Origin of the sequence: Pseudomonas maioricensis (genome assembly GCF_022790535.1) — a bacterium.
GTDB lineage: Bacteria > Pseudomonadota > Gammaproteobacteria > Pseudomonadales > Pseudomonadaceae > Aquipseudomonas > Aquipseudomonas maioricensis.
The window spans coordinates 1-57,353 of the sequence record NZ_LOHG01000002.1 but is presented as its reverse complement, the minus strand read 5'-3'; the positions used below and the strand labels follow the sequence as shown (position 1 = coordinate 57,353).

At 56.6% G+C, this 57,353-nt stretch carries 50 protein-coding genes and 1 pseudogene (1 of these 51 running past the window's edge); 25 read left to right on the top strand and 26 right to left on the bottom strand.

Annotated elements, in window-relative coordinates; all coding sequences use genetic code 11:
- The 4 genes and pseudogenes from AUC61_RS02895 to rpsU form a co-directional block, all read right to left on the bottom strand.
- Positions 1–2,070: pseudogene (locus tag AUC61_RS02895) on the bottom strand (sensor domain-containing protein); its annotated part reaches 873 nt to the left of the window's first position; the annotation flags it as partial.
- A gap of 422 nt (positions 2,071–2,492) precedes the next feature.
- A complete protein-coding gene (rpoD, locus tag AUC61_RS02890; protein WP_122666922.1) occupies positions 2,493–4,343 on the bottom strand; it encodes an RNA polymerase sigma factor RpoD in 1,851 nt (616 codons plus the stop codon).
- A 67-nt stretch (positions 4,344–4,410) separates the two neighbouring features.
- Positions 4,411–6,369, bottom strand: a complete 1,959-nt coding sequence (gene dnaG / locus AUC61_RS02885) for a DNA primase (RefSeq protein WP_243244382.1) — start codon at positions 6,367–6,369, stop codon at positions 4,411–4,413.
- A gap of 526 nt (positions 6,370–6,895) precedes the next feature.
- The gene (gene rpsU, locus AUC61_RS02880; RefSeq protein WP_002551877.1) at positions 6,896–7,111 is read right to left on the bottom strand and encodes a 30S ribosomal protein S21; all 216 of its coding nucleotides are present in this window, start codon (positions 7,109–7,111) and stop codon (positions 6,896–6,898) included.
- 198 nt (positions 7,112–7,309) lie between these two features.
- On the opposite strand from rpsU, the gene tsaD reads away from it, so the two are divergent.
- Positions 7,310–8,335, top strand: a complete 1,026-nt coding sequence (gene tsaD / locus AUC61_RS02875; protein WP_243244381.1) for a tRNA (adenosine(37)-N6)-threonylcarbamoyltransferase complex transferase subunit TsaD — start codon at positions 7,310–7,312, stop codon at positions 8,333–8,335.
- Positions 8,336–8,367: 32 nt separating this feature from the next.
- Here tsaD and plsY read toward each other — a convergent pair whose 3' ends face one another.
- On the bottom strand, positions 8,368–8,937 hold the full coding sequence (gene plsY / locus AUC61_RS02870; RefSeq protein WP_243244380.1) for a glycerol-3-phosphate 1-O-acyltransferase PlsY: 570 nt from the start codon (positions 8,935–8,937) through the stop codon (positions 8,368–8,370).
- 74 nt (positions 8,938–9,011) lie between these two features.
- Here plsY and folB point away from each other — a divergent pair, with 74 nt between their 5' ends.
- Positions 9,012–9,365: a dihydroneopterin aldolase gene (gene folB / locus AUC61_RS02865; RefSeq protein WP_243244379.1), complete on the top strand. Its 354-nt coding sequence runs from the start codon at positions 9,012–9,014 to the stop codon at positions 9,363–9,365.
- Entirely contained in the window at positions 9,356–9,883 is a 528-nt protein-coding gene (folK, locus tag AUC61_RS02860; protein ID WP_243244378.1) for a 2-amino-4-hydroxy-6-hydroxymethyldihydropteridine diphosphokinase, read from the top strand. Before folB ends, folK begins: the two co-directional genes overlap by 10 nt.
- 164 nt (positions 9,884–10,047) lie before the next feature.
- Here the strand turns inward: folK and AUC61_RS02855 are convergent, their stop codons facing one another.
- From AUC61_RS02855 to AUC61_RS02805, 11 genes are all read right to left on the bottom strand, one after another.
- The gene (locus tag AUC61_RS02855; protein WP_243244377.1) at positions 10,048–11,277 is read right to left on the bottom strand and encodes a multifunctional CCA addition/repair protein; all 1,230 of its coding nucleotides are present in this window, start codon (positions 11,275–11,277) and stop codon (positions 10,048–10,050) included.
- Between the two features lie 108 nt (positions 11,278–11,385).
- Positions 11,386–12,948 (bottom strand): SpoVR family protein, encoded by a 1,563-nt coding sequence (locus AUC61_RS02850; RefSeq protein WP_243244376.1) that lies wholly within the window; start codon positions 12,946–12,948, stop codon positions 11,386–11,388.
- Positions 12,945–14,216 carry a YeaH/YhbH family protein gene (locus AUC61_RS02845; protein ID WP_243244375.1) on the bottom strand — a complete coding sequence of 424 codons (1,272 nt, stop codon included), beginning with the start codon at positions 14,214–14,216 and terminating at the stop codon, positions 12,945–12,947. Before AUC61_RS02845 ends, AUC61_RS02850 begins: the two co-directional genes overlap by 4 nt.
- A gap of 118 nt (positions 14,217–14,334) precedes the next feature.
- Positions 14,335–16,257, bottom strand: a complete 1,923-nt coding sequence (locus AUC61_RS02840; RefSeq protein WP_122666914.1) for a PrkA family serine protein kinase — start codon at positions 16,255–16,257, stop codon at positions 14,335–14,337.
- Positions 16,258–16,543: 286 nt separating this feature from the next.
- Entirely contained in the window at positions 16,544–16,864 is a 321-nt protein-coding gene (glpE, locus tag AUC61_RS02835; RefSeq protein WP_122666913.1) for a thiosulfate sulfurtransferase GlpE, read from the bottom strand.
- 128 nt (positions 16,865–16,992) lie between these two features.
- Positions 16,993–17,874: a symmetrical bis(5'-nucleosyl)-tetraphosphatase gene (locus AUC61_RS02830; protein WP_243244374.1), complete on the bottom strand. Its 882-nt coding sequence runs from the start codon at positions 17,872–17,874 to the stop codon at positions 16,993–16,995.
- On the bottom strand, positions 17,874–18,254 hold the full coding sequence (gene apaG / locus AUC61_RS02825; RefSeq protein ID WP_243244373.1) for a Co2+/Mg2+ efflux protein ApaG: 381 nt from the start codon (positions 18,252–18,254) through the stop codon (positions 17,874–17,876). The genes AUC61_RS02830 and apaG overlap by 1 nt, the downstream gene beginning before the upstream one ends.
- Positions 18,255–18,368: 114 nt before the next feature.
- Complete coding sequence (rsmA, locus tag AUC61_RS02820; RefSeq protein ID WP_243244372.1) at positions 18,369–19,175, bottom strand: 16S rRNA (adenine(1518)-N(6)/adenine(1519)-N(6))-dimethyltransferase RsmA; 807 nt, start codon at positions 19,173–19,175, stop codon at positions 18,369–18,371.
- Positions 19,172–20,161, bottom strand: a complete 990-nt coding sequence (pdxA, locus tag AUC61_RS02815; RefSeq protein WP_243244371.1) for a 4-hydroxythreonine-4-phosphate dehydrogenase PdxA — start codon at positions 20,159–20,161, stop codon at positions 19,172–19,174. The genes rsmA and pdxA overlap by 4 nt, the downstream gene beginning before the upstream one ends.
- Positions 20,158–21,480, bottom strand: coding sequence for a peptidylprolyl isomerase SurA (gene surA, locus AUC61_RS02810; RefSeq protein ID WP_162873895.1), 1,323 nt, complete (start codon positions 21,478–21,480; stop codon positions 20,158–20,160). Before surA ends, pdxA begins: the two co-directional genes overlap by 4 nt.
- A complete protein-coding gene (locus AUC61_RS02805; RefSeq protein ID WP_243244370.1) occupies positions 21,461–24,238 on the bottom strand; it encodes an LPS-assembly protein LptD in 2,778 nt (925 codons plus the stop codon). Before AUC61_RS02805 ends, surA begins: the two co-directional genes overlap by 20 nt.
- Positions 24,239–24,367: 129 nt before the next feature.
- Here AUC61_RS02805 and AUC61_RS02800 point away from each other — a divergent pair, with 129 nt between their 5' ends.
- From AUC61_RS02800 to AUC61_RS02790, 3 genes are all read left to right on the top strand, one after another.
- Entirely contained in the window at positions 24,368–25,393 is a 1,026-nt protein-coding gene (locus tag AUC61_RS02800) for an aminoglycoside phosphotransferase family protein (RefSeq protein ID WP_243244369.1), read from the top strand.
- 63 nt (positions 25,394–25,456) lie between these two features.
- The gene (gene murU, locus AUC61_RS02795; protein ID WP_243244368.1) at positions 25,457–26,128 is read left to right on the top strand and encodes an N-acetylmuramate alpha-1-phosphate uridylyltransferase MurU; all 672 of its coding nucleotides are present in this window, start codon (positions 25,457–25,459) and stop codon (positions 26,126–26,128) included.
- Positions 26,129–26,893 (top strand): DnaJ domain-containing protein, encoded by a 765-nt coding sequence (locus tag AUC61_RS02790; RefSeq protein ID WP_243244367.1) that lies wholly within the window; start codon positions 26,129–26,131, stop codon positions 26,891–26,893.
- Between the two features lie 84 nt (positions 26,894–26,977).
- Here AUC61_RS02790 and AUC61_RS02785 read toward each other — a convergent pair whose 3' ends face one another.
- Positions 26,978–27,943, bottom strand: coding sequence for an alpha/beta hydrolase family protein (locus AUC61_RS02785; RefSeq protein WP_243244366.1), 966 nt, complete (start codon positions 27,941–27,943; stop codon positions 26,978–26,980).
- 120 nt (positions 27,944–28,063) lie between these two features.
- On the opposite strand from AUC61_RS02785, the gene AUC61_RS02780 reads away from it, so the two are divergent.
- The 10 genes from AUC61_RS02780 (at position 28,064) to trpE (ending at position 39,953) form a co-directional block, all read left to right on the top strand.
- Positions 28,064–30,073: a PAS domain-containing sensor histidine kinase gene (locus tag AUC61_RS02780; RefSeq protein ID WP_243244365.1), complete on the top strand. Its 2,010-nt coding sequence runs from the start codon at positions 28,064–28,066 to the stop codon at positions 30,071–30,073.
- Positions 30,070–30,699: a response regulator gene (locus AUC61_RS02775; protein WP_243244364.1), complete on the top strand. Its 630-nt coding sequence runs from the start codon at positions 30,070–30,072 to the stop codon at positions 30,697–30,699. Before AUC61_RS02780 ends, AUC61_RS02775 begins: the two co-directional genes overlap by 4 nt.
- Before the next feature lie 257 nt (positions 30,700–30,956).
- A complete protein-coding gene (locus tag AUC61_RS02770; RefSeq protein ID WP_122666900.1) occupies positions 30,957–32,081 on the top strand; it encodes an ABC transporter ATP-binding protein in 1,125 nt (374 codons plus the stop codon).
- An 84-nt stretch (positions 32,082–32,165) separates the two neighbouring features.
- A complete protein-coding gene (locus tag AUC61_RS02765) occupies positions 32,166–33,200 on the top strand; it encodes an ABC transporter substrate-binding protein (RefSeq protein WP_243244363.1) in 1,035 nt (344 codons plus the stop codon).
- A gap of 80 nt (positions 33,201–33,280) precedes the next feature.
- Positions 33,281–34,528: an ABC transporter permease gene (locus tag AUC61_RS02760; RefSeq protein WP_243244362.1), complete on the top strand. Its 1,248-nt coding sequence runs from the start codon at positions 33,281–33,283 to the stop codon at positions 34,526–34,528.
- A gap of 11 nt (positions 34,529–34,539) precedes the next feature.
- Positions 34,540–35,364 carry an ABC transporter permease gene (locus AUC61_RS02755; protein WP_122666897.1) on the top strand — a complete coding sequence of 275 codons (825 nt, stop codon included), beginning with the start codon at positions 34,540–34,542 and terminating at the stop codon, positions 35,362–35,364.
- A gap of 232 nt (positions 35,365–35,596) precedes the next feature.
- Positions 35,597–36,745 (top strand): iron-containing alcohol dehydrogenase, encoded by a 1,149-nt coding sequence (locus AUC61_RS02750; RefSeq protein WP_243244361.1) that lies wholly within the window; start codon positions 35,597–35,599, stop codon positions 36,743–36,745.
- A 168-nt stretch (positions 36,746–36,913) separates the two neighbouring features.
- Positions 36,914–37,588 (top strand): ribulose-phosphate 3-epimerase, encoded by a 675-nt coding sequence (gene rpe, locus AUC61_RS02745; protein ID WP_243244360.1) that lies wholly within the window; start codon positions 36,914–36,916, stop codon positions 37,586–37,588.
- On the top strand, positions 37,585–38,403 hold the full coding sequence (locus AUC61_RS02740; protein ID WP_122666895.1) for a phosphoglycolate phosphatase: 819 nt from the start codon (positions 37,585–37,587) through the stop codon (positions 38,401–38,403). The genes rpe and AUC61_RS02740 overlap by 4 nt, the downstream gene beginning before the upstream one ends.
- A 74-nt stretch (positions 38,404–38,477) precedes the next feature.
- Entirely contained in the window at positions 38,478–39,953 is a 1,476-nt protein-coding gene (trpE, locus tag AUC61_RS02735) for an anthranilate synthase component I (protein ID WP_243244359.1), read from the top strand.
- A 110-nt stretch (positions 39,954–40,063) separates the two neighbouring features.
- Here the strand turns inward: trpE and estP are convergent, their stop codons facing one another.
- The gene (estP, locus tag AUC61_RS02730; protein ID WP_279290892.1) at positions 40,064–41,992 is read right to left on the bottom strand and encodes an esterase EstP; all 1,929 of its coding nucleotides are present in this window, start codon (positions 41,990–41,992) and stop codon (positions 40,064–40,066) included.
- A 475-nt stretch (positions 41,993–42,467) separates the two neighbouring features.
- Here estP and AUC61_RS02725 point away from each other — a divergent pair, with 475 nt between their 5' ends.
- Genes AUC61_RS02725 through AUC61_RS02710 form a run of 4 tightly spaced genes read left to right on the top strand, consistent with a single transcriptional unit; the run spans position 42,468 to position 45,730 of the window.
- Positions 42,468–43,067, top strand: a complete 600-nt coding sequence (locus AUC61_RS02725) for an aminodeoxychorismate/anthranilate synthase component II (RefSeq protein ID WP_243244358.1) — start codon at positions 42,468–42,470, stop codon at positions 43,065–43,067.
- Between the two features lie 22 nt (positions 43,068–43,089).
- Positions 43,090–44,139 (top strand): anthranilate phosphoribosyltransferase, encoded by a 1,050-nt coding sequence (gene trpD / locus AUC61_RS02720; protein WP_243244777.1) that lies wholly within the window; start codon positions 43,090–43,092, stop codon positions 44,137–44,139.
- The gene (gene trpC, locus AUC61_RS02715; RefSeq protein WP_243244357.1) at positions 44,136–44,972 is read left to right on the top strand and encodes an indole-3-glycerol phosphate synthase TrpC; all 837 of its coding nucleotides are present in this window, start codon (positions 44,136–44,138) and stop codon (positions 44,970–44,972) included. Before trpD ends, trpC begins: the two co-directional genes overlap by 4 nt.
- Before the next feature lie 44 nt (positions 44,973–45,016).
- Positions 45,017–45,730: a lipoate--protein ligase family protein gene (locus AUC61_RS02710; RefSeq protein WP_243244356.1), complete on the top strand. Its 714-nt coding sequence runs from the start codon at positions 45,017–45,019 to the stop codon at positions 45,728–45,730.
- Positions 45,731–45,870: 140 nt separating this feature from the next.
- Here AUC61_RS02710 and crp read toward each other — a convergent pair whose 3' ends face one another.
- Entirely contained in the window at positions 45,871–46,515 is a 645-nt protein-coding gene (gene crp, locus AUC61_RS02705; RefSeq protein ID WP_243244355.1) for a cAMP-activated global transcriptional regulator CRP, read from the bottom strand.
- A 203-nt stretch (positions 46,516–46,718) separates the two neighbouring features.
- Here crp and AUC61_RS02700 point away from each other — a divergent pair, with 203 nt between their 5' ends.
- Both AUC61_RS02700 and speD read left to right on the top strand, forming a co-directional pair.
- Positions 46,719–47,141, top strand: coding sequence for an OsmC family protein (locus AUC61_RS02700; protein WP_243244354.1), 423 nt, complete (start codon positions 46,719–46,721; stop codon positions 47,139–47,141).
- A gap of 238 nt (positions 47,142–47,379) precedes the next feature.
- Positions 47,380–48,180: an adenosylmethionine decarboxylase gene (speD, locus tag AUC61_RS02695; protein ID WP_087268748.1), complete on the top strand. Its 801-nt coding sequence runs from the start codon at positions 47,380–47,382 to the stop codon at positions 48,178–48,180.
- Between the two features lie 64 nt (positions 48,181–48,244).
- Here speD and coq7 read toward each other — a convergent pair whose 3' ends face one another.
- The 5 genes from coq7 to hemJ form a co-directional block, all read right to left on the bottom strand.
- Positions 48,245–48,892, bottom strand: a complete 648-nt coding sequence (gene coq7 / locus AUC61_RS02690; protein WP_122666887.1) for a 2-polyprenyl-3-methyl-6-methoxy-1,4-benzoquinone monooxygenase — start codon at positions 48,890–48,892, stop codon at positions 48,245–48,247.
- Between the two features lie 123 nt (positions 48,893–49,015).
- Complete coding sequence (locus tag AUC61_RS02685) at positions 49,016–49,354, bottom strand: histidine triad nucleotide-binding protein (protein ID WP_027900662.1); 339 nt, start codon at positions 49,352–49,354, stop codon at positions 49,016–49,018.
- A 91-nt stretch (positions 49,355–49,445) separates the two neighbouring features.
- On the bottom strand, positions 49,446–50,234 hold the full coding sequence (locus AUC61_RS02680; RefSeq protein WP_243244353.1) for an SDR family NAD(P)-dependent oxidoreductase: 789 nt from the start codon (positions 50,232–50,234) through the stop codon (positions 49,446–49,448).
- Between the two features lie 60 nt (positions 50,235–50,294).
- A complete protein-coding gene (locus tag AUC61_RS02675; RefSeq protein WP_243244352.1) occupies positions 50,295–51,146 on the bottom strand; it encodes a DUF805 domain-containing protein in 852 nt (283 codons plus the stop codon).
- 69 nt (positions 51,147–51,215) lie between these two features.
- Positions 51,216–51,638: a protoporphyrinogen oxidase HemJ gene (gene hemJ, locus AUC61_RS02670; RefSeq protein WP_243244351.1), complete on the bottom strand. Its 423-nt coding sequence runs from the start codon at positions 51,636–51,638 to the stop codon at positions 51,216–51,218.
- A gap of 133 nt (positions 51,639–51,771) precedes the next feature.
- Here hemJ and argC point away from each other — a divergent pair, with 133 nt between their 5' ends.
- Together argC and erpA are read left to right on the top strand one after the other, a co-directional pair.
- The gene (argC, locus tag AUC61_RS02665) at positions 51,772–52,806 is read left to right on the top strand and encodes an N-acetyl-gamma-glutamyl-phosphate reductase (RefSeq protein ID WP_095101166.1); all 1,035 of its coding nucleotides are present in this window, start codon (positions 51,772–51,774) and stop codon (positions 52,804–52,806) included.
- A 175-nt stretch (positions 52,807–52,981) separates the two neighbouring features.
- Positions 52,982–53,332, top strand: a complete 351-nt coding sequence (erpA, locus tag AUC61_RS02660) for an iron-sulfur cluster insertion protein ErpA (protein ID WP_027900658.1) — start codon at positions 52,982–52,984, stop codon at positions 53,330–53,332.
- Positions 53,333–53,387: 55 nt separating this feature from the next.
- Here the strand turns inward: erpA and AUC61_RS02655 are convergent, their stop codons facing one another.
- A complete protein-coding gene (locus AUC61_RS02655) occupies positions 53,388–54,482 on the bottom strand; it encodes an anhydro-N-acetylmuramic acid kinase (RefSeq protein WP_243244350.1) in 1,095 nt (364 codons plus the stop codon).
- Between the two features lie 3 nt (positions 54,483–54,485).
- Positions 54,486–55,910: a peptidoglycan DD-metalloendopeptidase family protein gene (locus AUC61_RS02650; protein WP_243244349.1), complete on the bottom strand. Its 1,425-nt coding sequence runs from the start codon at positions 55,908–55,910 to the stop codon at positions 54,486–54,488.
- Between the two features lie 214 nt (positions 55,911–56,124).
- Here AUC61_RS02650 and tyrS point away from each other — a divergent pair, with 214 nt between their 5' ends.
- Positions 56,125–57,324: a tyrosine--tRNA ligase gene (gene tyrS / locus AUC61_RS02645; protein WP_243244348.1), complete on the top strand. Its 1,200-nt coding sequence runs from the start codon at positions 56,125–56,127 to the stop codon at positions 57,322–57,324.
- Positions 57,325–57,353: the final 29 nt, after the last annotated feature.

Below are 57,353 nucleotides of genomic sequence, written 5' to 3'. Positions count from 1 at the left end.
GGAGCGGTACATCGCGGCATCGGCGTTTTTCACGACGGTAGCCACATCCTGACCATCTGTGGGGAACAGGCAGCTACCAATGCTGGCGCTCATGAAAAACTCATGTTCGCCCGCCTGGAACGGCGCAGTAAAACAGATCAATATTTTTGTCGCGATGGCTTCTGCATCACTAGGGTGCAGCAGGCCAGGCAGCAGAATAATGAACTCATCTCCCCCCAGGCGCGCCACGGTGTCGATATCGCGCAGGTTCTCCTTGAGGCGTTGCGCGATCCCTTTGAGCAACAGGTCGCCGACGGGATGGCCGAGGCTGTCGTTGATGTGTTTGAAGCGGTCAAGGTCCAGAAACAGGACCGCGCCGAGACTACTGGCTTCCAGGCTGTGGAGAAGGGCAGCTTGCAGGCGGCTTTCGAACAGCGTTCGGTTGGGAAGCCCCGTGAGCGGGTCGTGATGAGCCTGATAGTCAAGGCGTGCCTGAGCATGCTTGAGGCTGGAGATGTCGGCGAACACCGCAACGAAGTGGGTAATGAACTGTTCCTTGTTTCGTACCGCGCTGATCGTCAGCCAGCTTGGGTAAATCTCGCCGTTCTTGCGTCGGTTGCTGATTTCTCCCTGCCAATGTCCTTCTGCCGTCAACTGGTACCACATGGCGGCATAGAACGCGCTGTCATGCAGGCCTGAAGCGAGCAGGCGAGGGGTCTGCCCGAGGGATTCCTGCTCGCTGTAGCCGGTGATCTCGCTAAATGCGCGGTTGACAGCGTTGATACGCTGGCGGGTATCGGTAATCAGAACACCTTCGGCCGTACTTTCGAAAACGGTGGCGGCCAGTTGCAGCTTTTCCTGCATTTGATGGCGTTCGGTAATGTCTCGGGCAATGGTCAGCATGCAATCTTCGCCAGCAATAAGCAGCGGACGTGACGAGATTTCACACAGCCTGATCTGGCCGTCTTTGCGTCTGATGTGGCTGCGGAAATCACGGACAAAACCGTCGCGGTTCAGCAGCTCCAGGAGTTTGCCGCGCTCGTTCAGGTTGGCCCAAATCCCCAGGTCCACCGTGGACTGATCAAGCGAGGCAGCGCTGTCGTAGCCGGTCATGCGACTGAACCCCTCGTTGACCTCAACAAGCAGGCCGTCGCGCTGCCGGGTTATCAGAAGGCCGTCAGGGGATGCGTGGAATGACTTGGCGAATTTTTCTTCAGACAGCTGAAGTTGTTGCTGAGCCTGTTTGAGCTGGGTGATATCACGAACGACTACGACCACGGCTGGAGTGGAGTCCAGATCAAAAGGTTCGGCAGAGACAAGTCCGGAGAACGTGCGGCCGTCTCTTCTCCGAAACGGCATCTCAAGGTTGCGAATACTGCCTTTCTGAAGTCGTTCCAGCATTCCGGGGCCAACGCCGGGAACGCCCCAGATCCCGAGTTCGGTCGGGGTTTTACCAATGACGTCGTTGGCCTGAAGACCAATCTGTTCGACGAACGCTGTATTGGCTTCCAGAAGTGTGCCGTCTAGCAAGCTGGCAATTATCAGAATGTCCGGACATTGAGCAAAAACAGAGGCGAACTTGCCTTCTGAGAGTCGTAAGGCTTCTTCGATTTGCTTGGTTTCGCTGATGTCGATCATCAACCCGCGCATGACGGGTTCGCGACCGCGCTTTATAAGGCTGACAATGTCGCGCACCCAGAGCGTTCTGCCGTCAGCACTGATGACTCGGTAGTCCACGCTGTGATCGTTACCGGCCTTGGCCGCGTGGTTGCACAGTGCCTCTGTTTTTTGCAGATCCTGAGGGTGGACGATGCTGCGCCAGAAGCCTGGCTCTCGCCATCGTTGCAGCGGATAACCCAGTAAGCTCTCGGCTTGAGGTGACACGTAGTTGTAGCTGTAATCTCCCGGAGTGGCCTCCCAGGCAATAGCGGACAGGCTTTCAACCATGCCGCGATAGTGGTACTCGCTGCTTCGCAGTTGCTGTTCCAGTTCCATACGCCGTGTTATTTCGGAGCTAAGCTGGCGATTAACACGAATCACGATGATGAGAACGGTGCAGAGCAGCAACAGACCGGGTAAGCCGTAAAGCAGAAAGGTCTCCCTGAACGATGCGCTATCGGCTCTTTGTTTGAAGTCCGGTTCTGGTTCCAGGGGTGTAAGTTGTGCGGCCGATTGGCTGCTTGCGCGTCCAGGTTCTGACTGGGTCATTGTCTCTGCAGACCCCACAAGCAAAGCTCCAGTTAGGGATCCGGAACTAAAACCGTGGGTGTGGGGAGCAAACGTCAGCTTTTGCGCAAATGCAGAGAAATCCTCTGTGTGGGCGGCTGCCGGGGAGCCTACGGCGAAAACAAAAAGAATGGCCGGCAGGCGAATCATGGCAGCCTCATGATGGCGGATAGCAATTAGACAGAGTGTAGCCGTACTGAGAAAACCGTCACTCGAAGTTGAAAATTTTTGATCCAGAATGCAAAACCCCCAGCAGGGCCGGGGGTTTTGTGTGTAGCTTGTCTTGCTTACTCGTCGAGGAACGAGCGCAAGTGCTCGCTTCTTGTCGGGTGGCGCAACTTGCGCAGAGCCTTCGCCTCAATTTGACGAATACGCTCACGGGTTACGTCGAACTGTTTGCCGACTTCTTCCAGCGTGTGATCGGTATTCATATCGATACCAAAGCGCATGCGCAGAACTTTAGCTTCGCGGGCGGTAAGGCCCGACAGAACTTCGCGAGTGGCTTCTTTCAGGCTTTCAACCGTAGCGACATCGATTGGCGACTGCATAGTCGAGTCTTCGATGAAGTCGCCCAGATGGGAGTCTTCGTCATCACCGATCGGGGTTTCCATGGAGATCGGCTCTTTAGCGATCTTCAATACCTTACGGATTTTATCCTCAGGCATTTCCATGCGTTCGCCCAGCTCTTCCGGAGTCGGTTCACGACCCATTTCCTGCAACATCTGCCGGGAAATACGGTTGAGCTTGTTGATCGTTTCGATCATGTGCACCGGAATACGGATGGTGCGTGCCTGGTCGGCGATCGAACGAGTGATTGCCTGACGGATCCACCAAGTGGCGTAAGTCGAGAACTTGTAACCGCGACGGTATTCGAACTTGTCCACCGCCTTCATCAAGCCGATGTTGCCTTCCTGGATCAGATCGAGGAATTGCAGGCCACGGTTGGTGTACTTCTTGGCGATCGAGATAACCAGACGCAAGTTCGCTTCAACCATCTCTTTCTTCGCGCGACGGGCTTTGGCCTCGCCGATCGACATGCGACGGTTGATGTCCTTGATTTCAGCAATCGTCAGACCGGTTTCGGTCTGCAGCGCGGTCAGCTTTTGCTGGCAACGCTGAATATCAGGCTGCAGACGGGCAATGGCTTCAGCGTATTTGCTTTTGCCTTTAGCCAGTGCGTCAGTCCAGCTTTCGTCGACTTCGTTGCCTGGGAACTGGCGAAGGAAATCGGCGCGCGGCATACGTGCATCACGTACACACAGCTGCATGATGGCGCGTTCCTGAGCACGCAAGCGCTCAAGTGCACTACGGACGCGCTCGACCAGACCTTCAAACTGTTTAGGAACCAGTTTGATCGGCATGAACAGTTCGGCCAGCGCAACCAGCTCGGCAATTGCCTGCTTGCTGTCGCGACCATGCTTTTTCAGAGCCTTGCGGGTGATTTCCATCTGATCGGAAACCGCACCGAAACGCTGCTGAGCGATGATTGGATCAGGACCGCTTTCGACTTCTTCTTCGTCGTCAGAAGATTCGTCCTTCTCTTCCTCGTCGTCGTCGCCTTCGGCAGCCTTGGCTGTTTTCGGGTCGGCAGGCGGCGGGACTTCAGCTGGCGGCGCAATGCCGTCATCCGGGTCGATGTAGCCGCTCAGTACGTCAGACAGGCGACCGCCTTCCGTCGTAACACGGGTGTACTCGGAGAGAATGTGGTCAACCGTGCCAGGGAAGTGCGCAATTGCGCTCATCACTTCACGGATGCCTTCTTCGATACGTTTGGCGATTTCAATTTCGCCTTCACGGGTCAGAAGCTCGACCGTGCCCATTTCACGCATATACATGCGCACAGGGTCAGTGGTGCGACCAATGTCGGTCTCAACCGCTGCCAACGCTGCGGCCGCTTCTTCTGCGGCTGCTTCGTCGGTATCGGCGTCGGCCAGCATCAGGGCGTCCGCATCCGGGGCACTCTCGTGTACCGGGATCCCCATGTCGTTAATCATGCGGATGATGTCTTCCACCTGCTCGGGATCTGAAATATCCTCAGGCAGGTGGTCGTTGACCTCTGCGTAAGTCAGATACTTCTGCTCACGACCCAGGGTGATCAACTCTTTGATACGAGACTGCTGTTGCGCTTTTCCGGACATAACACCCTATCCACTGAAGGTCTTGGCGGGCAAAAAACAAGCCGAGGATTATACCCGAGCTATGACCTCACGCGCCAGTTGAGGTCGGGGTTTGTGCAGGAACATTCCGATTTAACAGCTTGAGCAGCAGAAGTTTTTCCTCTGCGTCCAGGCCTGACTGGCGTTCCTTCCTGATTAATTGCTCCAGGCTGCGCTCGCGTTGGCGGGCGGATAACCTAGTTATAGTGTCGAAAAACTGTTGTTCAAGGTTATCGGCCGAGATCAACCATTCCTTTTCCGCTAATGCTCGTAGCAATCGGCCTTGTTCGGTGCCGTGCCAGCGGGCAATCAGTTGCAGCGAGCGCAGCTTCGGATTTTTTTGCAAAGCTTCAAGCAAAGCGACCAATAGCTGCGCATAAGTGTGATCTTCTGCCGCAAAGTGGCTGGCATCTTCGACTTTCTCGGCCAGCTCCGGGTGATGCAGAAGTGTTCTCAACGCCGTTAACGTTGGTGGTTCGACGGTCGTCGGCGTGCGCGGGGCACGTGGTTCGTCATCTCCGCGCTTACCTTTTTTGTCCCACGGCTTCTTTTCCCACTTTTTCTGGCCCTGACCGCCGGATTTTTTCGGCGTCCATTCTTGCTGGGGCGCTTCGTATCCGCCCTGTGGCTGGTAGTCAGCGTAGTCGGGCATGGCGTCGTAATCGAAGCCGGGGTCGTAGCTCGGGGGCGCTTCTGCTGGTGCGTTTTGCACCAGCTGACTGACGTTTTCGTTGGTCAGGCCGGTTATTTGTGTCAATCGTTGGCGCATCAGCGTGCGCAAGTTGGCGCCGGGTACCTTGTCGATCAGCGGTGCGGCGAGGGTGGCCATGTGGGCCTTGCCCTCCAGCGAGCGCGGGTCGGCTTCTTTGGTTAACTGCTCGAAGAAGTAGTCGGCCAGTGGCTGGGCATGCTGATGAATGCGCGCCTTGAACGCGTCAGTGCCTTCGGCGCGAACCAGGGTGTCCGGGTCTTCGCCTTCGGGCAGAAAAAGAAATCGTGCGCGGCGCCCGTCCTGCAGGCTGGAGAGTGTTGCTTCCAGCGCGCGCCATGCTGCATTGCGACCCGCCTGGTCTCCGTCGAAACAGAACAGTACGTTGGGTACGACCCTGAACAGGCGTTTCAAGTGCTCTTCGCTGGTCGCGGTGCCCAGCGTGGCGACGGCATTGCGCAGGCCTTGCTGAGCAAGGGCAATGACGTCCATATAGCCTTCAACAACGATGATTTCATCGAGGTTTCGATTGAATTTTCGCGCTTCAAAAAGACCGTAGAGCTCTTGGCCTTTATGGAAGACCGGTGTTTCCGGCGAGTTCAGGTACTTGGGTTTGTCGTCGCCCAGTACTCGTCCGCCAAAGGCGATGACGCGGCCACGGCTGTCACGGATCGGAAACATCACCCGATCACGGAAGCGGTCGTAGCGCTTACCGGTTTCGGCGTTTTCGATCAGCAGCCCTGCATCAATCATCGCTTTCTGCTGGAGCGTGTCGCTGCTCAGATGTTTGTGCAGGTTGTCCCAGCCGGGTGGCGCAAAGCCAAGACCGAAGTCCCGGGCTATTTCGCCGGAAAGACCGCGACCTTTCAGGTATTCCACTGCTGCTTTGCGCGTGGGATGGTTTTTCAATGCCAGGCGGTAAAACTCGGCGGCAGCGGTGAGCAGCGGGTAGAGTGGCGAATCCACAGGCTGTCGTGGCTTTTGCCCTTTTACACCCTGCTCTCGAGGGACTTCCATACCCGCAGACTTCGCCAGATCCTCGACGGCCTGGACGAAGTCCAGATTGTCATGGTCCATGATGAATCCGAGGGCGTTGCCACCTGCGCCGCAGCCAAAGCAGTAATAGAACTGTTTATCGGGGCTGACGCTGAAGGACGGAGTTTTCTCTTTATGGAACGGGCAGCAGGCACTGAAGTTCTTCCCGGTTTTCTTCAGTTGCAGACGTGAGCTGACAACATCGACGATGTCGGTGCGGTTCAGTAGGTCGTCAATGAAGCCTTGGGGAATCAGCCCGGCCATATCGTTCTCATATCAAGCGTTCCGCCATGCAGATCGTGGCGAATCCAGAATGTAACGGCTGCCGCTGACCTTTCTGTAATGCCATTGAGGCATGCACAACCTAGTCTCAGCGCGGCTGCTTATCATCATCTGGAATGGTAGCTGCCAGCAATCTACCTGTGGCCTGCTGTAAACATCAGGCAATTGAAATCAGGCAGTGGCGGCTTTGAAGCGTGTTGCTGTTTGTAGCAAATCGAATACCGTTTTGCGGACTATTCGCGATGCTCAGCGTGTCGAGGGCGACGCAGCCTTGGCTGAGCTTCTTTCGAAGATCATCAAGGCATACTCGTCATTCACCTTGATGCGTTCGTCATGATGACGTGATCAACGTGGCCTGAATCTCAGGCTGGACGTGCTTCGAGGAAGTGGCTGGTGCGCATGTGCGTGCCAGTGTTCTTCTTCAATGTAGCTTTATGCTTTGCCTTAACTGCCGCTAGCCCGGCTTTGAGGCCGGGCATTGCAGAAGCTTGCGACAGACGTCTGTAAATTAATACAGACGAACGGCGCGGCGCTGTTCGCGCTGTACTTTCTTGGCGTGACGCTTAACAGCGGCTGCTGCTTTACGCTTACGCTCAGAAGTAGGCTTCTCGTAAAATTCGCGGCTACGAACTTCAGCCAGAACACCGGCTTTTTCGCAGGAGCGCTTGAAACGACGCAGAGCTACGTCGAAGGGTTCGTTCTCTTTAACTTTGACGGCTGGCATCCAGAGCTACCTTCATTCATTACCGGGGTCAACGTCTCGTGCAAAGACTGCACATAAGTACGTCGGTTTTTAAGGGTTGCGGATGTTAACCCCTCATTGAGAGGAATGCAAAGCCTCTGATCGAAAACCGCTGGTCGGCATAGCGGGTGGCGACTATTATGCGCGCCTTCGAATTCAGCCTCTACAAGGCGCAAACCCATGCTAGTACTGGGATTAGAAACCTCTTGCGACGAAACCGGCGTCGCGCTCTACGACAGTGAACGTGGGCTGCTGGCCGACGCTTTGTTCAGTCAGATCGACCTGCACCGCGCTTATGGCGGTGTGGTGCCGGAGCTTGCTTCGCGTGATCACGTCAAACGCATGCTGCCCCTGATCCGTCAGGTCATGGCCGATGCGGGCACGGTGGCGACCGATATAGATGCCATCGCATACACAGCAGGGCCGGGCCTTGTAGGCGCATTGCTGGTCGGCGCGTCGTGCGCTCAGGCGTTGGCGTTTGCGTGGGACATTCCGGCACTGGGTGTGCACCATATGGAAGGCCACCTGTTGGCGCCGATGCTTGAAGCGCAGCCTCCCGAGTTCCCGTTCGTCGCTTTGTTGGTTTCTGGTGGTCATACGCAATTGGTCAGGGTCGACGGTATCGGCTTGTATGAGCTGTTGGGCGAGACACTGGATGACGCCGCTGGTGAGGCATTCGACAAAACCGCAAAAATGATGGGCATGCAGTATCCAGGCGGGCCTGAAATTGCGGCACGTGCAATCAAAGGTGTCGCGGGGCGTTTTGTGTTCCCGCGTCCCATGACTGACCGTCCCGGTCTGGATTTCAGCTTCAGTGGCTTGAAAACTTCCGCGCTGACGACCTGGCAGCAATGCCAGAGCGCTGGGGACGACGGCGAGCAGACTCGTTGCGACATCTCTCTGGCCTTCCAGCAGGCGGTGGTAGAGACTCTGACCATCAAGTGCAAGCGGGCATTGAAACAGACCGGGATGAAGCGTTTGGTGATTGCGGGCGGTGTGAGCGCCAACAAGTCCCTGCGCACCTCGCTGGAGAAGATGCTGGGCGAGCTAAACGGCCATGTTTTCTATGCTCGTCCCGAGTTCTGCACCGACAATGGCGCAATGATCGCTTTCGCGGGATGCCAGCGGTTGCAGGCAGGTCAGAAAGAGGACTTGAGCATCAGTGTCCAGGCGCGTTGGCCGATGGAGCAGTTGCAGGGTTTGTAAGCTGCAACGTGAGGTGGATTCACCTGTGTGATTCAAAAATGCCGTTCGCGCCCCGCAAACAGGTCGCGTAGATTGCCTCGGTGACGCCAGACGATCAGCAGTGTGAGCAGGGTCATTGGCAATAATGCCCGAGGCTCTTGCCAGGCGAGCAGCGGCAGGGTCATCGGCGTTGCGATCAGCGCCGCGATCGAGCTGGTACGGGTCAGGTAGAACACCAGTGCCCAGACGCAGATTGCCAGAGCGGCTGCGGGGGGGTAGAGCCCAAGTAACATACCCGCGGCGGTGGCAACACCCTTGCCGCCCCGGAAGCGAAAGTAGAGCGGAAACAGATGGCCCAGTACCGCGCAGAGCCCGATCCAGGCCTGCTCCCGCGGGGCCATCCCTGCGAGATTGGCGATCAGTACGGGCAGAAAGCCTTTGCACAGGTCGCCAAGCAGGGTCAGGATCGCGAGCTTTTTGCCGGCCAGACGCAACATGTTGGTCGCGCCTGCATTGCCAGAGCCGCTGGCGCGCGGGTCCGGGCTGCCAGTGAGGCGGCTCAAGAGTATGGCGAAGGACAGTGAGCCAAGCAGGTAGGCGAAAATCGCCAGTAACCAAAACATGCTAACTATTCCGGGCTGGGAAGCCCTGATTCTAACGGCGCATCGCGCCCTTGTCGTGCAGTGGAGAGTGGTGCTTGGACAGAGTGTTCATTGAGGGTCTGGAAGTCGATACCGTTATCGGTGCCTACGACTGGGAGCGGGGCATTCGCCAGTGCCTGCGCCTGGACCTGAGTTTTGCCTGGGATAACCGGCCCGCTGCGGCAGGCGATGACCTGAGCAAGGCGCTCGACTACGCGAGCGTGTCCACGCGCATCCTGGACTTTGCCGACAAGGCGCAGTTTCAGTTGGTGGAAACCTTTGCTGAGCGCCTGGCTGAAGTCCTGATGAGCGAGTTTCAGATTCCCTGGCTGCACCTGAAACTGACCAAGCCCGGTGCCGTTGGGGCCGCCAAGGGTGTGGGCGTGGAGATCGAGCGCGGATGTCGCTGACACGGGTTTATCTCGGCCTGGGCAGCAACATAGAGCGCGAAAAGCATCTGGTTGCCGGGCTCGAAGCGCTGGACGGGTTTGTCAGTGAAATGATCTGCTCGGCGGTGTTCGAGAGCCAGCCGGTAGGGATCAAGAGTGGCCTGTTCTTCAATCTGGTGGTGACCGGTTTTACCGAGCTGCCGTTGATGGAGCTGGACCGCCGACTGAAATTTATCGAGGCGGACAACGGTCGCTACGCACCGGACCGCAAAGGCTTGCCGCTGGATATCGACGTGCTGTTGTATGGCGATCAGGTGGGTAACTTCGACGGGTTGATCCTGCCTCGCGCCGAGATCCTCAAAAACGCCTTTGTGCTATGGCCGTTGTCGCTGATTGCGCCGGATCGTGTGCACCCTGAGGCTGGCGCTTCTTTCGAGCAGCTTTGGGCGCACGCGCAGATTGAGCAACAGCTGTGGCCGGTTGCGTTTGAGTGGCGGGGCAACCAGCTGACCCCGCAGAGTTTGCTAGGCAAGGGCTGAGAAATTGCGGGAGCGATTGGGGGGGGGCGCCCCACCTTGTTCGCGAGAGAGCAATGACGCGGCTTGCCTGAGAGGTCACATCGAACGCATCACGGGCAAGCCTCGCTCCAACGGATTCACCAAAACCTGTGGGAGCGAATTCAATCCGGTTCAAGTCCTGCTGCTCAGCTGTTGTACTGCGCCTTGTAAACCTTCAACGCGTCCAGGCGCTCGGCTTTGAGTGCCTCGCCCAACTCCTGACCCTTGAAACCCTTCTCGATCAGCGGTTGCACGGAGACCGCTCGCGCCGCTTCAGCCGCGCCGCGCAGGTACTCGGCTTGCGGGTAATCGCGCTGTTCAAAACCGAGTCGGCCGCGGGCGTCCATTTCGCACGCAATAATGAAGTCTTCAAAGCGCTGTGGCCGACGATACACATCGAAGCTTTGCAGCAGATCAAGCACGGTTGAAGGCTTCAGCTCCAGAGCCCGGTGGCCATGGGTGTGGTATTGGCCAACCAGCAGTGCCAGTTCCTGGCAGTCGCGTGGCACTTTGAAACGGGTATTTACAGCTTTGATCAGGCGCAGGCCAGTGTGTTCGTGGGCAATATGCTTTGGCCAGTCGGCCTCAGGCGTCAGGCCTTTTCCCAGGTCGTGTAACAGGCACGCCCAGCGTACGCTCAGTGGTTGCTCGTGAATGGCCGCTTGCTGCAGCACACTCAATACATGCTCGCCGGTGTCTATTTCCGGGTGGTGGGCAGCGGGTTGCGGCACGCCAAACAGCGCATCCACTTCCGGCAGAAGCTCCTTGAGGGCGCCGCAGTCGCGCAGCACCTGGATAAATACTTGCGGCTGTTTTTCCATGAGCGCGCGGGAAATTTCCTTCCAGCTGCGCTCCGGCGTCAGCGCATCCAGCTCGCCCGACTCACTGAGCTGGCGCATCAGCTCCAGCGTCTCAGGTGCGACGCTGAAACCATCCGGTGCGTATCGTGCGGCGAAGCGTGCAACACGCAGAACACGGAGTGGATCTTCGGCGAACGCGGGTGAAACATGGCGTAAAACCCGAGCTTCAAGGTCGTGCTGGCCACCGTATGGGTCGGTCAGATTGCCTTCCTTGTCTTCGGCTATGGCGTTGATCGTCAGGTCGCGACGAATCAAGTCATCTTCGAGGGTAACGTCAGGGCTGGCGTGAAAAACGAAGCCGCCGTAACCGCGTCCGCTTTTGCGTTCGGTACGGGCCAAAGCGTATTCCTCGCCCGTCAGCGGATGAAGGAAAACCGGGAAGTCCGTGCCGACCGGGCGATAGCCTTTGATCAGCATATCTTCAGTGGTCGCGCCGAGCACTACCCAATCAACGTCGGTAACCGGTTTGCCCAGCAGACGGTCGCGCACGGCGCCACCGACTTTATAAATTTGCATAAAAAACCTCCGTAAGCGCGACAGGATAAACCTTGTGCCGCTCCTGCGGAGGTAAAACCGAATCAATAGTCATGGGGTGCTAAACAATTACCTCATGAGGCCATGCTGTTAAAGATGCACTACCGCCAGATCAAGCCTGGGATATTCACTGTCGGCATGCTCGCTTTTAGGGGGAACGTGATGAGTTTTCATTACCTGATCGCCTTGTAGCGTTTCCAGATGGATATCAAAGCCCCATAGCCTATGCAGATGCTTGAGGACTTCATCAGTGGAGTCGCCGAGAGGTTTGCGGTCGTGTTGTTGATGGCGCAGAGTCAGCGAGCGATCACCTCGGCGATCAATGCTGTAAATCTGCACATTGGGTTCGCGATTACCCAGGTTGTACTGCGCTGCCAGGGTTTCGCGAATGATGCGGTAGCCGGGCTCATCGTGAATGGCAGGTACCAGCAGGTCGTCTTTCTGATCGTCGTCCATGATGCTGAACAGCTTCAGATCCCGAATGACCTTGGGCGACAGGTACTGCAGGATAAAACTCTCGTCCTTAAAGCTGCTCATGGCGAACTTCACCGCCGTCAGCCAGTCAGTGCCGGCCAGTTCGGGGAACCAGCGGTAATCTTCTTCCGTGGGTTCTTCGCACATCCGCCGGATATCGCGGTACATGGCGAAACCCAGTGTGTAAGGGTTGATGCCGCTGTAGTAGGGGCTATCGAAGCCCGGTTGATAAATGACGCTGGTGTGCGATGTCAGAAACTCCATCATGAAACCGTCAGTGACCAGGCCTTCGTCATACAGGTCGTTCATCAAGGTGTAATGCCAGAACGTGGCCCAGCCTTCGTTCATGACCTGAGTCTGGCGCTGAGGGTAAAAGTACTGGGCAATCTTGCGCACGATGCGCACCACTTCTCGTTGCCATGGCTCCAGCAGCGGGGCATGTTTTTCGATGAAGTAAAGGATGTTCTCCTGCGGTTCCGCCGGGAAACGAGCGTTGTCTTCCTTGCTGTTTTTGTCGGCGTTTTTCGGAATGGTGCGCCACAAGTCATTGATCTGTTTCTGCAGATGCTCTTCCCGGTCTTTCTGGCGACGACGTTCCTCTTCGGCAGAGATGGGGTAAGGGCGCTTGTAACGGTCGACGCCATAGTTCATCAGCGCGTGGCAGGAGTCGAGCAGGTCTTCGACCGCATCGATACCATGGCGCTCTTCGCATTGCATGATGTACTGCTTGGCAAACACCAGGTAATCGATGATTGAGCTGGCGTCGGTCCACGTGCGGAACAGGTAGTTACCTTTGAAAAAGCTGTTGTGCCCATAGCAAGCGTGCGCCACTACCAGTGCCTGCATGCAGATGGTGTTCTCTTCCATCAGGTAAGCGATACAAGGATCGGAGTTGATGACGATCTCGTACGCCAGACCCATCTGGCCGCGAGTGTAGGATTTCTCGGTGCTCAGGAAGTGTTTGCCGTAGGACCAATGGTGGTAGCCCAGCGGCATCCCCACTGACGCATAGGCGTCCATCATCTGTTCAGCCGTGATCACTTCAATCTGGTTGGGATAAGTATCCAGCGCATAGCGCTCCGCGATACGGCTGATCTCGCGGTCGTAGGCCTGAATGAGTTCGAACGTCCACTCTGAACCCGTGGAGAGGGGTTGGCGCTTCTGCTCTCTAGCGGTCATGTCACTAACCTGCGCTGGAAGAGTTCACGGAATACCGGATAGATATCACCGGCAGAGACCAGCTGCTGCTGGGCAAACGTGTCGGCGAATGCTTCACCGATACGTTCGTATTCGAACCATAAGGCTTGATGTTCACGTGGGGTAATTTCCACGTACGTGTAGTACTGCACAAACGGCATGATCTGTTTGATCAGGATGTCGCGGCAGATGGGAGAGTCGTCATTCCAGTTGTCGCCGTCCGATGCCTGAGCGGCGTAAATATTCCATTCGTTAGTGGGGTAGCGCTCAGCCATGATTTCCTGCATCAGCTTCAAGGCGCTGGACACGATGGTGCCGCCGGTTTCTCTCGAGTAGAAGAACTCTTCCTCGTCGACTTCCCGAGCACTGGTGTGGTGACGGATGAAGACCACTTCGATCTTGTCGTAGTTACGCTTGAGGAACAGGTACAACAGGATGAAGAAGCGTTTGGCGATGTCTTTGGTGGCTTGAGTCATGGAGCCCGACACGTCCATGAGGCAGAACATCACTGCTTTGGAGCTGGGGTTGGGCTGTTTGACCAGCAGGTTGTATTTGAGGTCGAAGGTGTCGAGATACGGCACTCGTCGGATGCGGGCTTTCAAGCGATCGACTTCGACTTCCAGCTCCTGAATATCGCCGAAGTTATCCGGTTCCTCACGTTTGAGGCGATCCAGCTCGCTGATCGCTTCTTTGAGTTTGGCGCGGCTGCTGCCGGACAGGGCAATGCGACGCGCGTGAGCGGAACGCAGGGTGCGGATGATATTGATGCGCGAGGGGTTGCCCTCGTTGCTGATGCCCGCGCGTACGGTTTTGAAGGTGTCTGTGCCGGTCAGGTTGCGTTTGACCAGATTGGGGAGTTCGAGGTCTTCGAACATGAATTCCAGAAACTCTTCCTGAGTGATCTGAAATACGAACTCATCCATGCCTTCGCCGGAGTTACTGGCTTTGCCAGGCCCTTTACCACCGCCACCGCCTTGCGGCCGCGCAATGTGCTCGCCAGAGGTGAATTCTTTATTGCCGGGATGGACCACGGTCTGTTTGCCGCCTCGACCATGGTGAAGCACCGGTTCGTCTATATCGCGACCGGGAATGCTGATTTGTTCGCCGTGTTCCATGTCGGTAATGGAGCGGCGGCTGACCGCTTCTTCGACTGCTTTTTTGATGTGATCACGGTAACGCCGTAAAAACCGCTGGCGGTTTACCGTGCTTTTGTTCTTGCCATTGAGACGTCGGTCGATCACATAGCTCATAGGCCCCTCCGGGGAGCTTCAAGTTGTGAGCTGCAAGCTGCAAGTAGAAGCGATTACCCGGATGTCAGATGTCACGTGCTTCGTTCTTGCAGCTTGTAGCTTGACGCTTGCAGCTGCCTTACTGCGACTTGCGGACCCGTAGGTACCATTCGGAAAGAAGCCGTACCTGTTTGTCGGTGTAGCCCCGCTCGACCATTCTGGTAACGAAGTCGTTGTGTTTCTGTTGATCCTCTTTGCTGGCTTTTGCGTTGAAGCTGATGACAGGAAGCAGGTCCTCGGTGTTGGAGAACATTTTCTTCTCGATCACCACGCGCAGCTTCTCGTAGCTGAGCCAGGTCGGGTTCTTGCCATTGTTGTTGGCACGGGCACGCAGCACGAAGTTGACGATCTCGTTCCGGAAATCCTTCGGATTGCTGATGCCCGCAGGTTTTTCGATCTTCTCCAGTTCTTCATTCAAGGCTACGCGGTTGAGGATTTCTCCTGTTTCCGGGTCGCGGTATTCCTGATCCTGAATCCAGAAGTCTGCGTACAGCACGTAGCGGTCGAAGATGTTTTGCCCGTATTCGCTGTAGGACTCCAGATACGCGGTCTGGATTTCCTTGCCAATGAACTCGATGTAGCGCGGCGCCAGGTACTCTTTGATGAACCGCAGGTAACGCTCGCGGGTTTCAGCCTGGAATTGCTCCTGTTCGATCTGCTGTTCCAGCACGTAGAGCAGGTGAACCGGGTTGGCGGCGATTTCGTGTGGATCGAAGTTGAACACCTTGGACAGAATCTTGAACGCGAAACGTGTCGAAAGACCATTCATGCCTTCATCGACGCCCGCGCTGTCGCGGTATTCCTGAATCGACTTCGCCTTTGGATCGGTATCCTTGAGGTTTTCGCCGTCATAGACGCGCATCTTGGAATAGATGTTGGAGTTTTCCGGCTCTTTCAGGCGAGAAAGAGTGGTGAACTGCGCCAGCATTTTCAGGGTGTCGGGCGCGCAATGGGCCTTGGACAGAGAGCTGTTGAACAACAGTTTGTCGTAGATCTTGATTTCGTCGCTGATGCGCAGGCAATACGGCACTTTGACGATATAGATCCGGTCGATGAAAGCTTCGTTGTTCTTGTTGTTACGGAAGCTGTGCCATTCCGACTCGTTGGAGTGGGCCAGCAAAATACCGGTAAAGGGAATCGCCCCCAGACCTTCGGTACTGTTGTAGTTACCTTCCTGGGTGGCGGTGAGCAGTGGGTGCAGCACCTTGATAGGCGCCTTGAACATCTCGACGAATTCCATCAGGCCCTGGTTGGCCCGGCACAGCGCGCCAGAATAGCTGTAAGCGTCGGCGTCGTTCTGTGGGTACTCTTCAAGTTTGCGGATATCGACCTTACCGACCAGTGCTGAAATGTCCTGGTTGTTTTCGTCGCCCGGCTCGGTTTTGGCTACCGCGATCTGATTAAGAATCGATGGATAGAGTTTGACCACTTTGAACTGGCTGATGTCGCCCCCGAACTCAGCCAGACGTTTGGTCGCCCAAGGCGACATGATGGTGCTCAGATAACGACGCGGGATACCGAAGTCTTCTTCGAGAATTGCACCGTCTTCGGTTGCATTGAACAAACCGAGCGGAGACTCGAAAACCGGCGAACCTTTGATCGCGTAAAACGGGACTTTTTCGATCAGTTGTTTGAGCTTTTCAGCCAGCGATGACTTACCGCCACCAACCGGGCCGAGCAGGTAAAGGATCTGTTTCTTCTCTTCCAGGCCCTGAGCGGCATGGCGGAAGTACGAGACGATCTGATCAATGCATTCTTCCATCCCATGGAAGTCGGCAAAGGCTGGGTAGCGGCGGATGACCTTGTTGGAAAAGATCCTCGAGAGCCTGGAGTTGGTTGAGGTATCAACCAGCTCTGGCTCGCCAATAGCAAGCAACAGTCTTTCTGCCGCAGACGCATAAGCGCTGCGATCCTGCTTACAGAGCTCTAGATACTCCTGTAAGGAGAGCTCCTCCTGCCGTGTCGATTCAAAGCGTTGTTGGAAGTGGCTAAAAATACTCATGACGTCACCTCGCTCGATACGTAGAGCCGGCGGCGGATCGTCAGTCGATGTTGGCAGCAGCTGAGAATCCAGATGCCGTTTACCCCCCAAACACCATAAAAGTAGCTACCGATGACCCACGCGCCGGTGTACCGGCTCTCCCCTGATTACGGATGGCCTGAGGCTAAGGATAGTTCGGAATCGGAAAGATAAAGAAGGGATGAACAGAAAGACTGCCTGACCGTCCGTCAGTTAGGACGCGAACCCGCGCAGGACGCGGGATCAACTGAAATAAAAATATTTTCTGTCAGCTCTGAGCGGTTTCAGCAGGAAAGGTACTGCGCCATAGCTCGAATCCGCCATCCAGGCTGTAGACGTCGGAAAAACCCTGGTTCACCAGATAGGCTGCCGCACTCTGGCTAGAGTTGCCGTGGTAGCAGACCACAACCACTGGTTTATCCAGATCGGCATTGCGAATGAAATCGGCAATGGAGTGGTTATCCAGATGCTGGGAGTCGGGAATGTGGTTGCTGGCGAAAGTCTGTGGATCACGAACATCTACCAGCACTGCGCCTTGCTCGCGCAGCGCTTGAGCCTGTTCTGGCGGGATGCGTTTGAACTCGGTCATGGTTGGCTCCTTTGAATTTATCCGGGATTGATTCTGTAGGAGCTGCCGAAGGCTGCGAATAAAGGCGTAGTAGATATACCCTTCGCAGCCTTCGGCAGCTCCTACAGTTGCATTGTATTGTGCTGAGTTTAACGCCTGATCACGCCTGCCGGGTCATGCAGGATTGTCCGGGTCGCCCCTGATTCGGCATTGCCATGGTCATCGCAATCGCACAGATACCGCTCAAAGGTATCAACGTTGAGCATGGTCATCGCCGAACCCCATACGCAGCCGGTGTCTAGCGCGTAGACGTCTGGTTCATCGCAGCGGCCCTCCAGCGCAGCCCAGTGACCGAAGATGATTTTCACATCGCGGGTCTTTCGCTCCGGATGTTTGAACCATGGCTGATAACCGGGCAGGGCGGTGTCGACACCTTCCTTGCCCTTGAGGTCCAGCTTGCCCTCGCTCGTGCAGAAACGCATGCGTGTGAAGTAGTTGGTGATCACCCGTAGCCGCGTGACGCCCTGCAGGTCGCTGTCCCACTTGCTGGGTTCGTTGCCGTACATGCCTTCCAGATAAGACTGATACAAGGCGTCGTCCTGCAAGGCGGTTTCCACTTCTGCGGCGCACTTGATCGCTTTTTTCAGTGACCATTGCGGTGGTATGCCTGCATGGACCATGGCAACGTTGCGGCCAGCGTCGTAATGCAGCAGCTTTTGTCGACGAACCCATTGCAACAAGTTGTCGCGGTCCGGTGCCTCAAGGATCTCGCGCAGGGTGTCGCCTTTCTTCAGACGTTCAATATTGCGCGAGGCGGCTAGCAGATGCAGGTCATGGTTGCCCAATACGCAAGTGACCGAATCGCGGATGCTGTAGAGAAACCGCAGCGTTTCAAGGGACTGAGGACCGCGGTTCACCAGATCGCCCACCAGCCAGAGCTGGTCTCTGGCCGGGTCGAAGTTCACATGTTCCAGGAGGCATTGCAGCGGTTCGAGGCAGCCTTGGAGGTCGCCGACGGCAAACACCTGCATCAGTGCAGGGACCCGGGTACCGCCAGGCGAAACGGCGCGATTACTGCGTCGAAGCGCTTGCCGTCCTGGGCGAGCATTTGATAGGTGCCCTGCATATTGCCGACTTTAGTGGTCATGACGGTGCCACTGCTGTAGGTGTGGCTTTGCCCTGCATCGATAAGAGGTTGTTGTCCCACAACTCCTTCACCGCGAACTTCTTCGACGTGACCGTCACCATCGGTGATCACCCAATGCCGGGACAGCAGTTTTGCGGGCAACTCGCCGCTGTTGTGGACGGTAACCGTGTAGGCAAAGGCAAAGCGATTGTGTTCGGGTTGGGACTGCTCTGCCAGGAAACGTGTGACGACGCTGACGTCGACCTGGTATCGGGAATCGGGCATGCGGTAGGCCTTGGAAGCGAATGCGGATAGAACCGGAAAGCCGGTGGAATCAGTCTAGGACATGTAAACGATAAATGACCAATCAGTCTTCGATCATCTACATGCCCTGTACGCTCAAGCCTGAGCTGATTTCTCGCTCAGTTTGTCCGCGAGACGAACGAACGCAGCCAGATCCAACTGCTCGGGGCGCAAGCTGCCATCTACGCCAGCGGCGGTAATGTCATCACTGCTGAGCAGTAGTTTGAGCGTGTTGCGCAGTGTCTTGCGGCGCTGGTTGAACGCCTCACGCACCACGCGCTCCAGCAGGCGATGATCCTTGGCTGGATGTGGCAGGGTTTCATGAGGCACCAGACGCACGATAGCTGAATCGACTTTCGGTGGCGGGTTGAAAGCGCCTGGACCTACGTTGAACAGGTGTTCAACCCGGCAGTGGTATTGGACCATGATCGAGAGGCGACCGTAATCACCGCCACCAGGAACCGCCGCCATCCGCTCAACCACTTCCTTCTGCAACATGAAGTGCATATCGCGGATCAGATTGGCGTTGTTCAGCAGATGGAAAATCAACGGCGTGGAGATGTTGTAAGGCAGGTTGCCGACCACCCGCAGGCTGTTGTCTGGGGCGTTGAGGCTGGTAAAGTCAAACTTCAGTGCATCGCCCTGATGCAGGTTGAAGTTGGGTTTGTTACCAAACTGATGCATCAGGATAGGAATCAGATCCTTGTCCAGCTCGACTACATCCAACTGAGCGCCGCTGCCGAGTATGCCTTGGGTCAAGGCTCCCTGGCCGGGCCCGATTTCGAGCAGGCGCTCTTCCGGGCGCGCGTGGATGGCTCGCAGGATCTTGTCGATCACGCCTGCGTCATGCAGGAAGTTTTGTCCGAAGCGCTTGCGCGCCTTGTGTTGGAATTGCTCGGTCATGAATGGGTCTCGGCCATCTGATAGGCGGTTTCCAGGGCGACTTGCAGGCTGCCGGTGTCGACATTACCGGTGCCTGCAAGATCCAGCGCGGTGCCGTGGTCGACAGAGGTCCGAATAATCGGCAGCCCCAGCGTCACGTTGACGGCAGCCCCGAAGCCTTTGTACTTGAGTACAGGCAAGCCCTGGTCGTGGTACATCGCCAGCACTGCGTCGCAGTGCTTCAGATATTTGGGGGTAAACAGAGTGTCGGCTGGCAGTGGCCCGCGTAGATCCAGGCCCTCGCTGCGCAGACGCTCCAAAGCAGGTTCTATGATGTCGATCTCTTCGCGGCCCAGATGCCCGCTTTCACCCGCATGAGGGTTAAGCCCGCACACCAGAATGCGAGGTTGAGCGATGCCAAACTTGTTCACCAGATCGGCGTGCAGGATGCGTGTGACACGTTCCAGGCGCTCGGGGGTGATCGCGTCGGCCACATCGCGCAACGGTAGGTGTGTGGTGACCAGTGCTACACGCAAGTCACCCGTGGCCAGCATCATCACAACTTGTTCAGTTTGGGTTAGCTCAGCCAGAAACTCGGTGTGGCCCGAAAAGGCGATACCGCTTTCATTGATGACGCCTTTGTGCACAGGGGCCGTGATCATGCCGACGAAATAGCCATCCACGCAGCCTTGCCCGGCACGGGTGAGGGTTTGCAGGACAAATGCGCCATTGGCTTTGTTCAGTTGACCGGTCACCACTGGCTCTTGCAGTGGCGTATCCCAGACGTAAAGGCTGCCAGCAGGCGCCGGGGTGTCCGGGAAAGCTTCTGGTGTCACGCTGATGAGATCAACAACCACGCCCAGTTGCGCGGCCCGCTCGGTAAGCAGGTCGCGGCTGGTAATGGCAATAAGGGGGTGAGGCTGGAGCTGCGTGGCGAGCAGCAGGCAAAGGTCAGGACCAATGCCGGCCGGCTCGCCGGGTGTCAGTGCGAAACGCTTGGGTTTCACTGTGCAGCCTGGGCTGCGCCAGGGAGTTTGATCTCAACGTAGGCTTCGTCACGGATCTGACGCAGCCAGGTTTGCAGCTCTTCGTCATACTTGCGGTTACGCAGAACTGTCAGCGCTTGCTGGTCGCGAGCCTGGTTGGTTGCGTCCGTGGCACGACGGCCCAGCACTTCCAGCACATGCCAGCCATAGGCTGTCTTGAACGGTTTGGACAACGTGCCTTGCGGCGTGTCGTTCATGACCTGGCGGAACTCTGGAACCAGCGAGTTAGGATCAACCCAGTTCAAATCACCACCGTTGAGCGCCGAACCCGGATCTTCCGAGAAGCTTTTCGCAAGATCGGCGAAGTTATCACCGCTCTCGATACGGTCGTAAATTTTCTGCGCCAGACGGCGGGTCTCTTCTTCACTGCGGATCTCGCTTGGCTTGATCAGGATATGACGCACGTGAACTTCGTCGCGCATCTGTGCCTGGCCTTGGCCGCCACGTTTTTCCAGCAACTTGAGGATGATGAAACCACCAGGGGTGCGAGCTGGAGGCGTTACATCGCCAACAGGCATCGAACCCAGCATGTCACCGAACGGAGGCGGTAGTTGAGCCGCTTTACGCCAGCCCATGTCGCCGCCTTCGAGGGCGCTTTCGCTTGCCGAGTTGGCAATGGCTGCCTGACCGAAATCGGCGCCTTGCTTGAGCTTGCTGTACAGGTCCTGAGCTTTACGGGCAGCAGCCTGGATCTGGTCCGACGATGCACTGTCAGGCGTAGGGATCAGGATGTTTGCCAAGTGGAACTCTTCAGAGAGCTGCGCCTTGCCAAGGTCGGATGCGAGAAAGTTTTTCACTTCCTGTTCCGAAACCTGAATGCGTTCGGCCACGCGGCGTTGACGCACCCGGCTGATGATCATTTCCCGACGAACCTGCTCGCGAGCATCGTTGTAGGAAAGACCGTCATGGGCCAACGCGGCGCGGAATTGTTCCACGCTCATGTTGTTGCGTTCAGCAATGGTGCCGATTGCCTGGTTCAGCTCTTCGTCAGTGATGCGAATGCCGGAGCGATCACCCATTTGCAGTTGCAGGTTTTCCAGAATCAGACGTTCCAGAACCTGCGGCTGCAGTGCCTCGGCGGGTGGTACGCCCGAGCCGCGCTTGGCGATGGTCTGTTGAACTTCACGGACACGCTGGTCCACTTGGCTCTTCATGATCACATCGTTATCGACGATGGCTGCCACGCTGTCCAGTTGTTGAACTGCGGCATTCGCTGCAGTCCCCAGGAACAATGCGCCCAGCAACAGCGGGCGCAGACAATCAGAAAGCTTGGTCTTCACGTTCACGATAACCTTCGATGCCTTTGTCGAGGAAGCTCTCTACTTTGGCGCCGGTAACGCCACCAAGTCCCTTCAACACAATTTGTAGGAATACGCCGTGGTCGCCTTTCTCATTCTGAGGGGCATCCTGGCTGTACTCGTCATAGTCGATCCAGTAACGGCTGATCAGGCGCAGTTTCCAGCAGCAGTTGTCATACTCGAATCCACCGAACGCATCGATTGTGCGATTGCGGTTGTAGTCGTACTGCCAGCGGCTGATTGCGTTCCATTGCGGCACGATCGGCCAGATGACCGAGAAGTCGTGCTGCTGGATCTTGTAGTAGTCCTTCACGTAGCCCGGTTGGCCAGGTGTGCCGTAGTCACCACCACCGACACTCCACCGACCGGTGCTCTGGTCGTAGCGGACCAGGTCATTGCGGTAGCGGTAGCCGAAGTTGACAACTTTGTTGACGTTGTCTTCTGGCTGATAGTGGAACATGGCACTGCCGGAACGGGTGCTGTGGCTATCCGGATCCCAGTTGAAGTCCGAATTGAAGCGCCAGTCGCGGTTGAAGCGGTACAAGTACTCCAGCGCATAAGGCGAGACGTTGGCCTGCGCGTCGTCACGCGTTCTCCAGTCGATGCCTGGAAGCTGAACCTTACGGTCCTCGAAGTAAAGTGCCTGACCGATGCTGAAGCGTTGACGCTCGAAACCGTCGTCTTCAATCCAGCGATTGGTCACGCCCAACGACAACTTGTTCTCATCGCCGATGCGGTCGGAACCGACAAAACGGTTATCGCGGAACAGCGAGTTGTAATTGAACGTGGTTTCAGCTGTGTCGAAAACCGGTATGTCGGTCTGGTCTTTCTCCGGGACATTCAGATAGAACAGGCGTGGCTCCAGGGTCTGGCGGTAATTCGTGCCAAACCACTGGGTTTGACGATCAAAATACAGGCCGCTGTCCACGCTGAAGACCGGAACGCTTCTGCTTTGGCTGCTGCTGTACTCTTCGCCAGCCAGCAAGGTTTGCTTGCCTCTGCCGTCCAGGTCCAGATCGTACTGGGTATAAACGTATTTCAGTTTCGGTGTCAGGTAACCGTAGGACCAGTTCATCGGCAGGCTGACAGCTGGAGCAAGGTTCAACCGATCGCCATTGGCTCGCGCAAGACCTGCAACGTTCTGGTCCAGACGACGCTCGATATTTCCGTCCTTGTCGACGAAATTACCGGTTTCAAGGTCCCGGTCAAAACGTACGGCTTCAGCGTCGTAATCAAACTGCAAGCCGGATGGGCGGTATGGTAGAGAACCGCTCAAGGTGATCTGAGGCAGACGGTTGTAAGGGGTGATATCCGAAATGGTCGCCAGCTTGTAAGCCTGAGCGTTCAGTTGTGCCGTGAAGGTCTCTCCACGGTAGGTCAGGGAACCCTGCTGGTTCAGAAACTCGTGTGACTCCACGCCAATCTGACTGGTTTCCAGATCCTGGAAATAATACGGGTCACTGATGTCGGTGTAGTCAACCTGGGTCAGCCAGCGCGAATCCAGCCCGCCCTTGTGCTGCCAGTTGATCATCCAGCGAGTGTCTTCGTAATCCGTTTGCAGCTTACGATCATCATCATCGTCATTCAGGTAGGCGCCGCCGAACTGACCTTCACTGGTTTTGGTCAGGTAGCGGAACTCGCCTTCCATCAACATGCCGCGTTTGGACATGTAACGAGGATAGAGCGTGGCATCGTAGTTCGGTGCCAGGTTGAAGTAGTATGGCGTGACCAGCATGAGACCGGTATCGCTGCTGGTGCCAATGGATGGCGGCAGGAAACCGGACTGGCGACGGTCATCGATCGGGAAATAGATATACGGGGTGTAGAACACCGGTATGTCTTTGACCCGAAGGGTGGCGTTGGTCGCGGTACCGAAACCGGTGGCCGGGTTCAGCGTGATGTTGTTGCCTTTGAGCGTCCAGGCGTTGCTGTTTGGCTCACAGGTTGTGTAAGTACCGTCCTTGAGGCGAATGATCGCGTTCTCGGCACGCTTGGCGTACAGCGCGTTACCGCGCACGTTCGACTTGTGCAGCACGTACTCGGCGTTGTCGATCTGGGCTTCACCGGTATCGAGTTGCAACTCGGCACGGTCACCCACGATAAGAGCACCGTTGTCGCGCATGCGAACGTCGCCGTTCAACTCACCACGGTTTTCTGCCTGGTACAGGTTGGCCTCCTGGGCCTGGACCTGCATGCTGCCCTGGCGCATGACGACGTCACCGGCCAGCGAAGCAATCTGTTCTTCTTGCTGATAACGCGACGCTTTGGCACCGATAAACATCGGCGCGTCTTTCATTGGCGTCTTGTCGTCCATGCCAGGACGTATCGGCTCGACGTAGGCCCCGGAACAGTATGGTCCGGTTTCTGCCAGTTGTGCCGGGGTCAGGCTTTCGCGAGGAACCCAGTCCAGGTGGCTGTAGTCAGCACTACGCGATTTGAGACCGCGCCCTTTGGCTTCGGTCACCAACTGGGTCTTGGCCACGGCTGGTTCGCTGGTAGAGCTACTGTCCGAGGTGACCGTGCCGTTGGAGCTGACCGACGTAGTGCTATGCACTGGACGTGGAGGCAGCTCGACCGCATTGGTCTTCGGCGCACAATTCCAGGCGCCCGCAGCAGACACTGAACAGTCATACTGTTCCGCTGCGACCGCGAACTGGGTGGCAAGAGGTTGCATCGCCAGCAAACTGCCGGTTACGAGCAACGGAAATTTTTTACGAAACGCGGGGGATTTCAATGCCATCTTATTAATCCGGGCTTCCTGCGCGCCATCTGCCCGCGGGGGGGCCGCACGCCTCTCGATGGGCTGAAAAAGATGTCGGATAATAAAGCATGACCCGCTTGACGGCTAGCGCCGTCGGAGACCCTTGCAATGCCAGATCAAGATGTACGCCTGCAACACCTGAAAACTTGGCTCGATGAGCAGCTCCCAGCGCTTTTCTCTGCGCAAGGTTGGGGCGTGATACCCCCGGCCACGTTGACTGCGGCCAGTAGTGATGCCAGTTTTCGACGTTATTTCCGTTGGGAGGGTGGTGAGCAAACTTTTATTGTCATGGACGCTCCACCTCCCCAGGAAAACTGCAAACCGTTCGTAGATATCGCTCATTTGTTAAGAAAGTCAGGGATTAATGTTCCTGAAATTTATGCGGAAGATCTTGCTCAGGGCTTTTTGCTGCTGAACGATCTGGGGCGAAAAACCTATCTCGACGTAATTGACGAACAGAACGCCGATGCATTGTTTGCCGATGCGATCGATGCGCTGCTGGCTTATCAGCAACTGCCAATGGATGCTCCGTTGCCAAGCTACGACGTCGCTTTGCTGCGTCGCGAGCTGGAGCTGTTCCCTGAGTGGTATGTGCGCAAGCACTTGGGTATAGAGATGGATCACCAGCAACTGGCCAAATGGCAGCGGGCCAGTGATGTGTTGATCGAGAGTGCGCTGGCACAGCCGAAGGTGTTGGTACACCGCGACTTCATGCCTCGCAATTTGATGCAAAGCGAACCTAATCCTGGGGTGCTGGACTTTCAGGATGCAGTGTACGGCCCGGTTACTTACGACGTGACGTGCTTGTTCAAGGACGCCTTCCTGAGTTGGCCTGAGCCGCGAGTGCATGGCTGGCTGAAAAACTATTGGGATAAGGCGCGTGATCTGGGTATCCCCGTGCAGGATGATTTCGACACATTTATGCGAGCCAGTGATCTCATGGGGGTGCAACGCCACTTGAAAGTCATCGGAATATTCGCCCGTATTTGCCACCGTGACGGCAAACCCCGTTACCTGGCCGATGTCCCACGCTTTTTCGCCTATATCAAGACGGTGTTGGCACGGCGTCCGGAGTTGGCTGAACTGGCCGATTTACTGAGCAGCTTGCAGCAACCGGCGGGCGGGTCGGTTTGAATCGCTTCCGGATATGAAGTTCATTACTAAAACAAGGTCATTGATTGTGTTGACGAGGCTGGCATGAAAGCGATGATTCTCGCAGCAGGAAAAGGCGAACGGATGCGCCCGTTGACCCTGCATACACCCAAGCCACTGGTTCGTGCAGGCGGCGTGCCGCTGATTGAGTACCATCTGCGTGCCTTGCATGACTCAGGGTTCCATGACGTGGTGATCAATCACGCCTGGCTCGGGCAACAGATCGAAGACTACCTGGGCGACGGTGAGCGTCTGGGGCTACGCATTGCGTATTCTCCCGAGGGTGAACCTCTAGAGACTGGCGGCGGTATTTTTCGTGCTTTGCCGCTGCTGGGTGATCAACCTTTTGTCGTCGTCAATGGTGATATCTGGACCAATTACGACTTCAGAGCGCTGCGCGTACCTTTAGCCGGTCTGGCTCATCTCGTGCTTGTCGACAACCCGGCGCATCACCCCGCAGGTGACTTTTCGTTGGTCGACGGGCAGGTTCGCGTCGACCACGATGCGGGCACCCGGCTCACCTACAGTGGTATCGCCATTCTGCATCCACGGTTATTCGCGGGCTGCCAGGACGGCGCTTTCAAGCTTGCGCCTTTATTGCGTGCGGCAATGAATCAGGGACAGGTAACAGGTGAGCATTTCGCGGGGCGCTGGGTTGATGTAGGTACCCATGAGCGCCTGGCGGCAGTTGAGCAATTGCTCGCGGCGGGTCGCTGAATGCTCTGGCCGACCACATTGCTGGGTGCCGGAGCTGGGTTTGCCATTGCCAGTATTCCCGGGGCCTTGTTGGGTGCGCTGTTGGGACAGGCATTGGATCGGCGTCTGGCGCTGCAAAGCTGGGCGCATCTGCGTGAGCGCATGGGTGGTCCCGTGGCGCTGCGTGAGGATGAGCTGTTGTTCGTATTGCTGGGGCGGCTTGCGAAAAAGGACGGGCGGGTTGTAGAGCAACATATCCAGCAGGCGCGAGCTGAAATGCAACGTATGGGCATGGGGGACTCTGCTCAGCGTCGGGCTATCGCAGCCTTCAATCGGGGCAAGGATGGGGGGGATAATCTTCGCGGTTACCTGCGTCGGCTCGCGCCCCAGCCCCATACGGCTGAGGGATTGTTGCGTGCTTGCTGGCGCATGGCATGGGCCAACGGTAGCCCTTCACGTGGCGAGCGAGAGCTAATCGTCTGGTGGGGCAAGTGGCTCGGCTGGTCTGCAACAAGAGTGGCGTCTTTAGCCGCTGAGCATGAGGTTCCCCGAAAGCCGCTGGCTAACAACAGTAGCGATTATCAGGCAGCGTTGAAGTTGCTGGGGGTGCAGACCGATACCGAACCGGCGCATGTGAAGCGAGCTTACCGCCGTCTGCTCAGTCGGCACCATCCGGACAAGGTGGCCGGTTCAGGCGCGAGCCAGTTGCAGGTGCGCGACGCAACGGACCGCACCCAGGATTTGCATAACGCCTACAAGGTGATCAAAGCGCGGCGCGGGTTTTGATTATTGCGTCGTGCTTCATCCCGTGGGAACAGGGCTTGCCCTGCTCCCACACAGTCTGTACTGGTGCAGTATTTCAACTCTCGATCACTGGGCTTCAACCCACCCGCGAACTCTGCGGAACATCTGTTCCTGTTCGGCGGCGAAGTTACCCGGAATTGCGGTCAGGGGAATCTGGCTGTAACCCGGTCCTTTTGTGCGCTTGCTGACTTGCAGGCGTTCAACCGCTGCTCGTTGGGTCGCGTCTTTATAGATAAAGTCAGAGGTTTTCACCTTGAGGCCCGGTATCAGTTCGGTGAGCAGCGGTTTTGCGTCTTGCGGTTCCCGCGCTGTGACCATGGCGAATTTTTGCACCAACGGTGCCGGGCGCTCGCTCAGGTACCGCGCGGCCCAATAGGCGCCGTTGCCGTGACCGAGCAGGACGATGCTGCGAGCCTTGTTCTGTTGTGCGAAGCTGATGCCGCTTTCGATTCGAGCAATAATGCGTTCAGCCTGGGCCTTGGCTTGCTCTTCGGTTGCGGCAGCGCGCGCGGTTTCTGCTGCGGCCTGCTTTTCTGCTGCTGCGGTTTTATCGGCGTCGGTGGGGGCGGCATCTTTAGGCTTTTCAGCGTTACCTGCTTCGGCTGGCCCCTCTGCTTCTCTGGCCTGGCTGTAATCAGCGAGTTGGTCGGGCATGGTCAGGCTCAGGCTGGCCCAACCGATATCTGGAAACTTGCGACGCAGGGGGCCTACTGTGTCTGGCGAATCGGCTGATTCGTCGGCTCCCGGAATAATGATGACCGCGCCTTTTGGGTCGTCAGTGTTTGCAGGTTTCCAGAGTGCGAGAAAGCTGTCTTCGCCAGCCTGCAATTGCTGCTGATCGGCAACCGGCAAGCGCCCCTCCAGGGCCAGCGCGTCTTCCTGGGTGCGGGGTAGCAATGGTGCGCGTTCGACAGCGGGTTCGGTTGCCGGGTCTTTTGCGGGGGCAGGATCAGCCGCCAGGACAGGTAACGCGCAGGGTAGTATCAGCGCCAGACAGAGCGTAGGAAGCGTTGCGCGAAATGTGTAGGACATTGGATATTCCAGGCCAGAAACTATCCCGGCAGCCTAATGGGTTGGTAAAGATTTGTCAGGCTCATGCTTGAGCGGCGCATCAGTTCAAGGGGCTACATCGAACACATGGGAACGGCCTTTATGATGGTTCTGCGGCGCACTGGAGTTATCGGCTGTCTGGCCTTGCTCTTGATGATTTTCAATACTACGGCCCGCGCTGACTCGGAACCTGCCGTGTCAACACCGCTGTCGACCGAGCAACGAGCGTGGCTTGCGCAGCGTGGCCCCTTGCGTGTCGGCCTGGTCATGCAAGCGCCTTATGCACAGCTGGATCGTCGTCAGCAGCAGCTTTCCGGTGCCAACGTTGACCTGATGAATTTACTCGCGAAAAGCCTGCAAACCGAATTGCTATGGCGCAACTTCCCTGATCAGGCCGCTCTCGAAGAGGCGCTGGCACAGGGTATGGTGGATATCGCCCCGGGCTTGACCCAGACCCCGGCAGGCCTGCGCCTCTGGCTGTTTTCCGACCCCTACATGCGGGTTTCGCAACTGGTGGTGGGCGAGCGCGATGGTTCTGGCGTCGTGGATCTCGAGAAACTCGACAGCCGCACGCGTGTGGTGATTCGCATGCCCAGCGTGACTGCCGACTACCTGCGCAGTACTTATCCACACATCAATTTGCAAGGCGTGCCACTGGATCGACAAGCGCTGCAATTGTTGCTGAGCCAGCAGGCGCGCTATGCCGTGCTGGATGAGGCGCAGCTCAGCCGGTTGTCCCGGGAGCCGGAGTTTGCCGGGCTGAGTATTGTCGGCGATATCGGTTATCCCCAACTGCTGCGTGTTGCCTCCCGACGGGATGTGCCGCAGTTGGCGGAAATTATCAGCGTTGCCCTGCACGCCATTCCCGCTAAAGAGCTTGACCAGTTACATGCGCGCTGGTTGCCGCTTAACGCGGTCAAAGCCAGCGAGTCACCGGGCTTCTGGCAGAACATCTGCCTTTTGCTTCTGGTATTGCTACTGGCCAGTTTCGCCATCGTGATCTGGCAGCGGCGCCAGCAGCAGTCGCTGGAGCGAGAGGTGTTAGTGGCTCGCGAAGACCTGGCCCGGCGCGAGGCGGGCGAAGAAGCCTTGAGGCTGGCCCAGTTTTCCATTGATCAAAGCACGGTAGGCATTCTCTGGGTCAACTGGGACAGTCGGGTGCGCTACGCCAACCATGCGGCAGAAGCCATGCTGGGCTATGCGTCGGGCGGTGTGGTGGACCGGCCGTTGATTGATTTCGAGCCCACCCTGCACATGGATCGCTGGTTAGGCTTGTGGAAAAGTGCTCGCTCCCGCGAGGGCATCGCCCAGACATTCGAAACCAATTGCGTGCGCTCCGACGGCAGCATTCTGCCGGCCGACGTTTCTCTGAGTTTTCTGCGTTTCGAGGCGTCCGAGTATCTGGTGGTGTTCCTCACCGACGTCACCGAACGTCGTCGTTACCATGAGCAATTGCGCGAGCTGTCCGCACACCTCGAAAGCGTGCGTGAGGAGGAGAAGGCGCGTATCGCCCGCGAGGTTCATGACGAGCTGGGACAAATGCTGACGGTGCTGAAATTGGAAACCTCCATGTGTGAACTGGCCTATGCCGATCTTGATCCAGGCTTGCGCGATCGGCTCAACAGCATGAAGCGTCTGATATCCCAGCTGTTCCAGTTGGTGCGCGATGTGGCCACCGCGCTTCGCCCGCCGATCCTCGATGCCGGTATCGCCTCCGCCATCGAATGGCAGGCGCAACGTTTTGAAGCGCGCACTCAGATACCGTGCCTGGTGGATGTGCCGGATAATCTGCCTGCGTTGAGCGATGCGCGGGCGATCGGCATGTTCCGCATACTTCAGGAGGCGTTGACCAATGTCATGCGTCATGCCCAGGCGCATACCGTTGAGGTGAGTCTTACGCTTGATGAGGGTGTGATGTGTCTGACCATTGCCGATGACGGCGTGGGCTTTGTTCAACCGCAGGGCAAGGTTGTTTCGTTTGGCCTGGTCGGTATGCGTGAACGGGTATTGATGCTCGGTGGCAGATTGGAACTGGACAGCGAGTCAGGTGAGGGCACAACCTTGCGGGCGTACATTCCGCTGTATCAAGTCGGGCAGGAGCAACAGAAGTGATTCGTGTACTGGTAGCCGAAGATCACACCATTGTGCGTGAGGGCATCAAGCAACTGATTGGCCTGGCCAAGGACTTGCTCGTGGTGGGTGAGGCCAGCAATGGCGAGCAGTTGCTGGAAACCCTGCGCCAGGTGGAGTGTGAGGTAGTGCTGCTGGACATTTCGATGCCGGGCGTCAATGGTCTGGAGGCGATTCCCCGTATCCGTGCGTTGAGCAATCCACCCGCGATCCTCGTTCTGTCGATGCATGATGAAGCGCAGATGGCAGCGAGGGCATTAAAGGTCGGTGCTGCCGGGTATGCCACCAAAGACAGCGACCCGGCGTTGTTGTTGACCGCGATTCGGAGAGTGGCGTCTGGCGGTCGGTACATTGACCCGGACCTGGCAGACCGGATGGTTTTCGAAGTGGGGCTGACCGATAACCGCCCGTTGCATTCACTGCTGTCGGAGCGCGAGTTCTCGGTATTCGAACGACTGGCGCAGGGGGCGAACGTTAACGATATCGCCCAGCAATTGAACCTGAGCAGCAAAACCATCAGCACGCATAAAGCGCGGCTGATGCAAAAGATGAATCTCCATTCTCTGGCTGATCTTGTGAAATATGCGATGGAGCATAAGTTGTTGTGATCTGAAAACGACATCTTTGTCGCCTGAAAAGTAGCCATCGCGAGCAAGCTCACTCCTACAGGAGGCCGCGATCCCTTGTAGGAGTGAGCTTGCTCGCGATAGCGTCATCCCAGACAACAAAAAACTTAAGCTGCACATACCTATCCCCGCCATCTCTGTAGGGCAATCCCTACCCCATTCTCTCCTACCCCCCGATTTGCGCGGCCTGCGGCCTAAACTAGGCTTGCTCTCACGCAGACAAAACAAAGGTGTGGGTAATGAGCAACGTCGAATCAAGCGCTGGGGCTAATGATGTTCTGGTCAGCTTCCGTGGTGTGCAGAAGAGCTACGACGGCGAAGCCCTTATCGTCAAAGACCTTAACCTGGATATTCGCAAAGGCGAGTTCCTGACCTTGCTAGGCCCGTCCGGCTCCGGCAAGACCACCAGCCTGATGATGCTGGCCGGTTTCGAAACACCAACGGCCGGTGAAATCCTGTTGGCGGGTCGCGCCATCAACAACGTGCCGCCGCACAAGCGCGATATCGGCATGGTGTTCCAGAACTACGCGCTGTTCCCGCACATGACCGTCGCTGAGAACCTGGCTTTCCCGCTGACTGTGCGTGGCATGAGCAAGACCGATGTCACTGAAAAGGTCAAACGTGCACTGGACATGGTTCAGCTCGGCACGTTCGCTCATCGCTATCCGGCCCAACTGTCCGGCGGTCAGCAGCAGCGCGTGGCATTGGCTCGCGCACTGGTCTTCGAACCGCAACTGGTGCTGATGGATGAACCGCTGGGCGCGCTGGACAAGCAACTGCGTGAGCACATGCAGATGGAAATCAAGCATTTGCACCAGCGCCTTGGCGTAACCGTGGTCTACGTGACTCACGACCAAGGCGAAGCGCTGACCATGTCCGACCGCGTGGCCGTTTTTCACCAAGGCGAAATCCAGCAGATCGCACCACCGCGCAATCTTTATGAAGAGCCGAAAAATACTTTCGTTGCCAACTTCATCGGCGAAAACAACCGCCTCAACGGCAAGCTTTTCAGCCACAACGGCGAGCGGTGCGTGGTTGAGCTGGAGCGTGGCGAAAAAGTCGAGGCGCTGGCTGTCAATGTCGGCCAGGTCGGCGACGCCGTGACATTGTCGATTCGCCCGGAGCGCATCAGTTTGAATGGCAACAGCGAGAGCTGCGTGAACCGTTTCTCCGGTCGCGTCGCAGAATTTGTGTATTTGGGCGACCACGTTCGTGTGCGCCTGGAGGTGGCAGGTAAAACCGACTTCTTCGTCAAGCAACCCATCGCCGAGCTGGATCCGGCGTTGAGTGTTGGCGATGTTGTGCCAATTGGATGGCAAATCGAGCACGTTCGCGCACTCGATCCCTTGCAGCACGTGCATTGATCTATCAATAAAAAGGCATCAGCCAGAGGCGAATTCATCGCCCACAACGCATATACCAACACTGCTCGTGGAGAAAACAACCAAATGCTCAAATCTTTGAAACTCACCGCAATTACGCTGGGCATGATGTGCGGCGCGCAAGCCATGGCCGCCACTGACCTGACCGTGATTTCGTTTGGTGGTGCCAACAAGGCAGCCCAGGAAAAAGCCTTCTACGCCCCGTGGGAAAAGGCGGGCAACGGCAAGATCATCGCTGGCGAGTACAACGGCGAGATGGCCAGAGTTAAAGCTATGGTCGACACCAAAAGCGTTAACTGGGATCTCGTAGAAGTTGAGTCTCCGGAACTGGCTCGCGGCTGCGATGAAGACATGTTCGAAGAGCTGGATCCTGCGCTGTTCGGCGACAAATCGAAATACGTGTCGGGCGCGATCACTCATTGCGGTGCAGGCTTCTTCGTCTGGTCCACCGTGCTGGCTTACAACGCCGACAAACTGGCTTCGGCGCCGACCGGCTGGGCCGATTTCTGGAACACCGAAAAATTCCCGGGCAAGCGTGGCCTGCGTAAAGGCGCCAAGTACACCCTGGAGTTCGCATTGATGGCTGATGGTGTTGCGCCAAAAGACGTCTACAAAGTCTTGGCCAGCAAAGACGGTCAGGACCGCGCCTTCAAGATGCTCGACAAACTCAAGCCGAGCATTCAGTGGTGGGAAGCGGGCGCACAGCCGCCGCAGTTCCTGCAATCGGGTGACGTGGTCATGAGCTCTGCCTACAACGGTCGCATCGCCGCGGTCGCCAAAGAAAGCAAACTCAAAGTGGTATGGACCGGCGGCGTGTATGACTTCGACGCATGGGCCATTCCAAAGGGTTCGAAAAATGCCGAAGCGGCGAAGAAGTTCATCGCTTACAGCCTTCAGCCTGAGCAGCAGAAGACCTTCTCGGAAAACATCGCTTACGGTCCGGCCAACACCGACGCCGTCAAACTGTTGAGCGCTGAAACCCTGCAGAACATGCCGACCACCGAAGAAAACATCAAGGATCAGGTGCAGATAGACGTGAAGTTCTGGAATGACAACGGTGAGCAACTGGAGCAGCGCTTTAACTCTTGGGCTGCCAAGTAAGCGCATCTGGTTGAGTTAGATCCGGGCGCGTTCCCTACAGTAGGGAATGCGCCCTTCGTTCAAAGATTTCGGAGTTCGCTATGGCCATCGCCGTGCCCCTGACTGAAGGCGCCAGCCCTACCTTGAAGCAACGTCTGGCTCGTGCCGAGCGGGTCAACCGCTGGAAGGCTCAGGCCTTGATCGCGCCGTTGGTGATCTTCCTGTTGCTGGTATTTCTGGTACCGATTGTGGCGCTTCTATACAAAAGCGTCGGCAACCCGGAAGTGGTTAATGCTTTGCCGACTACCGTGATCGAAGTCGCGAAATGGGACGGCAAGGGCTTGCCCTCGGAGCCGGTCTACAAGGCTCTGAGTATGGACCTGGCGGAAACCCGCAAAAACTCAACCCTTGGTGATCTGTCCAAGCGTCTGAACATGGAGCTGGCCGGTTATCGCAGCCTCCTGATGAGCACCGCCCGTGCGCTGCCGTTCAAAGAAGAACCAGCCTCTTATAAAGATGCACTCGAAGCACTGGATGAGCGGTGGGGAGATCCGGCCTATTGGCAGGTGATCCGTCGCAATACCAGCAACGTCACCCCCTATTATTTGCTGGCCGCAGTTGACCACCGGATCGATGATCTTGGTGAAGTCGCACCTGCGACCCCTGATCAAGCGATCTACCTGGATATTTTTGCGCGCACCTTCTGGATGGGGTTTGTAATCACCCTGATCTGTCTGGTCCTGGCTTATCCGCTCGCTTATCTGTTGGCCAATCTTCCTGCGCGACAAAGCAACCTGCTGATGATTCTCGTGTTGCTGCCGTTCTGGACGTCCATTCTGGTTCGGGTCGCCGCCTGGATTGTGTTGTTGCAATCCAGCGGGCTGATCAATGGCGCGTTAATGGCCATGGGCATCATCGATAAGCCGCTGGAGCTGGTATTCAATCGGGTGGGCGTTTACATCTCGATGGTGCACATCATGCTGCCGTTCATGATTCTGCCGATTTACAGCGTCATGAAAGGCATCTCGCCGACTTATATGCGAGCGGCGATTTCACTGGGCTGTAACCCGTTCGCCAGTTTCTGGCGGGTGTACTTTCCGCAGACTTATGCCGGGATCGGCGCGGGTTGTCTGTTGGTGTTCATTCTGGCGATTGGTTACTACATCACCCCGGCATTGCTGGGCAGCCCGAACGACCAGATGGTCAGCTACTTTGTCGCCTTCTACACCAATACCAGCATCAACTGGGGCATGGCCACGGCATTGGGCGGTTTGCTGCTGTTGGCGACCATCGTGCTTTATCTGATCTATAGCTGGCTGGTCGGCGCCAGCCGCCTGCGTTTGAGCTGAGGAGCATTGCCATGTTGAGTTCTTATTCCTCGCCGCTGGAACGTGTGTGGTATTACGCGCTGCGTATCCTGTGTGGCCTGATTCTGTTGTTTCTGGTTCTTCCGGTGTTGGTGATCATTCCGCTGTCGTTCAACTCTGGCAGTTTTCTGGTCTACCCGTTGCAAGGGTTCTCACTGCATTGGTATCAGGATTTCTTCAATTCCAATGAGTGGATGCGGGCGTTGAAAAACAGCTTGCTGATCGCACCCGCCGCGACGGTACTGGCGATGGTATTCGGCACCCTGGCAGCGATAGGTCTGACCCGTGGCAACTTCCCCGGCAAAGCGTTGGTGATGGCGCTGGTGATTTCGCCGATGGTGGTGCCGGTCGTCATTATTGGCGTGGCGAGCTATCTGTTCTTTGCTCCATTGGGCCTGGGAAACAGTTTTCTGTCGTTGATCCTGGTGCACGCGGTGCTCGGCGTGCCATTTGTGATCATTACTGTGTCGGCCACCTTGCAGGGGTTTAATTACAATCTGGTCAGGGCTGCTGCCAGTCTGGGTGCGTCACCCCTCACGGCATTTCGTCGCGTGACGTTGCCGTTGATCGCTCCAGGTGTGATTTCGGGCGCGCTGTTCGCTTTCGCCACTTCTTTCGATGAAGTGGTCGTGACGCTGTTCCTTGCCGGGCCAGAGCAGGCAACTCTGCCAAGGCAGATGTTCAGTGGCATCCGGGAAAACCTCAGCCCGACCATCGCCGCTGCCGCGACCCTGCTGATTGGCTTCTCGGTGGTATTGCTACTGGTGCTGGAGTGGCTGCGTGGCCGCAGCGAGAAGCTGCGTACTGCGGTGGAATAAACACACTCCCCCTCTGTAGGAGTGAGCTTGCTCGCGATAGTGTCAGCACCGGCGACAATACATCGACTGACAGACCGAATCGCGAGCAAGCTCGCTCCTACAGAGGGCGTGTTCACTTCGCGACAGCGTGGTGTCAGAAACACCGGGGCCACTCCTGCAGGGCCATCATCACCATTTGATCTATCCTTCTGCTCGTCCTCCCTCGCCATAACAATTCCAAAGGGCCGAGCTGATGAGTATTGCTGCATTCAAAATCGCCAATAAGCTGGTCACCGGCGCCGCTGCCATTGAACAATTGGCAGCCGAACTGAACCGACTGAATATCAACAAACCTCTGATTGTCACCGATGTGATTCTGGTCAAGAGCGGCACGGTCGACCTTGTGCTGGCGCAATTGGGCGGGCGGGCGTATGGGACCTTCGATCAGGTCAAACCCGAACCGGAAATCTCCATCGTCGAAGACTGCACCGAAGCTTATCGCCGAGGTGCTCATGACGGTTTAATTGGTCTGGGCGGCGGCAGCGCGATTGATATCGCCAAGGGCGTGGCTGCGTTTGTTGGCCATGACGGGCCGCTTGCGGACCTGTTTGGCGTGGATCAGGTCAAGCGTAAAGGTCCGCCGCTTATCGCGATCCCGACCACGGCGGGCACTGGATCCGAAGTCACCAACGTGGCGATCTTCTCCGATAAACAAGCACAACTGAAAAAGGGCATTGTCAGCGATTACTTGCTGCCGGACGTGGCGCTGGTCAGCCCGGTCATGACGCTGACTTGCCCCCGTAGCGTTACCGCCGCGAGTGGTGTGGACGCATTGGTGCATGCCATCGAGTCCTATCTGTCAGTCAATCGCTCGTTGATCACCGACTCGCTGGCGCTTGGGGCTATCAAGCTGATCGTCAAGGCGTTGCCCAAGGCTTACGCCAACCCTGCTGATCTGCTCGCTCGTGAACATATGGCGACTGCCAGCCTGATGGCCGGGATGGCGTTTGGTAATGCCGGAGTGGGCGCGGTGCATGCGTTGGCTTATCCGCTGGGAGGGCGCTTCAACATTGCCCATGGTGTCAGTAATGCGCTGTTGCTGCCGTATGTGATGGCCTGGAACAAAATGGCGTGTGTTGAGCGTTTTCGTGACATCGCCGAGGCCATGGGGTTGAAGGTTGCGCATCTCAGCGATGAGGATGCAGCCAACCATGCAGTGCAAGCCATGGCGGAGTTATGCGAAGCGGTAGACATCCCCAAAGGCATGCGCAGCTTCGGCGTGCCCGAAGACGCGATCCCGGCGATGGCGGAGGAGGCCAGCAAGATCGACCGCCTCATGCGCAACAACCCGCGCAAGCTGACGGCCGCAGATATCGAAAAAATCTACCGCGCGGCGTATTGAGGTCCTCTGAGCTGATGCACTTCTGTAGGAGCTGCCGAAGGCTGCGAATAGCGGTGCATCAGGCACACCGGCTTCGCAGCCGTCGGCAGCTCTTACAGGGGTTGGAGTTTTCCAGAAAGTCTTGGAGTACAATGCGCGCCACCGTGATTCTGCTCAAAAAGGTGCGTCATGCAGCCCTTCCTTATTGCTCCATCGATTCTTTCCGCCGATTTCGCCCGCCTGGGCCAGGAAGTCGACTCTGTGCTGGCCGCTGGCGCCGACATTGTTCACTTCGATGTGATGGACAACCACTACGTGCCGAACCTGACCATCGGTCCGATGGTGTGCGCGGCGTTGCGTAAATACGGCGTGACAGCACCGATTGATGTGCACTTGATGGTCAGCCCGGTGGATCGCATCATCGGCGACTTCATCGACGCCGGTGCCAGCTACATCACTTTCCACCCGGAAGCGACGCAGCACATTGATCGTTCGCTGCAATTGATCAAGGAAGGCGGTTGCAAGGCAGGCCTGGTGTTCAACCCGGCGACTCCGCTGAACCTGCTGGAGTACGTGATGGACAAGGTCGACATGATCCTGCTCATGAGCGTTAACCCTGGCTTTGGCGGTCAGAAATTCATTCCGGGTACGCTGAACAAACTGCGTGAAGCGCGTGCCTTGATTGATGCCTCGGGTCTGGACATCCGTCTGGAAATCGACGGCGGCGTGAACGTCAACAACATCCGCGAGATCGCGGTCGCCGGTGCTGACACTTTTGTCGCCGGTTCCGCCATCTTCAATACCCCGGACTACAAGCAAGTCATCGACAAGATGCGTGCAGAACTGGCGTTGTCTCGCGCATGAGCGGCTTCGAGCAACTGTTTCCAGGGCGACTGCCCAAGCTGATCATGTTTGATCTGGACGGCACACTGGTGGACTCGGTACCCGATCTGGCCGTTGCTGTGGACAAAATGCTGCTCGAACTGGGCCGTCCCGCGGCCGGATTGGCGCAGGTCCGGAACTGGATTGGCAACGGTGCGCCCGTTCTGGTACGCCGTGCTCTGGCCAATGATCTGGACCACAGCGGTGTCGATGATGCTGAGGCCGAGCAGGCGCTGGAAATCTTCATGAAGTTCTATGCCGAAAAGCATGAGTTCACGGCGGTCTACCCCGGTGTTCGCGAAACCCTGAAATGGTTGCAGAAGATGGGCGTCGAGATGGCGCTGATCACTAACAAGCCGGAGCGCTTTGTTGCGCCTCTGCTGGATGAGATGAAGCTGGGCCGCTTTTTCCGTCTGATCATTGGTGGCGACACCATGCCAACGAAGAAGCCTGATCCGGCGGCGCTGTTTTTTGTCATGAAAATGACCAATATTCCGGCCTCACAATCGCTGTTCGTCGGCGACTCACGCAGTGATGTGCAGGCCGCCAAGGCTGCTGGCGTGTCTTGCGTCGCCATGAGCTACGGCTACAACCATGGTCGACCGATTGAAGAAGAGTCCCCGGCGCTGGTCATTGATGACCTGCGGCGTCTGATTCCCGGTTGCCTGGATCTGGACGCTGGGATACTGTTGCCGGAAATCAAAGATCCTTCCTTTAGAGATTCCATCGTGGTGGTCACTCGCAAACTCTGGATGAAAGTCATCAAGGCCTTGGCCCGCTGGCGTTGGCGCGCCTGACTTGATTCCCGCTGGACACGACATCCGGCACCGTTTGCTTACCTGACTGCTAACCCTCACCCACGAGGCTGATGATGAATCGCGAAGAATTCCTGCGTTTGGCTGCTGCTGGCTACAACCGTATCCCGTTGGCCTACGAAACCCTGGCCGACTTTGACACGCCGCTGTCGATCTACCTCAAGCTTGCCGACCAACCGAACTCCTATCTGCTGGAGTCGGTGCAGGGCGGCGAGAAATGGGGCCGTTACTCGATCATCGGTTTGCCGTGCCGTACCGTTTTGCGCGTTCACGATCACGATGTTCGGGTCACTCACGACGGCGTCGAGATCGAGCATCTTGAGACCGAAGACCCGCTCGCATTCGTCGAAACTTTCAAGGCGCGTTACAACGTACCGACCATTCCTGGCCTGCCACGTTTCAACGGCGGGCTGGTGGGGTACTTCGGTTATGACTGTGTTCGCTATGTCGAGAAGCGTCTCGGCAAATGTCCGAATCCGGATCCGCTGGGCGTGCCTGACATCCTGCTGATGGTTTCGGATGCCGTCGTGGTGTTCGATAACCTCGCGGGCAAGATGCACGCTATCGTGCTGGTCGATCCGGCACAGCAGGACGCTTATGAAAGCGGTCTGGCGCGTCTGGATGAGCTGATGGAGAAACTGCGTCAGCCGATCACCCCGCGTCGTGGCCTGGACCTGACCCGGCCGCAAGCGGCTGATCCGGTGTTTCGCTCCAGCTTTACTCAGGACGACTACGAGCGGGCAGTTGATACCATCAAGGAGTACATCCTGGCGGGCGACGTCATGCAGGTGGTTCCGTCGCAGCGGATGTCCATCGATTTCAAAGCCGCGCCGATTGATCTGTACCGGGCGCTGCGCTGCTTTAACCCGACGCCTTACATGTACTTCTTCAATTTTGGCGACTTCCATGTCGTTGGCAGTTCGCCGGAAGTATTGGTTCGGGTTGAAGACAACCTGATTACCGTTCGCCCGATCGCCGGTACGCGTCCTCGCGGTGCCAATGAAGAAGCGGATGTGGCACTAGAAAAAGACCTGCTGTCGGATGACAAGGAAATCGCCGAGCACTTGATGCTGATCGATCTGGGGCGTAACGACACCGGTCGTGTTTCGGAAATCGGTTCTGTCCGACTCACGGAAAAAATGGTCATCGAGCGTTACTCGAACGTGATGCACATCGTGTCCAACGTCACTGGCCAACTGAAGAGCGGGCTGACCGCGATGGATGCTCTGCGGGCGATTCTGCCAGCAGGTACTTTGTCCGGTGCACCAAAGATCCGCGCCATGGAAATCATCGACGAGCTTGAGCCGGTCAAGCGTGGCGTCTACGGCGGCGCGGTGGGTTATCTGGCCTGGAACGGCAACATGGACACTGCGATTGCGATCCGTACCGCCGTGATCAAGAACGGCGAGCTGCACGTGCAGGCCGGTGGCGGCATCGTCGCTGACTCGGTGCCAGCACTGGAATGGGAAGAAACCCTGAACAAACGCCGGGCGATGTTCCGCGCTGTGGCGCTGGCTGAGCAGGAGCAGTAAGCATCCAATATGTTGGAGCGAGGCTTGCCCGCGAATGGTCCACCTCGTTTGCGCTGGCACACCACGTCATCGTTCTTCGCGGGCAAGCCTCGCTCCAACAGAATAAACCTCTAGAAATCCAGACTCACCGCCAGATTCACCCCTTGCTGCGTCACGTCATCATTCTTGCGCCAGTTGTAATTGGCCCGCAGGCTCAGGTCTTGGGTCAGTTTCTGGCTGATGCCAAGAGTGGCGCGGTTCAGGTCTCGCTGCGGCGTGTAGCCTTCAAGGGTGAAGTCATTGAACGGCAGGCTGTTCAAGGCAATGGTCACTTCCTGTTGATCAGTTTCAAACTCCCGCTCATGCGCTACTTCGGCGAACAGCTGAGTTGTGGGGGTGACCTGAAACTTGCCCTGCAAGCCAGCACCCAGACGCCGTGACTTGCGAGTCTGGTCATCAAAGGTCAGCGCCGTTGAGCGGCTGCCCTTCTCCGAGCAGCCGTTTACCTTCACATGCGCGTAATTGGCACTGATAAACGGTGACAAATGCCAACTGCTGCTGGCACCCGCAATATCAAACCCTAGCCGCGCACTGGCGCCCCAGACTTCGCCATCGGTATCGCCGTTCTCGTTGCCCTGGCTGACGCCCAGTGCGAACTTGCGTTCGGCATTGTCGTAATCCAGATAGCCACCCGATGCCGCGAGATCACCCCACCAGTGGTTGGCTTGATACTGAACAAATGCAGTTGCCAGATAGCTATTGAGTTTGTAATCCGAGTCCAGCTCTCCGGCCTCCAGCGTCTGCCGATAAGCGCCACCGACCATGCCGACTCGCCAGTGATCAGCGAGTCGATAACTGCCGCCGAGGGTCATGTTGTAGCCGTTGCCGTCAGCCTCTGCTGAGTTGCCTTGCGCATCAAAGTCCATTTTTTGCCCTCCCGCCGCAACAATGGCGCGCCAGTCGCCGACGCTTTGCCAGTTCCCCCAATCCGCCAGCCACTGGCCGCGCAGTTCATCCTGTTGCGCGCGTAATGTACCGCTGGCCATTTCTGGCAACAGGCTGATTTCCCAGGGCGCGGCCAGCAACGAGTAGGCGTAGTCGGCGATCAGCCGCTGGCCGGTGACGGTGGGGTGCACTCCATCGTTGAACAGTAATTTGCTCGGGTCCGGCGTAGCGCTGCTGATCCCGTAGGTGCTGTTCTCGTCGCAGTTGTCACCGTTGAAGCAAGTTCCCACCAGATTCTGATCCGCGGCGAGCCCAAAACGAGCCGGATCATCCAGAGTTTCCGAAACGAAGCGTGGAATATTCAGCGGAATTATCTGCGCATCGATCTGCGCCAGGCGGCTGATCAGTTGGGCGTTGAAGACGCCGCTCAGTATTGAAGTGACGGGTGCCAGAATGGTGCCGGACACGGCTGGCGTCTGACCGATGTCGGGCAACAGCCAGACCATGATGTATCGCGCGCCCGCTTGTTGCAGGACCTGGGCACTGTTGGCCAGGCGATCTGCGGCCTCTCGGGACTGCGACAGACTCAGCACACGGCCCTGCAGGAAATCATTGCCGCCTCCGGTCAAGTAGTACAGGGCGTCAGGGTCTGCCTGAAAGTTGTTAGCGATCAGGTAACCGGGTCGGCTGCGCAGAACCGCGCCGTCATCCGGATTGATGACGTTGGACTGCGAGGTAATCGCGTCATAAATCTGATCGGTACGATCTCCACCGACCGCCCAGTTGTTGCCGTCTGCCAAACCTGATGCGGCGTTCACTGGCGACGTAGAGGCTGCGAGGTCGGCCGGAGCAACATTAAGTTTCAGACCTAGCAAGGTCGATGAATTCAGGCCGAAAACCTCGCCGCTGCCGTCCTGATACGTTGGCCCGGTGCGGTTGGTGAAGCGTAGCGTCGATCCGATTGGGCCATCCGCATCGGGAAACTGCCCGGCATCGGCCAGGCTGTCACCGAACACCACCATGGTTGAATAAGGCCAAGAGGCTGCCCGGCTGTCAGGGCAGGCTGAAACCAGCAAGCAAGCGACAAGCGCCGCAAACCGTCGGGGTTTGAGCATGGTCAGGTTCCTTTTTGTTTTTTTAATGATTAAGGAAAAGTAGCTAGCTGAACCCTGCGCGCCCGGTTAAATGGTCATTAACCGCCCGGCGGTTGGCGTTATGGTTGATGTGTATCCGCGGCTTTACAGATTTGATTGTTTCGTGACTCGGAAAGTAGATTTTGATCGTATTGCACAGGTTATGTGATATTGCACGCCATCCCCCGGTACGCTAATGTGCCGGGACGTGGAAACGAGACCTCCCCTGTGTTGATCGTCAGCAAACTCTTGATGCGCGTTATCAAGGCTCACGCCCGCTGGCGTTGGCGCGCCTGACTTATTCTCTTCCGGCCTGTCCGGACCTCCTGATACGCCTTTAAAACTCCGCCCTGCCGCTTTTCCGGGTCAACCCCCGGTCGTTACACTAGCGGGCACTCAATCGGCAGCGATTTTGAAGGTTGAAAAAATAGTCAGTAATTCAATGGGTTTAAGCCAAATGCTGCTGATGATCGATAACTATGATTCCTTTACCTACAACGTTGTGCAGTACTTCGGTGAGCTGGGTGCCGACGTCAAGGTAATCCGCAACGACGAATTGACCGTCGCCGAGATCGAAGCCCTCAAGCCTGAGCGTATCGTCGTATCGCCCGGCCCTTGCACGCCGAATGAAGCAGGCGTCTCGCTCGAAGTGATCAAACACTTCGCGGGCAAACTGCCGATTCTCGGTGTATGCCTTGGGCATCAGTCAATTGGTCAGGCGTTCGGCGGTGACGTTGTGCGCGCCCGTCAGGTCATGCACGGCAAGACCAGCCCAGTGGTTCATGAAGATGATGGCGTGTTTGAAGGCCTCAACCATCCGCTGACCGTCACTCGCTACCATTCGCTGGTGGTCAAGCTTGATACCTTGCCGGACTGCCTGGAAGTAACGGCGTGGACTGCGCTTGAAGACGGCTCAGTAGACGAAATCATGGGTCTGCGCCACAAGACACTGAACGTCGAGGGGATTCAGTTCCACCCCGAGTCGATTCTGACCGAGCAGGGTCATGAGCTGTTCGCCAACTTCCTCAAGCAAACCGGCGGCACCCGTCAGGGTTAAGGATTCGTTTATGACTAAGCCAATGGACATCAAAACCGCGCTGGGGCGTGTTGTCGATAATCTGGATTTGAGCACTGCCGAGATGAGTGACGTTATGCGCGCCATCATGACCGGGCAGTGCACGGAAGCGCAGATTGGCGCTTTCATGATGGGCATGCGCATGAAGAGCGAAAGCATCGACGAAATCGTCGGTGCGGTCTCGGTCATGCGTGAGCTGGCTGACAAGGTTGAACTGAAAACACTGGACGGTGTGGTCGACGTCGTCGGTACCGGCGGTGATGGCGCAAATATTTTCAACGTGTCGACAGCTTCTTCTTTTGTAGTTGCCGCCGCCGGTTGTACCGTCGCCAAGCACGGCAATCGCGCAGTGTCGGGCAAGAGCGGCAGCGCCGACTTGCTGGAAGCTGCGGGCGTATATCTCAATCTTAGCCCGGTACAAGTAGCGCGCTGCATTGACAGCGTTGGCATTGGTTTCATGTTCGCCCAGGCTCACCATGGCGCAATGAAACACGCTGCTGGCCCGCGTCGCGATCTTGGCCTGCGGACGCTGTTCAACATGCTCGGCCCGCTTACGAATCCGGCCGGTGTCCGCCATCAGGTAGTAGGCGTATTCAGTCAGGCCTTGTGCCGCCCGCTGGCCGAAGTGTTGCTTCGGCTGGGCAGCAAGCATGTGTTGGTTGTGCATTCGCAGGATGGCCTGGATGAGTTCAGTCTGGCTGCACCGACGTTCGTGGCTGAACTAAAAAACGGCGAAGTCACCGAATATTGGGTGCAACCTGAAGACCTGGGCATGAAAAGCCAGAGCCTGTTTGGTTTGAGCGTGGACGGCCCTGAAGCTTCACTGGTGCTGATTCGCGATGCGTTGGGTCGTCGCAAAACGGAAAACGGGCAGAAAGCGGCTGAAATGATTGTGCTCAATGCGGGCGCAGCGCTCTATGCTGCTGATCATGCCTACACGCTCAAAGAGGGTGTTGAACTGGCTCACGACGCGCTTCACACCGGCCTTGCCCGGGAGAAGCTGGAGGAGTTGGGCGCCTTTACCGCAGTATTCAAGCAGGAGAATGAAGGATGAGCGTGCCCACTGTTCTGGAAAAAATTCTCGCCCGCAAGGCCGAGGAAGTGGCTGCTCGCCGCTCTGCAGTGAGTTTGGCTGAAGTCGAGAAGCTCGCCGCAGAAGCTGATCCGGTTCGCGGCTTTGCCAAAGCTCTGATTGAGCAAGCCAAAAGCAAGCAACCGGCCGTCATTGCCGAAATCAAAAAAGCATCTCCCAGCAAAGGTGTTATTCGCGAGAACTTCTTACCTGCTGATATCGCCAAGAGCTACGAGAAGGGTGGCGCGACCTGCCTCTCGGTGCTGACCGATATCGATTACTTTCAGGGGGCCGACGCTTATCTGCAGCAAGCCCGCGCCGCGTGCAAACTGCCGGTGATACGCAAGGACTTCATGATTGATCCTTATCAGATCATCGAAGCCCGAGCCCTGGGCGCAGATTGTGTGCTGCTGATTGTCTCTGCACTGGATGACGTGAAGATGGCCGAGTTGGCCTCGGTCGCGAAAAGCGTCGGGCTGGATGTGCTGGTTGAGGTTCACGACGGCGAAGAGCTGGAGCGTGCATTGAAAACCCTCGACACCCCACTGGTCGGCGTTAACAACCGCAATCTGCATACGTTCGAAGTGAGCCTGGAAACCACGCTCGATTTACTGCCGCGCATTCCTCGTGATCGATTGGTCATTACTGAAAGCGGCATTCTCAACCGTGCCGACGTGGAACTGATGGAAATCAGCGATGTGTACTCTTTCCTGGTAGGCGAAGCGTTCATGCGCGCTGAACACCCAGGTGATGAGTTGCAACGCTTGTTCTTCCCCGAGCGCGGCACGCCACCCCGTGGCTCCACCCTCGACTGATCAGCTGTTGAGTGCTGCTTCGACGGTCGTAACAGAGGATCAACATGTCTGATTCAGTCATTGATATCTGCGTCGAAGCGGGCCTCAAAGCCGAGCTGGATCTGCTCGCCTCTGTGTGTGCAGGTGATGCCGACTTCGCCTTGCTGCTGTGGCGCCCGAATGATCGAGCGCTGGTCATGCCGCGGCGTATGAGTCGCTTGCCCGGCTTTGTCGAAGCCAGCGAAACCCTTGCTGACAGTGGTTGGCCAATCCTGTTGCGTGAGACGGGGGGCGAACCGGTGCCGCAATCTTCGGCAACGGTGAATATCGCTCTGGTTTACGCTCAGCCCAAAAGCGACCTCGATCGTGACCGTATCGAAATTGCCTACCGACGTTTGTGTCAGCCGATTCTGGATGTCTTGAATGAATTGGGTGGCGCGGCTTCGTTAGGCGAAGTGGAAGGCGCGTTCTGTGATGGACGCTTCAACGTCAATCTTGATGGGCGCAAGATGGTGGGGACTGCTCAGCGCTGGCGTCAGAGTCAGGGTGGGTTGAGGCCGGTGGTATTGGTCCACGGTGCGCTGCTGGTCGACAACGAGCGACATGACATGGTCGCCGCCGTTAACCGTTTCAACGAAATCTGTGAAGTTGAGCAGCGGGTGCGCGCCGATAGCCATATCGCGTTGCGTGAGGCGTTTGCGGCTGAAGGGGTGTTGGAGCGGTTGGCGAGTGCTTACCAGATCGGCTTGTCCGGTTTGGGGCTTGGCCTCTATCGATAACCCCCGATAAGCGAGTGCTGTGGGAGCCGAGCTTGCTCGCGATAATGACACTGCGCATTGGAGTCATACCGCGTCATGGTTTATCGCAAGCAAGCTCTGCTCCCACAGTGGGTCGTCCTATAGCTACTGCGTTAGAACTCTCAACGCGTGCCAAACACCACCATTGTCTTGCCTTTGACATGAACCAGCTTCTGTTCTTCCAGAGCCTTCAGCACGCGGCCGACCATTTCCCTTGAACAACCGACAATGCGCCCGATCTCCTGGCGGGTGATCTTGATCTGCATGCCGTCAGGGTGAGTCATGGCGTCAGGCTGCTTGCACAAATCCAGCAATGTTCGCGCTACCCGACCGGTCACATCAAGGAAGGCCAGGTCGCGTACTTTGCGTGTTGTATTACGCAGGCGTTCGGCCATCTGCCCACCTAGTGCGTAAAGAATTTCCGGCTCTTGATGGGAGATTTCACGGAATTTGCTGTAGCTGATTTCAGCTATTTCGCATTCCGTCTTGGCTCGTACCCAGGCGCTGCGCTGATTTTCCTGTCCGGGCTTTTCGAACAGCCCCAACTCGCCGCAGAAATCTCCGGAGTTGAGGTAAGCCACGATCATTTCCCGACCTTCGTCGTCTTCAATCAAGACCGTGACCGATCCCTTGAGAATGTAGAGCAGGGACTCGGATTGATCACCGGCACAGATGATGTTCGACTTCGCCGAGTAGCGACGACGCTGAGCATGAGCCAAAAACTTTTCCAGGTGCTTGGTCTTGGATGACAGGGGAATAGCTAGCATTCTTGTGTCCTGAAAAAGTACTTCGCCTAGGGCATTGTTAGCGTTATCGGCAGCAGATTGCATTTAGCCAGCTTTTTAGCCCCTATTTGAATCCATTTCAGAAATTTCCTACAGGTTAGTCGTGAAATCGAATTTATCGCGCGGTCAGAGCGTGGCGAGCGCTGTGCTAAGCTGGCCGCCTTTTTACAGTGGAGACCCTGGCGATGAAGGCACGTATTCAATGGGCTGGTGAAGCCATGTTTCTCGGCGAATCCGGCAGTGGTCATGTGGTCGTGATGGATGGTCCACCCGAGAGCGGTGGTCGCAATCTGGGTGTCCGCCCGATGGAAATGGTCTTGATTGGCCTGGGCGGGTGCAGCAACTTCGACGTTGTCAGCATTCTGAAGAAGTCTCGTCAGCCGGTGGAAAGCTGCGAAGCGCTTCTGGAAGCCGAGCGCGCCACCGAAGATCCGAAGGTGTTCACCAAGATCCATCTGCATTTTGTGGTCAAGGGCCGAGGCTTGAAAGAGGCTCAGGTCAAACGTGCCATTGAGCTCTCGGCCGAGAAATATTGCTCTGCATCGATCATGCTCGGCAACGCTGGCGTCGAGATTACTCACGACTACGAAATCGTGGAATTGGGCTAACGACACCCAATTATCATAAAAGCGGCGCACACTCTGGCAGACAGCTCCTGACGTCTGCATAATGCGCCCCTTTTTCAGGGTGCAGGTTGCTCAGGTTGTTTGCGACCGCTCCCGAACAGACAACCAAAATCGCCAACGCGAAGAGGTGTTAACCGTCCTACGCAGCTGAGCGTTCCTCAACTGACGGGCATGCTTGATCACGTGGCCTGGGCCACACACATATAGAGAGTTTTTAACGGTGAAAAGCAAACTCAAGCTCCACGGGTTCAATAACCTGACAAAGACCTTGAGCTTCAACATCTATGACATCTGCTATGCGGAAACTCCGCAGGACCAGCAGGCCTACGTCGAGTACATCAACAGTGTGTACGACGCAGAACGCCTGACGCGGATTCTGACTGATGTCGTCGATATCATTGGCGCCAACATCCTCAACATCGCCCGCCAGGATTACGATCCTCAAGGCGCCAGCGTGACTATTCTGATTTCCGAGCAACCGGTAACACCTACCGAAAGCCAGATCGAAGAGTCGCCGGGCCCACTGCCGGAAACTATCCTGGCGCACCTCGACAAGAGCCACATCACCGTTCATACCTATCCGGAAATTCATCCGGTGGATGGCATCGCGACCTTCCGTGTGGACATTGACGTGTCAACCTGCGGGGTGATTTCACCGCTTAAAGCGCTGAACTACCTGATCCACAAGTTCGAATCGGACATCGTGACGGTCGACTATCGCGTGCGCGGCTTTACCCGTGACGTTGAAGGCAAGAAGCACTTCATCGACCACGAGATCAATTCGATTCAGAACTACCTCTCTGAAGACACGCGCGACAGCTACCAGATGACTGACGTGAACGTGTACCAGGAAAATCTGTTCCACACCAAAATGTTGCTCAAGAACTTCGAACTGGATAATTACCTGTTCGGTGATGCGACCAGCAACCTGTCCCCTGTACAACGCGATCAGGTGACCTCCAAGGTCAAGCACGAGATGCTGGAAATCTTTTACGGCCGTAACGTTAACGTCGCCGTCTGATTTTTACGCATAAAAAGAAAGGCGCCTGATAAAGGCGCCTTTTTTATGTCCGCGGTAAACCGTTTCAGATCCGGTAAGTGCTCTTGGTCATGACTTTGGCCAACACACTCATGCCAAATTTGACCGGAGTCGGGAAGCGGAAACCGCCTGCATCCAGTGCGCTCTGTGCGTGGTGTTCTTCGTCAGCCCGCATTTGTTCAAGGATTGCGCGAGACTTCTCGTCCTCGGCCGGTATTTGTTCCAGGTGCTCATTCAGATGTTTGCAGACCTGATCCTCAGTCGCCGCTACAAAGCCCAGGCTGACTTTATCGCTGATCAATCCCGCCGCTGCGCCGATACCGAATGACAGCCCATAGAACAGGGGATTGAGCACACTGGTATGGCTGCCCAACTGGTGAATGCGCTGCTCGCACCAGACCAGATGATCGATCTCTTCTTCAGCGGCATGTTCCATGGCTGCGCGTATGTTGGGCAGTTTGGCGGTCAGTGCCTGGCCTTGGTACAGCGCCTGGGCGCAGACTTCGCCGGTGTGATTGATGCGCATCAGGCCCGCGACGTGCCTTGTTTCTTCATCGCTCATCTTGACTTCAGGTTGAACGAGGGCAGGCGAGGGGCGTTGGGAGTATCCCTTGGACGGCAGAAGCGTGCGCATCGCAGCGTCGGCCTGCAAGAGAATACGGTCGATAGGGGAGTAGTGACGTTCGGTAGCCATGGGCACCTCCGGAAGAACCATGGGTGCCAGTCTACCCCAATCAGCCACGTGAGGTTTGAGCTGGATCAGCTGGCTAGGGCCCTGGCGGACTCCAGCCCTGCTGCAAGTGATTGAATATCTGGATTAACCCGGTGGCCAGTTCATTTGACGCTGACCCAGAACGTGCATGTGAATGTGATAGACGGTCTGCCCGCCTAGCTCGTTGCAGTTCATGACCACGCGAAACCCATCCTCGCAACCCAGTTCTTTAGCCAGGCGCTGGGCGGTGAACAGAATGTGACCGGCGAGGCCTTTATCTTCTTCCGTCAGGTCGTTAAGCGTACGGATAGGCTTTTTCGGAATGACCAGAAAGTGGACCGGTGCTTGTGGGGCGATGTCGTGGAACGCCAGCACTTGATCATCTTCATAGATAATTTTGGCCGGTATCTCGCGGTTAATGATCTTGGTGAACAAAGTATCCACAGCCAGTTGCTCCTTGTGGTGGATGGAACGTGCAGATGAATGGACCTAACCGAGTGTACTGAGGGGATTGGCCTGCGCCCAGTGTTGTCGGTTAGCGGGGGCAGACGGATTTATTGATCAGGCCAGCAATCGTGCGACTTGCCCAGCGCGAAACCAGTCGAGGGCTGAACGCAATCAACCGGTTGCGCCAGCCTGGGATGATCACAGCTTTATTCTTTGCCAGCGCCCTTACCGTATACAGGGCCACTTCCTCGGGACTCATCATTTTCTGATTGCCGCGTTGACCTACTTGAAGCAGGGCGGTGCGAAAAAAACCGGTACGCGTTGGGCCAGGGCACAGGACTGATACTTTGATCCCGTTTTTCTTGACCTCTTCGCGCAGCCCTTCCGAAAAGTGCAGCACGTAGGCCTTACTGGCGTAATAGGCGCTCATCCACGGGCCTGGGCTGAACGCAGCCACAGACGCAACGTTTAGAATCTGCCCGCCACCCTGCAGTGCCATCAAGTTGCCGACGGTATGGCACAGGCGTGTGAGGGCCAGAATGTTCAGGTCGATCAGATCCTGCTCCAGTCCCCAGTCCTGAGCCAGAAACGGGCCGGATGTACCGATCCCGGCGCAATTGACCAGCAGGTCGATCTGGTGCGCACCTTCCTCTTCCAGCTCCAGCAGAAAGCCCGAAAGGCGCAGGGGCTCGCCCAGATCGCAAGCGCGAATCAGTACCTCTACGCCGAAGCGCTGGGTCAGTTCAATGGCGATCGTCTCCAACTGGTCGCGCTGACGGGCGACCAGTAGCAGGCTCCGTCCTCTGCGTGCCAGGGCTTCGGCCATGGCCAGGCCAATTCCGCTAGTTGCCCCGGTGATCAAGGCGTAACGGGTCATGCGGTTCTCCGTTGAGCGTAGTGCGAGCCGCGACGTTTTGTTCGGGGCATAGGCAACAGACTATTGATCGTCATCAGGCAGTGACTGCTCATATTGAGTGGTGACGTCCGACAGTTCATTTTTCAGGGAGTGGATCCCGCCAGTTAACGCAGAAATGATGGATAGGCCAATGAAGAATATCCACATGCAGGCTAGCAGAATGACCCAGCGGTTATTCGGAGGCGGCGGCGGGCCATAGCGGTTAGCGATTTTATTGCCCGGAGCCAGGACCAGGAGCAGAGGCAGTACGAAACCTATGTAAGGCACCACGTACAGACACAGCAGCCAGGCCGACCATCCTGCGTCGTGCAGTCTTTGTGCACCTATCTGGAGGCCGACCAAAAAGAACGCTGCGCCGACTATCGCCAGCAACAGGCCGCCGCCGACCAGTGAGGCGCTCATGATCACTGAGCATATGCCGGCAGCAATAAAGCCTGTAACGACGAGCACGGATATCCATGCCAGATAGCGCACCCGACCTATCCGCCCCTGAAAGCTGAAGACCTTCAGGTCCGAATGCTCTGTCTCAGCATCGATAACACTCGCGCGGGGAGGCGCATATGGGGAAGCCGGTGGTGTCTGAGCAGAGTAGGGCGTCGTTGAGCTTTCTTCGACCTCCTCGATATTCAGGATGATGACGTGGTCATTTTCGATGCGTGCCTCGACACCTGCATCATTGAGCGCATTCAGGTAGATCTGAGCGTCAGCTTGAGACAGTCCGCGTTTGAGTGCGACGGGTTTGCCGTTGAACAGCTTATCCACCGCGGTGACTTCACTTTTGAACAATCGAGCAAGATTGAGCTTGGCAGTTTGCAACTCGACACCGTTGCGCAACTGCCCTTCGAACACAATCTTGAACAGCGGAGTGGACATGCTTGGCTTCCTTGTCGGACCAAAAGCGATATGAGCCGCCTGCTCAAGAGCAAGCGGCCACCTCATGAGTTAGAAAGGTTTGACGACCACCAGAATGACGATTGCGAGGAGGATCAAAACAGGGATTTCGTTGAACCAGCGATAAAACACGTGGCTGCGACCATTCTCACCGCGCGCGAAACGTTTGACCTGTGCGCCGCAGACATGGTGATAGCCGATCAGCAGAATGACCAGCGTGAGTTTCGCATGCATCCAGCCTTGGCTCATGTATCCCGGAACCAGAGCTACCAGCCAGATACCGAAAATCAGCGTTGCTATCATCGCCGGACCCATGATGCCCCGGTAAAGCTTGCGTTCCATGACACAGAAGCGCTCACGGCTGACGGTGTCCTCGCTCATGGAGTGGTAAACGAAAAGTCTTGGCAGGTAGAACAACGCTGCAAACCAACAGACCATTGAAACGATATGAAAAGCTTTGATCCATAAAAGCATTTTTAGTTATTCCCAGGTTCACGGTGTGCAAATAGTAGTGGCTTGAGCGTCCATACGTCACGTTGTCGGTTGTCGCAGACGCGTTAGGCCCATATTATCGACGGCTTTCCAGTTGGCACGTAGAGGGCAGGTTATGGTCAAGGTCGGTATCGTCGGCGGCACGGGTTACACCGGTGTCGAGTTGCTGCGTCTGCTGGCACAGCATCCGCAAGCTGAAGTGGTCGTTATTACTTCGCGATCCGAGGCAGGGCTGCCTGTTGCTGATATGTACCCTAATCTGCGCGGTCATTACGATGGCCTGGCTTTCAGCGTGCCTGACATTGCGACCCTCGGTGCATGTGATGTCGTGTTCTTTGCGACACCCCATGGCGTTGCGCACTCGCTTGCAGGCGAACTGCTGAACGCGGGTACGCGGGTCATCGACCTCTCTGCGGACTTCCGTCTACAGGACTCGGTAGAGTGGGCGAAGTGGTACGGCCAACCCCACGGTGCGCCGGAGTTGCTCAAGGATGCAGTTTATGGTTTGCCTGAAGTGAACCGTGAGCAAATCAAGCAGGCTCGCCTGATTGCTGTGCCGGGTTGCTACCCAACCGCTACTCAATTGGGTTTCCTGCCGTTGCTGGAAGCCGGTCTTGCCGACAACACGCGTTTGATTGCTGACTGTAAGTCCGGTGTCAGCGGTGCGGGTCGTGGCTTGAGCATTGGTTCGCTGTATTCCGAGGCCAACGAAAGCTTCAAGGCTTATGCGGTCAAAGGCCATCGTCACTTGCCTGAAATTACCCAAGGGCTGCGTCGCGCGGCTGGCGGCGATGTCGGTTTGACCTTCGTCCCGCACCTGACGCCAATGATCCGCGGTATTCACTCCACGCTGTACGCAACAGTCGTCGACAAATCGGTCGATCTGCAGGCGCTGTTCGAGAAGCGTTATGCCAACGAACCATTCGTGGATGTCATGCCAGCTGGCAGCCATCCGGAAACCCGCAGTGTGCGCGGTGCCAACGTATGCCGTATTGCCGTGCATCGTCCGCAAGGTGGTGATCTGGTGGTTGTGCTCTCGGTTATCGACAATCTGGTCAAGGGTGCGTCGGGTCAGGCGGTACAGAACATGAACATCATGTTTGGGCTGGACGAGAAGCTGGGCCTGTCCCATGCCGGGATGATGCCTTAGAAGCAGCTGTGGGTTTTAAGCTACAAGCTGCAAGATTGCCTAGCGATTCTTGCGGCTTGTGGCTTGTGGCTTGCCGCTTATCGCTGCACCTCTAATAGTTGACCAATTTTCTAGGAGAAGCGGATAATGCCGGTCATTACGCATTATGACGGCTTATCGCCGGGAGATATTTAACATGAGCGTCGAGTCCTTCACTCCAACGGCTTTGCAATTCACCCATGGTGCTGCGCACAAAGTGAAGACCCTGGTCGATGAAGAGGGTAACGATCGCCTGAAGCTGCGTGTGTTTGTGACTGGCGGCGGTTGTTCAGGTTTTCAGTACGGTTTTACTTTCGATGAAGACGTGGCCGACGATGACACCATCGTTGAGCGCGAAGGCGTGAGCCTGGTGGTCGATCCAATGAGCTTCCAGTACCTTGCGGGCGCAGAAGTTGATTACCAGGAAGGCCTTGAGGGTTCTCGTTTTGTGATCAAGAACCCTAACGCGTCTACTACTTGCGGTTGCGGTTCTTCATTTTCCATCTGATTGTTCCGCACATAAAAACGCCGCGCATTTGCGCGGCGTTTTTGTTTGTCTGGAATCAGGCCGGGTAGATGGCGCCCAGTACTCGCAGACCTTGTGCGCCCGTCACGGTTGGGCGATTTGCGGGGACGCCTTCCAGGCAGCAATGCGCCAGCCAGGCAAAGGCCATCGCTTCAACCCAGTCAGGATCAACGCCGAATGCTGCTGTGCTGCTGACCTTTGTATTGGGCAGCAACTCGGCAAGGCGATTGGTCAGGGCAACGTTATGTGCCCCGCCGCCACAGATGAGCAGCTCTTTGGTTTCGGATTGGGCTGATTGCAACGACTCGGTAATCGCGAGAGCAGTCAACTCCATGAGGGTTGCTTGCACGTTTTCAGCTGACAGTGTCGGCAGTTGGAAAAGATGGTGGTGCAGCCAGCCTAGGTTGAACACTTCACGGCCCGTACTCTTCGGGCCCTTGGTCAGGAAAAACGGGTCGCTGAGTAATGCTGACAGGAGTGCAGGGTCAACTTTGCCGCTTGCGCCCCAGGCGCCGTCACGGTCAAAGCTTTCGCCTCGCTGGGATTGAATCCATGCGTCCAGCAAGACGTTGCCAGGACCGCAATCGAAACCGGTCACCGGGCTATCCAGTTCGATCAGGCTCAGGTTGCTGAAGCCACCGATGTTGAGCACCGCACGACGGTCTTTATTGTCGTCGAACAGTGCCTCGTGAAACGCAGGAACCAGTGGGGCGCCTTGGCCGCCTGCAGCAATGTCGCGACGACGGAAGTCGCTGACTACGGTGATCTCTGTCAGCTCGGCGAGCAGAGCCGGATTGCCGATCTGAATGCTAAAGCCGCGAGCGGGTTCATGGCGAATGGTCTGACCATGGCTGCCAATAGCGCGAATCTGGCCAGCAACCATGCCCTGTTGAGTCAAAAGCGTCAGCACGCCTTCAGCTGCCAGACGAACCCACTTCTGTTCAGCGATCGCTGCACGAGCCAGCTCGTCGGGTCCGCTGGAGCAAAGCCCTAACAGCTCTGCCCGCAGATCTTCCGGCATTGGGATGTAGTGGGTTGCCAGCAATCTTGGCCGGTCATCCTGCTCAACGAGGGCAATATCGATCCCATCGAGACTGCTGCCGGACATCACACCTATATAAAAGAAGGCCATGGCTTATCGTTTGCTCGAGGCCAGCATGGTGGCCTTTTCCTGATCCATGCGAGCCATCAGTGGCTGGCTCTGTTGCATGAACCGCTGTTTTTCGGATTTGGCGATAGGGTCCGCCATCGGCAATTTACGACCCAGCGGGTCGACGTGCACGCCATTGACCTGGAACTCATAGTGCAAGTGCGGCCCTGTCGACAGCCCAGTGGTACCAATATAGCCGATGACCTGACCTTGTTTGACCGTACCGCCAGTCTGGATACCTTTCGCGAAGCCCTGCATGTGACCGTACAGCGTGCGGTAAGTCTCGCCGTGCTGGATGATCACGGTGTTGCCGTATCCGCCACGACGGCCAGCGAGTAGCACCTTGCCGTCACCGGTAGCCTTGATAGGTGTGCCCCGAGGTGCTGCGTAATCGACGCCCTTGTGCGCGCGAATCTTGTTCAGAATCGGGTGCTTGCGGCCCATGGAGAACATTGAGCTGATGCGGGCGAAGTCCACGGGCGTGCGGATGAACGCCTTGCGCATGCTGTTCCCGTCGGCCGTGTAGTAATTGGTGTTGCCTTGTTTGTTCGTGTAGCGAATAGCGGAGTAGGACTTGCCCTGATTAGTGAAACGGGCAGAAAGGATATTGCCGGTACCTACGGTCTTTCCGTTGATGACCTTCTGCTCATAGATAACGTCGAATTCGTCACCTTTGCGGATGTCTTGAGCGAAGTCGATGTCGTAGCCAAAGATGTTGGCCATATCCATGGTCATGCTGTGCGACAGGCCCGCGCGCTGGGCAGACTGCGACAAGGAGTTAGTAATCACGCCGTGTATATAGGCTGTGCGCACGTCAGGCTTGCTGATTTCGCGATTGAACGTGTAGCCGCTGTCTGTTTTGGAAAGGCTGATAGTTTCGAGCTGACTCAGCTTGGTGTGCAGCTGCTTGAGCTGGCCTTCAGGCGTCAGTTCAAATTGCAAAACCTGGCCGTTCTGCAATCGGCTGAACTGCTTGGCTTCTTTATTACTGGCCATGACTTCGTGCACGGTCGCAGCCGGTAGGCCCACTTTTTCAAACAAAGTGGACAGGGTGTCACCTTTTGCAACGGTGACCTCGCGATGATTCGGGTCTTTGCTTGCCACTGCTGGAGCTGCAGCGTTTTCGGTGGTAGCAGCGTTGCTTTGAGTCTCGTCGTCGCCGTTGTCTATCTGTGCAAACGGAGAATCTGTTGCCGATTGTGTGGCTTCGGTCGCTTCCAGAGCGTCTTGGTTAGGTGCGCTTTGATCAGCAGGCGCTTCCATATCCAGATTCAAGACGGTTTTTTTGGCTTCAACTTCGCTTGAGGGAAACACCAGGAGCGCCAAGCTTAACAGGGCGGCAATGCCGCTGGCTGCGAGCAGATGGGTCTTGGGATAAAGCGGTGGCGCTTTAGGCGGCGTGTCTATCATAGGTAATTTGACTTTGAAAAAAGATGAATTGGAAAAGATGAATGACATGATGAAGATGAAATAACTGTATAAAATATAACCAAAACCTGTGCGAAGCAACCCTGCGGATGAATCGGCTTTCGATTCGTCCCGTGGTGCTGGGCAAAACTTGTAATTGGGCGCTGATCTTGTATGGTTGGCCCCTTTTGAAAATGGCTATTAATAGGGGACGGGTATGAGGTCGGTTGAAGAGCAGCTAGCGCTGATCAAGCGTGGGGCGGATGAGCTTTTGGTTGAGGCCGAGCTTGTTGCCAAGCTCAAGCGTGGCCAGCCACTGCGTATTAAAGCCGGGTTCGATCCTACGGCGCCTGACCTTCACCTGGGTCACACCGTGCTTATTAATAAGCTGCGTCAATTTCAAGAGCTCGGTCATCACGTCATATTCCTGATCGGCGACTTCACCGGCATGATCGGTGATCCGAGCGGCAAGAGTGCTACGCGTCCTCCGTTGACCCGTGAGCAGGTTCTCGACTACGCCGAAACCTACAAGTCTCAGGTATTCAAGATTCTCGATCCTGCCAAGACCGAGGTCGCATTCAATTCCACCTGGATGGACAAGCTGAGCCCAGCTGACTTCATTCGCCTGTCATCGCAGTACACCGTGGCGCGAATGCTGGAGCGGGACGATTTCGACAAGCGCTATAAAAGCAGTCAGCCAATCGCTATCCATGAGTTCCTTTATCCGCTGGTGCAGGGTTATGACTCTGTTGCCTTGCGTTCAGATGTCGAGCTGGGCGGTACTGATCAGAAATTCAATCTTCTGATGGGGCGTGAGCTGCAGCGAGCCTATGGGCAGGAAGCTCAATGCATTCTCACCATGCCTTTGCTGGAAGGGTTGGATGGTGTGAAGAAGATGTCCAAGTCGCTGGGCAACTATGTAGGTATCCAGGAAGCACCCGGCATCATGTATAGCAAGCTGGTTTCGATTCCGGATGCATTGATGTGGCGCTACTTCGAGCTATTGAGCTTCCGGTCCATGGAAGAGATCAATGGCTTTAAGGCGGATTGTGAGAAGGGTGCGAACCCGCGTGACATCAAGATCAAGCTGGCTGAAGAGATTGTCGCGCGTTTCCACGGTGAGGAGGCTGCGGCGAATGCCCATCGTTCGGCGGGTAACCGCATGAAAGATGGTGAGCTGCCGGACGATCTTCCGGAGATTTCTGTAAGTGCCCCTGAAGATATGCCGATCTCAGCCGTCCTTAATAAGGCAGGCCTTGTTAAGAACTCTGCGGTTGCCAGGGATCTGCTTGCTTCTGGTGGTGTGCGTATAGATGGTGAAGTTGTTGATCGCTCGTTCGTCTTTAAGGTAGGAGCGACTCATGTTTGCCAGGCGGGCAAGAAGGCATTCGGGCGTATTACGCTGGTTTTGGAATAAACCTGAAATTAGGGGTTGACGGCCTCTCG

What these genes read in the sequence shown, in the direction of transcription:
- rpsU (WP_002551877.1), bottom strand. Translation starts at nt 7,111, where the DNA reads ATGCCAGCCGTCAAAGTTAAAGAGAACGAACCCTTCGACGTAGCTCTG.
- AUC61_RS02710 (WP_243244356.1), top strand. Translation starts at nt 45,017, where the DNA reads ATGTCTGATTCAGTCATTGATATCTGCGTCGAAGCGGGCCTCAAAGCC.
- AUC61_RS02750 (WP_243244361.1), top strand. Translation starts at nt 35,597, where the DNA reads ATGAGTATTGCTGCATTCAAAATCGCCAATAAGCTGGTCACCGGCGCC.
- glpE (WP_122666913.1), bottom strand. Translation starts at nt 16,864, where the DNA reads ATGACCGAGTTCAAACGCATCCCGCCAGAACAGGCTCAAGCGCTGCGC.
- rpoD (WP_122666922.1), bottom strand. Translation starts at nt 4,343, where the DNA reads ATGTCCGGAAAAGCGCAACAGCAGTCTCGTATCAAAGAGTTGATCACC.
- dnaG (WP_243244382.1), bottom strand. Translation starts at nt 6,369, where the DNA reads ATGGCCGGGCTGATTCCCCAAGGCTTCATTGACGACCTACTGAACCGC.
- trpC (WP_243244357.1), top strand. Translation starts at nt 44,136, where the DNA reads ATGAGCGTGCCCACTGTTCTGGAAAAAATTCTCGCCCGCAAGGCCGAG.
- AUC61_RS02765 (WP_243244363.1), top strand. Translation starts at nt 32,166, where the DNA reads ATGCTCAAATCTTTGAAACTCACCGCAATTACGCTGGGCATGATGTGC.
- tyrS (WP_243244348.1), top strand. Translation starts at nt 56,125, where the DNA reads ATGAGGTCGGTTGAAGAGCAGCTAGCGCTGATCAAGCGTGGGGCGGAT.
- AUC61_RS02785 (WP_243244366.1), bottom strand. Translation starts at nt 27,943, where the DNA reads ATGTCCTACACATTTCGCGCAACGCTTCCTACGCTCTGTCTGGCGCTG.
- AUC61_RS02855 (WP_243244377.1), bottom strand. Translation starts at nt 11,277, where the DNA reads ATGCAAATTTATAAAGTCGGTGGCGCCGTGCGCGACCGTCTGCTGGGC.
- AUC61_RS02840 (WP_122666914.1), bottom strand. Translation starts at nt 16,257, where the DNA reads ATGAGTATTTTTAGCCACTTCCAACAACGCTTTGAATCGACACGGCAG.
- rpe (WP_243244360.1), top strand. Translation starts at nt 36,914, where the DNA reads ATGCAGCCCTTCCTTATTGCTCCATCGATTCTTTCCGCCGATTTCGCC.
- trpD (WP_243244777.1), top strand. Translation starts at nt 43,090, where the DNA reads ATGGACATCAAAACCGCGCTGGGGCGTGTTGTCGATAATCTGGATTTG.
- folK (WP_243244378.1), top strand. Translation starts at nt 9,356, where the DNA reads ATGTCGCTGACACGGGTTTATCTCGGCCTGGGCAGCAACATAGAGCGC.
- AUC61_RS02850 (WP_243244376.1), bottom strand. Translation starts at nt 12,948, where the DNA reads ATGACCGCTAGAGAGCAGAAGCGCCAACCCCTCTCCACGGGTTCAGAG.
- AUC61_RS02845 (WP_243244375.1), bottom strand. Translation starts at nt 14,216, where the DNA reads ATGAGCTATGTGATCGACCGACGTCTCAATGGCAAGAACAAAAGCACG.
- hemJ (WP_243244351.1), bottom strand. Translation starts at nt 51,638, where the DNA reads ATGCTTTTATGGATCAAAGCTTTTCATATCGTTTCAATGGTCTGTTGG.
- AUC61_RS02700 (WP_243244354.1), top strand. Translation starts at nt 46,719, where the DNA reads ATGAAGGCACGTATTCAATGGGCTGGTGAAGCCATGTTTCTCGGCGAA.
- AUC61_RS02650 (WP_243244349.1), bottom strand. Translation starts at nt 55,910, where the DNA reads ATGATAGACACGCCGCCTAAAGCGCCACCGCTTTATCCCAAGACCCAT.
- AUC61_RS02740 (WP_122666895.1), top strand. Translation starts at nt 37,585, where the DNA reads ATGAGCGGCTTCGAGCAACTGTTTCCAGGGCGACTGCCCAAGCTGATC.
- AUC61_RS02780 (WP_243244365.1), top strand. Translation starts at nt 28,064, where the DNA reads ATGATGGTTCTGCGGCGCACTGGAGTTATCGGCTGTCTGGCCTTGCTC.
- AUC61_RS02680 (WP_243244353.1), bottom strand. Translation starts at nt 50,234, where the DNA reads ATGACCCGTTACGCCTTGATCACCGGGGCAACTAGCGGAATTGGCCTG.
- AUC61_RS02675 (WP_243244352.1), bottom strand. Translation starts at nt 51,146, where the DNA reads ATGTCCACTCCGCTGTTCAAGATTGTGTTCGAAGGGCAGTTGCGCAAC.
- argC (WP_095101166.1), top strand. Translation starts at nt 51,772, where the DNA reads ATGGTCAAGGTCGGTATCGTCGGCGGCACGGGTTACACCGGTGTCGAG.
- AUC61_RS02655 (WP_243244350.1), bottom strand. Translation starts at nt 54,482, where the DNA reads ATGGCCTTCTTTTATATAGGTGTGATGTCCGGCAGCAGTCTCGATGGG.
- AUC61_RS02770 (WP_122666900.1), top strand. Translation starts at nt 30,957, where the DNA reads ATGAGCAACGTCGAATCAAGCGCTGGGGCTAATGATGTTCTGGTCAGC.
- erpA (WP_027900658.1), top strand. Translation starts at nt 52,982, where the DNA reads ATGAGCGTCGAGTCCTTCACTCCAACGGCTTTGCAATTCACCCATGGT.
- murU (WP_243244368.1), top strand. Translation starts at nt 25,457, where the DNA reads ATGAAAGCGATGATTCTCGCAGCAGGAAAAGGCGAACGGATGCGCCCG.
- crp (WP_243244355.1), bottom strand. Translation starts at nt 46,515, where the DNA reads ATGCTAGCTATTCCCCTGTCATCCAAGACCAAGCACCTGGAAAAGTTT.
- apaG (WP_243244373.1), bottom strand. Translation starts at nt 18,254, where the DNA reads ATGCCCGATTCCCGATACCAGGTCGACGTCAGCGTCGTCACACGTTTC.
- coq7 (WP_122666887.1), bottom strand. Translation starts at nt 48,892, where the DNA reads ATGGCTACCGAACGTCACTACTCCCCTATCGACCGTATTCTCTTGCAG.
- rsmA (WP_243244372.1), bottom strand. Translation starts at nt 19,175, where the DNA reads ATGACCGAGCAATTCCAACACAAGGCGCGCAAGCGCTTCGGACAAAAC.
- AUC61_RS02725 (WP_243244358.1), top strand. Translation starts at nt 42,468, where the DNA reads ATGCTGCTGATGATCGATAACTATGATTCCTTTACCTACAACGTTGTG.
- tsaD (WP_243244381.1), top strand. Translation starts at nt 7,310, where the DNA reads ATGCTAGTACTGGGATTAGAAACCTCTTGCGACGAAACCGGCGTCGCG.
- estP (WP_279290892.1), bottom strand. Translation starts at nt 41,992, where the DNA reads ATGCTCAAACCCCGACGGTTTGCGGCGCTTGTCGCTTGCTTGCTGGTT.
- AUC61_RS02790 (WP_243244367.1), top strand. Translation starts at nt 26,129, where the DNA reads ATGCTCTGGCCGACCACATTGCTGGGTGCCGGAGCTGGGTTTGCCATT.
- AUC61_RS02830 (WP_243244374.1), bottom strand. Translation starts at nt 17,874, where the DNA reads ATGCAGGTGTTTGCCGTCGGCGACCTCCAAGGCTGCCTCGAACCGCTG.
- plsY (WP_243244380.1), bottom strand. Translation starts at nt 8,937, where the DNA reads ATGTTTTGGTTACTGGCGATTTTCGCCTACCTGCTTGGCTCACTGTCC.
- AUC61_RS02760 (WP_243244362.1), top strand. Translation starts at nt 33,281, where the DNA reads ATGGCCATCGCCGTGCCCCTGACTGAAGGCGCCAGCCCTACCTTGAAG.
- trpE (WP_243244359.1), top strand. Translation starts at nt 38,478, where the DNA reads ATGAATCGCGAAGAATTCCTGCGTTTGGCTGCTGCTGGCTACAACCGT.
- AUC61_RS02800 (WP_243244369.1), top strand. Translation starts at nt 24,368, where the DNA reads ATGCCAGATCAAGATGTACGCCTGCAACACCTGAAAACTTGGCTCGAT.
- AUC61_RS02755 (WP_122666897.1), top strand. Translation starts at nt 34,540, where the DNA reads ATGTTGAGTTCTTATTCCTCGCCGCTGGAACGTGTGTGGTATTACGCG.
- AUC61_RS02805 (WP_243244370.1), bottom strand. Translation starts at nt 24,238, where the DNA reads ATGGCATTGAAATCCCCCGCGTTTCGTAAAAAATTTCCGTTGCTCGTA.